This is a genomic window from uncultured Algibacter sp., from assembly GCF_963976535.1.
GTDB lineage: Bacteria > Bacteroidota > Bacteroidia > Flavobacteriales > Flavobacteriaceae > Algibacter_B.
This window is the reverse complement of sequence record NZ_CAXBLF010000031.1, coordinates 1-41,562: the sequence shown is the minus strand read 5'-3', so window position 1 is coordinate 41,562 and position 41,562 is coordinate 1. Positions and strand designations below refer to the sequence as shown.

32 protein-coding genes are annotated in these 41,562 nt (G+C 33.0%); 16 read left to right on the top strand and 16 right to left on the bottom strand.

What is annotated here, in order from left to right:
- Positions 1–153 precede the first annotated feature (153 nt).
- The 6 genes from AAC024_RS09870 to bshC form a co-directional block, all read right to left on the bottom strand.
- Complete coding sequence (locus tag AAC024_RS09870) at positions 154–384, bottom strand: DUF3820 family protein (RefSeq protein ID WP_339895219.1); 231 nt, start codon at positions 382–384, stop codon at positions 154–156.
- The gene (locus tag AAC024_RS09865; RefSeq protein ID WP_339895218.1) at positions 384–926 is read right to left on the bottom strand and encodes a DUF922 domain-containing protein; all 543 of its coding nucleotides are present in this window, start codon (positions 924–926) and stop codon (positions 384–386) included. The genes AAC024_RS09870 and AAC024_RS09865 overlap by 1 nt, the downstream gene beginning before the upstream one ends.
- A 42-nt stretch (positions 927–968) precedes the next feature.
- The gene (locus AAC024_RS09860) at positions 969–2,903 is read right to left on the bottom strand and encodes a LysM peptidoglycan-binding domain-containing protein (RefSeq protein ID WP_339895217.1); all 1,935 of its coding nucleotides are present in this window, start codon (positions 2,901–2,903) and stop codon (positions 969–971) included.
- A 222-nt stretch (positions 2,904–3,125) separates the two neighbouring features.
- Positions 3,126–4,661 carry a glutamine-hydrolyzing GMP synthase gene (guaA, locus tag AAC024_RS09855; RefSeq protein ID WP_339895216.1) on the bottom strand — a complete coding sequence of 512 codons (1,536 nt, stop codon included), beginning with the start codon at positions 4,659–4,661 and terminating at the stop codon, positions 3,126–3,128.
- Between the two features lie 60 nt (positions 4,662–4,721).
- Positions 4,722–6,095: an aminotransferase class V-fold PLP-dependent enzyme gene (locus AAC024_RS09850; protein WP_339895215.1), complete on the bottom strand. Its 1,374-nt coding sequence runs from the start codon at positions 6,093–6,095 to the stop codon at positions 4,722–4,724.
- A gap of 3 nt (positions 6,096–6,098) precedes the next feature.
- Complete coding sequence (gene bshC, locus AAC024_RS09845) at positions 6,099–7,700, bottom strand: bacillithiol biosynthesis cysteine-adding enzyme BshC (RefSeq protein WP_339895214.1); 1,602 nt, start codon at positions 7,698–7,700, stop codon at positions 6,099–6,101.
- A 224-nt stretch (positions 7,701–7,924) separates the two neighbouring features.
- Between bshC and AAC024_RS09840 the strand changes: the two genes are divergently transcribed.
- The 3 genes from AAC024_RS09840 (at position 7,925) to AAC024_RS09830 (ending at position 11,077) form a co-directional block, all read left to right on the top strand.
- Complete coding sequence (locus tag AAC024_RS09840; RefSeq protein ID WP_339895213.1) at positions 7,925–9,190, top strand: carboxypeptidase-like regulatory domain-containing protein; 1,266 nt, start codon at positions 7,925–7,927, stop codon at positions 9,188–9,190.
- A 256-nt stretch (positions 9,191–9,446) separates the two neighbouring features.
- On the top strand, positions 9,447–10,700 hold the full coding sequence (locus AAC024_RS09835) for an ammonium transporter (protein ID WP_339895212.1): 1,254 nt from the start codon (positions 9,447–9,449) through the stop codon (positions 10,698–10,700).
- A gap of 35 nt (positions 10,701–10,735) precedes the next feature.
- Positions 10,736–11,077 carry a P-II family nitrogen regulator gene (locus AAC024_RS09830; protein ID WP_339895211.1) on the top strand — a complete coding sequence of 114 codons (342 nt, stop codon included), beginning with the start codon at positions 10,736–10,738 and terminating at the stop codon, positions 11,075–11,077.
- Between the two features lie 7 nt (positions 11,078–11,084).
- Here AAC024_RS09830 and AAC024_RS09825 read toward each other — a convergent pair whose 3' ends face one another.
- The 5 genes from AAC024_RS09825 to ychF all read right to left on the bottom strand — a co-directional run bounded on the left by AAC024_RS09825 (position 11,085) and on the right by ychF (position 18,503).
- Entirely contained in the window at positions 11,085–11,873 is a 789-nt protein-coding gene (locus tag AAC024_RS09825; protein ID WP_339895210.1) for an endonuclease/exonuclease/phosphatase family protein, read from the bottom strand.
- 284 nt (positions 11,874–12,157) lie between these two features.
- On the bottom strand, positions 12,158–14,806 hold the full coding sequence (locus AAC024_RS09820) for a DNA gyrase/topoisomerase IV subunit A (protein WP_339895209.1): 2,649 nt from the start codon (positions 14,804–14,806) through the stop codon (positions 12,158–12,160).
- 140 nt (positions 14,807–14,946) lie between these two features.
- Positions 14,947–16,803, bottom strand: a complete 1,857-nt coding sequence (locus AAC024_RS09815; protein ID WP_339895208.1) for a DNA topoisomerase IV subunit B — start codon at positions 16,801–16,803, stop codon at positions 14,947–14,949.
- 229 nt (positions 16,804–17,032) lie between these two features.
- A complete protein-coding gene (locus AAC024_RS09810; RefSeq protein WP_339895220.1) occupies positions 17,033–17,152 on the bottom strand; it encodes a hypothetical protein in 120 nt (39 codons plus the stop codon).
- Between the two features lie 256 nt (positions 17,153–17,408).
- Positions 17,409–18,503, bottom strand: a complete 1,095-nt coding sequence (ychF, locus tag AAC024_RS09805) for a redox-regulated ATPase YchF (RefSeq protein WP_339895207.1) — start codon at positions 18,501–18,503, stop codon at positions 17,409–17,411.
- Between the two features lie 186 nt (positions 18,504–18,689).
- On the opposite strand from ychF, the gene AAC024_RS09800 reads away from it, so the two are divergent.
- The gene (locus tag AAC024_RS09800) at positions 18,690–21,368 is read left to right on the top strand and encodes a TonB-dependent receptor (protein WP_339895206.1); all 2,679 of its coding nucleotides are present in this window, start codon (positions 18,690–18,692) and stop codon (positions 21,366–21,368) included.
- Between the two features lie 82 nt (positions 21,369–21,450).
- Here the strand turns inward: AAC024_RS09800 and AAC024_RS09795 are convergent, their stop codons facing one another.
- The gene (locus AAC024_RS09795; protein WP_339895205.1) at positions 21,451–21,852 is read right to left on the bottom strand and encodes an ACT domain-containing protein; all 402 of its coding nucleotides are present in this window, start codon (positions 21,850–21,852) and stop codon (positions 21,451–21,453) included.
- A 267-nt stretch (positions 21,853–22,119) separates the two neighbouring features.
- Here AAC024_RS09795 and AAC024_RS09790 point away from each other — a divergent pair, with 267 nt between their 5' ends.
- Entirely contained in the window at positions 22,120–23,595 is a 1,476-nt protein-coding gene (locus tag AAC024_RS09790) for a carboxypeptidase-like regulatory domain-containing protein (protein WP_339895204.1), read from the top strand.
- Positions 23,596–23,698: 103 nt separating this feature from the next.
- Here AAC024_RS09790 and AAC024_RS09785 read toward each other — a convergent pair whose 3' ends face one another.
- Both AAC024_RS09785 and AAC024_RS09780 read right to left on the bottom strand, forming a co-directional pair.
- Positions 23,699–25,183, bottom strand: a complete 1,485-nt coding sequence (locus AAC024_RS09785; protein WP_339895203.1) for an amidase — start codon at positions 25,181–25,183, stop codon at positions 23,699–23,701.
- A gap of 263 nt (positions 25,184–25,446) precedes the next feature.
- The gene (locus AAC024_RS09780; RefSeq protein ID WP_339895202.1) at positions 25,447–25,800 is read right to left on the bottom strand and encodes a 4Fe-4S dicluster domain-containing protein; all 354 of its coding nucleotides are present in this window, start codon (positions 25,798–25,800) and stop codon (positions 25,447–25,449) included.
- 98 nt (positions 25,801–25,898) lie between these two features.
- On the opposite strand from AAC024_RS09780, the gene AAC024_RS09775 reads away from it, so the two are divergent.
- The 10 genes from AAC024_RS09775 (at position 25,899) to AAC024_RS09730 (ending at position 36,091) form a co-directional block, all read left to right on the top strand.
- The gene (locus tag AAC024_RS09775; protein ID WP_339895201.1) at positions 25,899–26,957 is read left to right on the top strand and encodes an acyl-CoA reductase; all 1,059 of its coding nucleotides are present in this window, start codon (positions 25,899–25,901) and stop codon (positions 26,955–26,957) included.
- A gap of 200 nt (positions 26,958–27,157) precedes the next feature.
- Complete coding sequence (gene serC / locus AAC024_RS09770) at positions 27,158–28,222, top strand: 3-phosphoserine/phosphohydroxythreonine transaminase (protein WP_339895200.1); 1,065 nt, start codon at positions 27,158–27,160, stop codon at positions 28,220–28,222.
- A gap of 206 nt (positions 28,223–28,428) precedes the next feature.
- Positions 28,429–29,379, top strand: a complete 951-nt coding sequence (locus AAC024_RS09765; protein ID WP_339895199.1) for a D-2-hydroxyacid dehydrogenase — start codon at positions 28,429–28,431, stop codon at positions 29,377–29,379.
- A gap of 212 nt (positions 29,380–29,591) precedes the next feature.
- Positions 29,592–30,230, top strand: coding sequence for a DUF937 domain-containing protein (locus tag AAC024_RS09760; protein WP_339895198.1), 639 nt, complete (start codon positions 29,592–29,594; stop codon positions 30,228–30,230).
- Positions 30,231–30,628: 398 nt separating this feature from the next.
- Positions 30,629–31,066: a DUF6146 family protein gene (locus tag AAC024_RS09755; RefSeq protein ID WP_339895197.1), complete on the top strand. Its 438-nt coding sequence runs from the start codon at positions 30,629–30,631 to the stop codon at positions 31,064–31,066.
- A gap of 35 nt (positions 31,067–31,101) precedes the next feature.
- Entirely contained in the window at positions 31,102–31,596 is a 495-nt protein-coding gene (locus tag AAC024_RS09750; protein ID WP_339895196.1) for a DUF6787 family protein, read from the top strand.
- Positions 31,596–31,928: a hypothetical protein gene (locus tag AAC024_RS09745; RefSeq protein ID WP_339895195.1), complete on the top strand. Its 333-nt coding sequence runs from the start codon at positions 31,596–31,598 to the stop codon at positions 31,926–31,928. Before AAC024_RS09750 ends, AAC024_RS09745 begins: the two co-directional genes overlap by 1 nt.
- A gap of 90 nt (positions 31,929–32,018) precedes the next feature.
- Entirely contained in the window at positions 32,019–34,235 is a 2,217-nt protein-coding gene (locus AAC024_RS09740) for a TonB-dependent receptor (RefSeq protein WP_339895194.1), read from the top strand.
- A gap of 173 nt (positions 34,236–34,408) precedes the next feature.
- The gene (locus tag AAC024_RS09735) at positions 34,409–35,314 is read left to right on the top strand and encodes a haloalkane dehalogenase (protein WP_339895193.1); all 906 of its coding nucleotides are present in this window, start codon (positions 34,409–34,411) and stop codon (positions 35,312–35,314) included.
- A 12-nt stretch (positions 35,315–35,326) separates the two neighbouring features.
- Positions 35,327–36,091 carry an alpha/beta hydrolase gene (locus tag AAC024_RS09730; protein ID WP_339895192.1) on the top strand — a complete coding sequence of 255 codons (765 nt, stop codon included), beginning with the start codon at positions 35,327–35,329 and terminating at the stop codon, positions 36,089–36,091.
- 270 nt (positions 36,092–36,361) lie between these two features.
- On the opposite strand, the gene guaB is transcribed toward AAC024_RS09730, so the two are convergent.
- On the bottom strand, positions 36,362–37,834 hold the full coding sequence (guaB, locus tag AAC024_RS09725; protein ID WP_339895191.1) for an IMP dehydrogenase: 1,473 nt from the start codon (positions 37,832–37,834) through the stop codon (positions 36,362–36,364).
- 376 nt (positions 37,835–38,210) lie between these two features.
- On the opposite strand from guaB, the gene AAC024_RS09720 reads away from it, so the two are divergent.
- Entirely contained in the window at positions 38,211–40,436 is a 2,226-nt protein-coding gene (locus AAC024_RS09720; protein WP_339895190.1) for a TonB-dependent receptor, read from the top strand.
- 209 nt (positions 40,437–40,645) lie between these two features.
- Here the strand turns inward: AAC024_RS09720 and AAC024_RS09715 are convergent, their stop codons facing one another.
- Positions 40,646–41,509: a hydroxymethylglutaryl-CoA lyase gene (locus tag AAC024_RS09715; protein WP_339895189.1), complete on the bottom strand. Its 864-nt coding sequence runs from the start codon at positions 41,507–41,509 to the stop codon at positions 40,646–40,648.
- Between the last annotated feature and the right edge of the window lie 53 nt (positions 41,510–41,562).

Genomic DNA, 41,562 nt, shown 5'->3' with positions numbered 1-41,562 from the left:
ATAAATAAAAGAGGCTGTCTGAAAAGTTTTTCGAGTTGTCAGTTTGAGCGCAGTCGAAAACGTTATAATCTTGATTTTCAATGCATTTCGACTGCGCTCAATGTGACAATTTACTCCAAAATTGACTTTTCAGACAGCCTCTTTTTTTTAAGCTTATTTTTTGGGGTATTGTTTCCTAATATTCCAAATCAGTTCCTCCAGACCATTTAACTTCAACTCATAAACCTGTTCTAGCATAGTTCCTAATTTCCCTTTAGGAAACCCTTTATTATGATACCAAACCACATAATATTCAGGTAAATCTATTAAATAACGGTCTTTGTATTTCCCGTAAGGCATTTTAGTATGTGCCAAGTCTATTAGAAATTGTTTATCTGGAAGCATTAATCTACAGATTTGTATTTTGAATAGTTATTAAGTTCAGTATCCACATAAATTTTCCATATGGATTGAGCTTGAAACTTTCTAGAATAATCGGTTTCACTATCATACTTATTTTGCATCTGAGACAATTCTATTTCAATATCATTATGAATTTTCTTTAGCTGCCGCCTAACGCTATTTGAAATCTTAATTTGTCTGATACGATATCTAAATATGCGTGCGTACAATTCAGTAATATCAAAGTGCAATTGTTCATGCTCTAAAATATGGGCATCGGCTTGCTCTGTTTTATACCACGATTGCTCCGGATAAAACTGTGCATGAACTTCTGATGAAAAACTAAGTACGTCATTATTATCAGTTTGCCTAATGGAAAAACCAAAAGTAATTCCTGAAGCTGTTATAGCAACTGCACTATCATTGGTATTAGGTTTTGCTTTAAAATCTTGCCATGTTAAGTTGTAAGTTTCGTTCCAAGATAAAACAGGTTCATCATTTTGAACAAAACCCAAACAACATAATAAAAGAAGGATTCTAATCACAGATTATAAACTATTGAAACATAAAACGGATCCCCTTAAATCTTATTGTTTTACTTCAACAATAGTTAAATCATCATACTTAACAAGATATACCGAATCGTTATAATAACCTCCAAAAAGTTTCTTTTTATAAGCAAACTTATTTTCTACATACTCTGTTAGTGGTGCGTTAATTACGGATGCATATAAATCATCAGAAGAGACTAAACGTAATACCACATCCATGGTTAAATCAAAACCTCTAACCGCTCTCTTATTTGGCGTGATATTATAAAGCTTTTCATACTTTTTAACGAAAGCATTATTATCATTTTCACTGTATTCTTTAGCAGCTGTAGCAAAATGGAATTGTAAACTAGATAAGTGTGTGTTATTTATTTGTTCGCCTTCAAAAGCTGAATTAATATTTGTAGTAACTAGTACAATTTCTGAAGGTTCTTCTTCTGATTCAGGATCTACTTTATTATTTAAAGACGCCAAAACACTTGTGACATTTGAAGCATAACCTTCATTTTGGGTTTCCAAAAACACCATGTTTTTTCCTGGTTTTAACGCCCCTTCAATATCCTCTTTGGTAACGAAAAACTCATCTTTACCCTCTTTGTTTTTTCTAGAATACACCACCTTAGCCCCAATAAATTCGCGCTTAAGCTCATTTGCTACGGTTATATTTTTCGTATCGGCAATTACAATAATATTACCAACCAACGAATCTGATTTCGCAAAATTAATAACCTTATTTTTTAATAAATCATCAGAAGGTCTGGATTGAAACACGTTATCGTACAATTTTAAATCTGTGCCTATTGGCGAAATAACAGGCGTATTATATCGTTTTAATTCCGAAGCCACTTTATTAAAACTTGCAGGTGTTAAAGGCCCAATAACAGCATCAACGTTTTCAAAATCATGTTCCCTTATAATTCTTGAAACTTCGCTAACCTCATATCTCGTATCATAAACATCAACCTTTAAAGAAACACCTAATGATTTCAAAGAATCTAGAGCCATTAAAACACCCGAATGAAAATCAAGAGACACACCTAAATAAGGGTCTTTATTTAAACTCTTTTTAGCATCGGCTATAGAATCAAAATCAACACGATGCATTCTAAAGGGCAGCATAATAGCAATATGCTTTGTTTCATAATCCGAAATACTATTAACCAAATTAACCGCTTCGGATGCGCCTTCAATAACACCTTCTATTGTATCAGAATATGGTATTTTCAAAATCATACCAGACTTTAATCCTGTCTCTTTTAACTCTGGGTTTAAAGCCTCTAATTGGTCTTGTTCTAAATTTAATTTAAGTTTTAAGCGGTAAAAACCCTCTTTTGGCAATACTTTGTAGTAACTATATTTATCGTCAAATTGTTTCTGGGCTTCTTCATCTAAGTTGGGCACATTAATAACTTCACCTTCTTTTAAAATGGCAGCCATATCTGGATTCAAGACTTCTAACTCTTCAACAGTAATTCCAAATTTATATGCAATTCGCCATTTCCCTTCTTTAGGTTCTACCGTGTATTCCTTAGTAGGTTCTACTTCTTCAATAATTTCAGTAATTTTATATTTTGGAATTTGCAGTCTGTCGCCTTTACGTAAAGCGTTTGCATACAAGAACTTATTATATTTCTTTATATCATCCTCAGTAATATTATACTTTTTGGACAAGCTATAAAGTGTTTCTTTTCGCTTAGTTCTATGCTCCTTAAACCCTTGAAGTTCCTTATTTATAGTAACCCTTGGTTTTTTAGCTTTGGAAATAGGAATAATTAAAATCGTATTTGGTTTTAATTCTTTTTTAGCATCCGGATTAAGCCTATAAATATCAAAAGGCGTTACAAAATAGCGCTTTGCAATAGCCTCAATAGTTTCTCCTTTTTTAACCTGATGGGTGCTAAAATTTTGTGCTTCAACTGATGTAAAACCAAATGCTAAAACCAAAATAAGTACTAATAAAAATCTCTTCATGTTGTTTAATCTACAAGATATAAATATAATAAAACCTGACTACTTTAATTATATACGCTTCATTCTTTGTTAAGGATTGAAACAAAATCTTTTTTCTTAATTATTAGCACATAGCATGCCAAAAAAGTTTACAGTCGGCAGTAAGCAGTCTTCAGTAAACAGTCATATACTTATTCTACTATACTCCGAACTGCGACTGCATACTGCATACTACCAACTAAATCATTCCCACTCAATAGTTGCCGGCGGTTTCGAACTAATATCGTAAACTACTCTATTAACGCCTTTAACCTTATTTATTATATCATTTGATGTTTTTTGAAGGAATTCATAAGGTAAGTTTACCCAATCTGCAGTCATACCATCTGTACTTTCAACAGCTCTAAGTGCTACACATTTTTCATAAGTACGTTCATCTCCCATAACACCAACGCTATTTACTGGAAGCAACATAGCTCCTGCTTGCCATACTTTATCGTAAAGTCCCCATTCCTTCAAACCGTTTATAAAAATCGCATCAACTTCTTGAAGCATACGCACTTTTTCAGCAGTAATATCTCCTAAAATACGAATACCTAAACCTGGACCAGGAAACGGATGACGCCCTAATAATTCGGGATCAATTCCTAATGTAGCCCCAACCCGTCTTACTTCATCTTTAAAAATAGCCCGAAGTGGTTCTACAATTTTAAGCTTCATAAAATCTGGTAATCCGCCTACATTATGATGACTTTTTATAGTTGCAGATGGTCCGCCAGTAGCAGAAACGCTCTCTATAACATCAGGATAAATAGTACCTTGAGCCAACCATTTTACATCTTCTAATTTATGTGCTTCATCATCAAAAACCTCAATAAAAGAATTTCCAATGGCTTTACGTTTTTTCTCTGGGTCTTCAATTCCCTTTAATGCATCTAAAAAACGATTGGATGCATCCACGCCTTTTACGTTTAGGCCCATACCTTCGTATTGAGTTAAAACGCTTTCAAATTCATTTTTACGTAATAAACCATTATTTACGAAAATGCAGTATAAGTTTTTACCAATGGCTTTGTTTAATAACACCGCAGCAACCGTAGAATCTACACCTCCAGAAAGTCCTAAAACGACTTTATCGTTCCCTACTTTTTCCTGAATGGCTTCAACTGTTTCTTCAACAAAAGAATCTGGTGTCCAATCTTGATTTATATCTGCAATCTTAACCAAAAAGTTTTCTAATAATTGTTTTCCATCTTTAGAATGATATACCTCTGGGTGAAACTGAATAGCATAAGTAGGTTCTCCTTCTATTCTAAATGCTGCATTTTTAACATCATTTGTACTCGCTAGCAAAACCGCATGTGTTGGTAATGCTTTAATGGTATCGCTATGACTCATCCAAACTTGGCTTCCTTCAGAAATACTAGCAAAAAATGGCTCCCCTTTTTGAATGAAGGATAAATTAGCGCGTCCATATTCTCTCGTGTTTGACGGTGCTACCTCTCCACCTGAGAAATGAGATAAATATTGTGCGCCGTAACAAACGGCAAGCATTGGTTTTTTACCTCTAATATCTGATAAATCAGGATGCAATGCATCTTCTCCTCTTACAGAAATTGGGCTACCAGACAGAATTACTGCTTTGTAATCTGCTATGTTTGTTGGGATTTTATTAAATGGATATATTTCGGAGTATATGTTGAGTTCTCTAACTCTACGGGCAATAAGTTGTGTGTACTGCGATCCGAAGTCTAAAATTAATACCTTGTCATGTTGCATGCGCAAAAATAGGAATTGATTTTATATTGACGAATTATGAATCTCGATTTTTTTAAATTTTTATACCATGGAATCCAAAATGAGTTTTATATCTTTTTCTGTGGTATCTGGGTTTATAAAACAAAAACGTGAAACCGTTTCATAAATATCTCCTTTTTTCCACTTTGTAGGCGTTACCAAAGCAAATCCCTTTTCATGATTTTCATAGGTCCAATGCGTATAATCTTCAGGTTTCCATCCTATTCTTCTATATAAAACACAAGACAAACTTGGTTCTCGTACCAGTTCTACATTTGGATTTTCTTCAATTAATCTACCTGCAATTTGTGCCAATTCAATACCTCTTTCTACAGCTTCCTTATATCTATCTGTTCCATGGGTTGCTAATGAAAACCATAACGGCAAACCACGTACCCGACGCGTGAGTTGTATTTGATAATCGGTTGGATTAAAACCGTGCGCGCCTTCATCTTTAAAAATATCTAAATACGAACCTTGTTGTGAGTGAGCCTTTTTAGCTAATTCAGGATCTTTATATATAACAGCACCACAATCATAGGGAGAAAACATCCACTTATGAGGATCTATGGTTATACTATCCGCCTTTTCTATACCATTAAATAAATGACGCACTGAATCTGCAACTAAAGCTCCACCACCATAAGCAGCATCCACATGAAACCATAATTTTTCTTTATCACATACTTCAGCAATTCCCTCTAAATCGTCTACAATACCAGCGTTTGTTGTGCCTCCAGTACCAACAACTGCAAATAAACGTTGCCTTTGTTGTATTGGCAAATTCTTAATTGTAACTTCTAAAGCCTCTTTTTCTAGTTTATCTTCAGTATCTACTAAGAGTACATCTATATCAGCCACTTTTGCCATAGCTTTAATAGAAGAGTGTGCTCCTATTGATGTAATAATAAGTCCCTTTTCTAAGTTATTTCGCTGTTTTAGGCTACGCCAATATTCTCTAGCTGTAACAATCGCCGAAAGATTAGCAGCTGTTCCTCCACTTGTAAAAACACCAAAAGCACCTTCAGGTAAACCTGTTAAGGATACTATCCATCGCATGGCTTCGTTTTCGCAAAAAATGCCCCCTGCACCTTCCATCCAATAGGCTCCATGAATACTTGAAGCAGACGTAACCAAATCGAACATAACCGCTGCTCGAGTTGGCGATGCCGGAACAAAAGCCAAATGCCTAGGATGGTCAATAGGTACATTACATTTGGTTAAATGTTTCTTCCATAGTTTAAAGGCTTTCTCGCCACCTATCCCATTTTCTGTAATGGTTTCCCCTACTAAAGCTTTAAGCTCTTCTTCTTTTTTGGGCTTACCAATCTTTTGTTTTGTTGAAGAAAGCCTATCTATTACGTACTTCATGACATCCATAGTCATGTCAACTAAATCAATATCTATTTTGTGCATTGTCTATACTGTTAAAATTGTAAACTCATTTTTCAAAGGCTTTAAATTTTCAATTAGATTAGGAATTAACTGCTCCCCATATTCCAAATAAAACTCTGAGAAGTTGGTATTTCGCTCTTGTAAATTACCATTCGGGAATAATTTATTTTGAATATCAGTCATTCTCCCAACTTCATCAGATAGTTTTCTTTTTTGTGCTTTCAGCAAACGTTTTTCAAGATTTTCAAGTCCTTTTAACTGTTTTATTTCTTGAGCTTTTATAGCCCCCAAAAAAGATTTATCAGTTTTTTTTGCAAGATTGAATAAGTTTTCAAACTGTTGTTTTAACTGATTCTTTTGAATTGAAAAATCAATATCAATATTAGATATTTCTCTAACCTTTTTATTAATTAATGCATCCCGCTTTAAGAAAATATCTTCTATAGAAACATCTAGTTTTTTAAGCTTTTTAGCTTGTTTTTCTGTTTGAATTAAAACCGAATTTCTTAATAATAGTATTGGAAAAGTTACTTCTACTTTATCAAAATAATCTTTAAGTTGCATCCAATAAGCTAACTCACCACCACCACCAATGTAACATAGATTAGGCAAAATGACTTCTTGATATAACGGACGCATAATAACATTAGGGGAGAATCTTTCAGGGTGCTCTAAGAGCTCTTTTTGTATCTCACTCTTGCTGAATATAATATCTGTGTTTAGTACTTTATAAACATCATCTTCAAAAACAATACGTTCTCTTAAATTTTTGGCTAAATAAAATAAGTTTATTTCTCTGGGATTAACTTGAATTTTATAATCTTCTGAAATGCTAGATAATTTTACATTCATTTCAGAGACTGCATTAAAAGCGGTTTGATTTAACAATTCTGTTTCAACATGCGAAATAAATAAACGTTTTAATGGCCTCTCATTTGCATCAATAATAACTAAACCATAATCCTTAAATAATTCATTTGCCAAAAATCTTGTAGCATCAGAAAGATTATCATGGTCTAGATATGCTTTCTTAAAAAGTGCTTTTAAATTCTCAGCATTTGTGGTATAGCCTAAATCTTGGGAAAACATTTCTAAAATAGCATCTAAACCTTCGTTAGAAAGTTCTCCAACAGCTCCACCTTCATCTTTACTCCATTGAAATTTCTTTCCTTTAAAACTAAAATAATTAATCTCGTCAAAATCATGGTCTTCAGTTGCCATCCAATAAATAGGTACAAAGTTGTTCTCAGGATACTCTGCCTTCAATTCTTTTGAAAGATTTATAGTAGATACTATTTTATACAGAAAATAAAGTGGCCCTGTGAATAAATTAAGTTGATGCCCTGTTGTTATTGTAAACGTATGCTCAGATTTTAAACTCTCAATATGTTGCTTTGTTAACTGTGAACATTCAACATTTTGATATTGCTTTTTTAAAACTGAAACTAATGTGTTTCTATTTTCTAATGAAAACGACGCCCCTTTTTGTTTTATTTGAGCTTTAAAATTCTCAAGCTTAGGAAAGCGATTGTAAAATGGGTTCAACTGTGGTTTTTCATCTAAATAATCGCAAATTAATGATGAAAAATATCCTGTTTTATTGAATGCTATATGATTATACTTCATGCTTTAACTAAAAATCATGTAAATATACAGCTATTCTATTTTCAGGAATCTAAAAACACTTATAAAGTCCACAACCTAAATTTATTTTTACTTTATTTATAAATTAGCCAACATTATACAAACATTTTAACATGTTAATTAAAACTTAATAAACAATTGTTTTTTAGTTATTTACAACAAAATTTAGTATATTAAACCTATTAATAGCACTAAAAAATAAAGTCATGAAAAAATCAACATTTTACAGTTTGTTTATTGTTCTGACTCTATTTATATTTAATTCTACTTCTATGTTAGCGCAAGATGAAGATTTAGATTTTACAGAGTTACAAGCAAAAGTAATAGACAGCGACACCAAAGCCCCTTTAGTTTTTACTGATATTGTTATAAAAAACTCTAACATTAGTACGGTGACGAATACTGATGGTGAATTTCTTTTAAAAATACCAAATACGCTTTTAGAAGGTCGCATAACAATCTCTCATTTGGGGTATAAAAAAAGAGAACTAAAAATTTTTTCAATAAAGAATCATGAAAAAATAGCACTTACTCCTGCTATGACCCTGTTAAATGAAATTAGCGTAACCACCACCATGAAAGATGCTAGAGAGTTAGTGGAAGAAACGCTTAAAAAGAAAAGTAGTATTTACAATAACAACAATACATTAATGACTGCTTTTTACCGCGAAACTATAAAAAAGCGAAGAAGAAATGCATCGCTTTCAGAAGCTGTTATAAAAATTCATAAACAACCATATAACAATGTAAGAAGAGATCATATCGAATTAATAAAAGCAAGAAAGAATACTGATTATTCCAAACTAGATACTTTAGCTATAAAACTACAGGGTGGACCTTTTAGTAATTTATATACAGATATTATTAAATACCCAGAATTCATTTTTACCCCTGAAGACTTGCCTAAATATAAATTTAGTTATGGTAATTCTACAAGAATAAATGATAGACAAATCTATGTCGTTAACTTTAAGCAAAAAAAAGATAATGGTACTCCTCTTTATTATGGTAAACTATACATTGATGCCGAAACTTTGGCATTAACTAATGCCGTTTATAGCTTAAATGTTTCAAATAGAGAATTATCAAGTCAAATGTATGTTAGAAAAAAACCAAGAAAAGTTGATGTATATCCTACTGAGGCTTCATACCGCGTAAATTATAGAACAACAAAGGGTAAATGGCATTATGCTTACAGCAATATTTCTCTAACTTTTAAAGTAAATTGGAAAGGTAAACTTTTCAATAGCACCTATACTTTAAATAGCGAAATGGCCATTACAGATTGGGAAATTCACGACACTAAACTTGCGAAAATAAGAAGCAAATTAATTCGTCCTACAACTATTTTAAGTGAAAAAGCTTCAGGTTTTTCAGATCCAAGATTTTGGGGAGCATATAATATTATTGAACCTGAAAAATCTATTGAATCTGCTATCAAAAAAATACAAAAGCAGTTAAAACGTACTTAAAAAGTAATCTTTAAGTATTAGAAACAATTATTTATAAATCTCGAAGCAGTATAAAATACATACTGTTTCGGGTTTTTTTTTGAATTATTTTCAACTAACATTCTTTATACGCCAAGAATTCATATAATTAAAATGACTTGTGTCTTTTTTATAAAATACCAAAAAGATGACTGCTTAAATTCCATATATTGCCCCTTTTTTAAAATAAAAAAACACACTAACAACTAAACTCATCTAAACAACAAATAACTTATTCATGGAAGAAGTAGCGGTCATTGTAATTGAACAAAAAGAACTTATCTCAGCCATTGATACCGTTTGGGTATCAATATGTGCAGCAATTATATTTTTAATGGAAGGCGGGTTTGCACTTTTAGAGGCAGGTTTTGTGCGTTCTAAAAATGCTATGAGTATTATAGCTAAGGTTTTTATAGATATAACATTTGGCGGCATAGCATTTTTTATGGTTGGTTTCGGAATTGCTTATGGAGCTTCTAACGGATGGTTTGCCTTTGACACAGGGATTACTGAAAACGATTTAGGTTTAGGTCTTACTGTATCAAACAAGTTATTTTGGTTTATTCAATTAGGTTTTGCTATAGCTGCTATATCAATAGTTTCAGGTGCAGTTGCAGAAAGAATGAAAGTATGGGCTTATGTCATTTATGTTTTTATCTTTTGTTCAATTTTGTACCCTTTGGCGGCAAATTGGGTTTGGAACCCCAATGGATGGCTCGCATTAAGAGGGTTTAATGATTTTGCTGGATCTGCCGCAGTTCATGCTATGGGAGGATTCGCAGCATTAGCCGCAGCTATTGTTCTTGGGCCTCGTCTTGGGAAATATAACCAAAACGGTAAACCCGTGGCTATTCCTGGTCACAATTTACCACTGGCTGCTGTTGGCGGTTTTATATTATGGTTTGGTTGGTTTGGGTTTAATCCAGGATCAACACTTGGAGCCGTAGGTAATTGGGAATTAATAGGAACTATTGCTACAAATACATTTTTAGCTTCTGCTGCTGGAGGAATTTCAACCATATTTTACACTTACTTCAAATATGGGCAAATTGATATTACCATGACTATAAATGGTGTGTTAGCAGGTCTAGTAGCTGTAACAGCGGGCTGTAATGTTGTAGATTCTGGTTCTGCTATAATTATAGGGTTGATTGCCGGCGTTTTAGTAGATATGGCGGTACTTTATATTGACAAAATACAAATTGACGACCCAGTTGGAGCCATTGCGGTTCATGGGGTTAATGGATTATTTGGTACTATAGCCGTTGGCTTATTTGCTTCTGAAGATGGTTTATTCTTTGGCGGCGGTACCGGTTTATTAGCTACGCAAGCCATTGGCGTACTTGTTATTGGTTCTTTTTCTTTTATTGTTACATTTATTATAATGAAAATTATGAAGAAAACTATTGGTATTCGTGTTAATCGATCTGAAGAAAGTGCTGGCATTGATGCCGTTTCGTTTGGTGTTGAAGCTTACACCACTTTTGAATAAACAAGTTAGAGACTAAAAATTTAAACATTACAGTGATGAAAAAAGTAGAAGCTATTATAAGACCCTCAAAATTAAAAGCTGTACAACGTGGATTAAAAGAAGCTGGTATTCCATGCTTAACAGTTGTGCCTGTAAAGGGAACAGGGTTACAAAAAAGTTACTCTGAACGTTACCGGGGTACTGAACAATCTATGATTTTAAAAACACGCATTATGATTATGTGTATTGTAAGTGATGATAATCTAGAAAAATGTATCGAAACTATATTAGACAATAGTTCAGAAAATAGTGTTGGAGATGGTAAAATTTTTATTTACAATGTTGAAGAAGCTATAAGAATTAGAACCAGGACTAGAGGCAGTGAAGCTATTAAATAATTTCTTTTTAATCTACAACTAATAACCTTGTAAGTATAGGTTCATGATCAGAGATTTTTAAGTCAAAATTCTCATGGCTAAAAACTTCAAAACGATTATCAACTAATATATAATCTAACCGGAAAGGATAATTGAAAAGAGGATAAGTTGCACCAAATCCTGAACCAGCTTCAATAAAAGTATCTTTTCTTGAATCCTTCAATGTATTGTATGAGGATGAAAACTGAGTACTATTAAAATCTCCACTTATGATGACTTTGCCTTTAAATTTATCAATATGCTCTTTTATCAAAACAGCTTGCTCCTTTCTAATTTTTTCAGCTTTACCAATTCGTGATCTTAGAAAATTAAAACTTGTTGGTTCACTGTAATAATGAAAATTTTTTGGGACTTTAAAAGATTCAAGATGCAAATTATAGACTCGTATTATTTCTTTATTAAAAGTTAAATCAACATACATGGCACCATTGGATGAGTTTGGGAAAGTTATGTACCCCTTATCTATAATAGGATATTTCGAAAATATTGCCATTACTGATTTATTGAAAGTAAATATATTAGTTTTAAACCAATACGGATAATTGCCAAAATACTTATATTTAATAGCAGAAAACTCTTGAATACAAAAAATATCGGGGTTAGTATTATTTATGAAATTTACAATTGGGTCATCTGTATCAAATTTACGTTCATCATAATCATTTTCATCATAATCATGCTTAAAACCATTAGTATTGAATGATAATATAGATAGAGCGTCTAGTTTTAATGACGTTTTATTAAAATTAGATGCCACAGGCAAATTAAGTTGTAAAAATGAATCAAAACATAAAAAATATAGGATTACACCAAAAAAAGAAAGCAAAAAAGCTTTCTTTTTTTTAAATAACCAATAGATCCCAAAAATTAAATTTAAAACTAAAAGTGTTGGGATAATAAGAGTAAAAATAAATGAGACAAGATTATCTGCTAAAAAAATAAAAAAACAACCAAATATTAAAAGAACACTTGGTAACAAGGTTATGGCAAGACCTAACTTTTGTATGATTAATTTAAGTCTTCGTGACAAGTTATAATTTTTTAAAATAATGTTATTTGCCCTTCATCTTCAATATCTAAATTATCAGTATCTGAATCAGTATTTGAAGATTTACTTTTAGTTTCAGTCAAGACTTCTTTTTCATCAATCACTTCTAAATCATCAGCATGAACTTCTTCTGGAGCTTCATAAGGCAAAGGTTCTAAAAGGTTAACCTGATTTACTTTGTCTTTAGTTAATTGGTTTCCTAATGCACTTATCCCTTTTATGGTAATAAATTCCTCAAGATTAATTTCCAAATTATCTTTACGTTCTTTACCACGTTCTTTTGCAAAAATAATTTCTGCCATCGGTTTCCAATCCGTAGAAACAATTTCTAATTGCGAACTTGGATGTTCAGAAATAAAAGATTCTTCTCTTCCTTCTTGGTCTATTAAAAAACGTTTTACATAATACAATTCTTTTTCACCATTAAAATAAACTGCAGAAATAGGCTTTTTAGGAACCCATTTCTCCATGACTATCATATCATCATCAAAATGCATAGTCACTTCTGGAGTTACTGTTTTAACAATACCTGACTGATTTATAATAAGCAATTTATCTTCACCTCGAAATTCTCCTATCAACTCTCCTCTGCCATCAACATTTAAACGCTGAACCGTATCATCAAACCAAATTCTTCGCGGTTTTAAAGTAGAAACTCCTTTTTCTTTTAACTCTACACGCTTCACTGTGAATTTAGTAACTAAATTACCTTTGGAAACACGACCTTTTATTAGGATATCGGCAAAATCAATATCCCATTTCAGCTTTTTGACACTACCTGTTTGCCGTAAATTAATAGTAACAACCTCAGCTTCCCCATTAGGGTTTGCAGAGAAATACAAACTTACAGAACCTTTGTTTCCATTCGTTAAATCGTACTCTCTATCTCGTGTAATAGAGGTAACGGCAAAACGCTTTATATATGAAGGTCCGCCTTTTCCATCGCGGTAAATCATATTGTAAATAGTACGTTTGTCCTTTTTCTTGAATACAGCAACGTGAATAATATCTTTGCCTACAAAGGTTTTAGAATCTACTTTAGTAACCATCATTTTACCTTCTTTGGTAAATACGATAACATCATCAATATCGCTACAATCGCCAACGTATTCATCACGACGCAACGCCGTTCCAATAAAGCCTTCTTCCCTATTTACGTAAAGTTTTGTGTTACGGATAATAACTTTTGTTGCATCTACATCATCAAAAGTTCTTATTTCTGTTTTACGTTCGCGTCCTTTACCATAGTCTTTTTTAAGCCTTTTAAAAAATGCAATAGCATAATCGATTAAATGCTCTAAATGATTTTTCACTTCTGCAATTTGTTCTTCTAATGCATCAATTTTTTGTTGCGCTTTATCAATATCAAATTTTGAAATCCGTTTGATTCGTATTTCTGTTAAACGTGCAATATCTTCTGTTGTTACAGCACGCTTTAAATGTGTTATATGAGGTTTTAGTCCTTTATCAATTGCATTTATAACGCCATCCCAAGTTTCTTCTTCTTCAATATCACGATAAATTCTATTTTCAATAAAAATACGCTCTAAAGAAGCAAAATGCCATTGTTCTTCAAGCTCACTAAGTTTAATTTCTAATTCTTGTTTTAAAAGCTGAACCGTATTATCTGTAGAACGTCGCAGCATTTCTGTAACACCAATAAACAGCGGCTTATTATCTTCAATAACACAGCCTAATGGCGAAATTGATGATTCGCAACTGGTGAATGCGTACAAGGCATCTATGGTTTTATCTGGAGATAAGCCTGATGGTAAATGCACCAAAATCTCAACTTCGGCAGCCGTATTATCTTCAATCTTTTTTACCTTTATTTTACCTTTATCATTGGCTTTTAATATAGAATCTATTAAAGATGATGTTGTGGTTCCAAAAGGTAATTCGGTGATAACCAGTGTGTTTTTATCTAATTGTGAAATTTTGGCGCGTACACGAACTTTACCACCTCTGTTTCCATCATTATAATTTGAAAAATCGGCAATTCCTGCTGTTGGGAAATCTGGTAAAATTGTAAATCTTTTTCCTTGTAAATACTTGATTGAAGCATCAATGAGTTCAATAAAATTATGTGGCAAAATTTTAGTTGACAACCCTACAGCTATTCCTTCGCCTCCTTGGGCTAAAAGTAAAGGAAACATAACTGGCAAGTTTACGGGTTCTTTTCTACGTCCGTCATAACTGGATTGCCATTCGGTAATTTTAGGATTAAAAACAACATCTAATCCAAACTTAGAAATTCGTGCTTCAATATAACGAGATGCCGCTGCTCGGTCTCCTGTTAAAATATTTCCCCAGTTTCCTTGGGTATCAATTAACAAATCTTTCTGACCAATTTGTACCATAGCATCAGCAATACTCGCATCACCATGCGGATGGTATTGCATAGTATGCCCAACGATGTTTGCTACTTTGCTATAGCGACCATCATCAAGATCTTTCATAGAATGCATAATACGGCGCTGCACGGGTTTAAAACCGTCTTCTATGGCTGGTACAGCACGCTCTAAAATAACATACGATGCGTAGTCTAAAAACCAATCCTTGTACATACCAGTAATTCTGGTAATGGTTTCTTGGGGCTCATTATGTTCGTTTTCTAAATCGTCGTTTTGATCTTCTGCCATTAAAAACTCTTAATTTTTTGGTTTTCCATTAAGATATGTTCTTCCCTTTTTTTTATTCTTGATATATAACATTTTAGTTTTGTTTATGAATTCCTGCTGTAATGTCTTTCAAGACAAACTATTGCAGAAATATTATTAATTTAGCTTTCCTCGATAATATCCAATTCAACCTTCAAATTATCAATAATAAACTCTTGACGAGTTGGTGTGTTTTTCCCCATATAGAAAGATAACAAGTCTTCAATAGACATATTATCATCTAACATGATAGGGTCTAAACGAATATCATCTCCTATAAAATGTTTAAACTCATCTGGCGATATTTCACCTAACCCTTTAAATCTAGTGATTTCTGGTTTTGGTTTAAGCTTTTCTATAGCATTCCGTCGTTCTTCTTCAGAATAACAATAAATAGTTTCCTTTTTATTTCTAACTCTAAATAATGGTGTTTGTAATATATATAAATGCCCTTGTTTTATAACTTCAGGAAAAAACTGCAGGAAAAATGTAATGAGCAATAAACGAATATGCATTCCATCCACATCGGCATCTGTTGCAATTACCACATTGTTATAACGCAAATCTTCTAGAGATTCTTCAATATTTAAAGCGGCTTGCAATAAATTGAACTCTTCATTTTCATAAACAATCTTTTTACTAAGTCCGTAGCAATTTAAGGGTTTTCCTTTTAAACTGAATACCGCTTGCGTATTTACATCGCGAGATTTTGTAATACTTCCAGATGCAGAATCTCCCTCGGTAATAAAAAGTGTTGACTCTAAATTACGTTCGTTTTTAGTATCACCAAAATGTACGCGGCAATCACGTAACTTCTTGTTATGAAGACTTGCTTTTTTGGCTCTATCTTTTGCTAATTTTCTAATTCCCGATAGCTCTTTTCGCTCACGTTCTGCTTGTAATATTTTACGTTGAATCTTTTCAGCTGTATCTTGATTTTTATGTAAATAGTTATCCAGTTTTGTTTTTAAAAAGTCATTAATATGGGTTCTCACTGTTGGTAAATCACCACCCATGTCTGTAGATCCTAACTTGGTTTTTGTTTGGCTTTCAAAAATGGGCTCCATCACCTTAATGGCTATGGCACTAACTACAGATTTTCTAATATCTGAAGCATCGTAATTCTTCCCGTAAAATTCACGAATGGTTCTAACTAATGATTCTCTAAACGCATTAAGATGTGTGCCTCCTTGCGTGGTGTTTTGACCATTCACAAAACTATTATACTCTTCGCTATATTGTGTTTTACTGTGTGTTAGCGCCACTTCAATATCCTCTCCCCTTAAATGAATAATTGGATACAACAAATCTGTTTCGGCAATTTTCTCGGCTAGTAAATCTTTTAAACCATTTTCGCTATAATACTTTTCACCGTTAAAAACTATGGTTAAACCTGGGTTTAGATACACATAGTTTTTGAGCATTTTCACAACATACTCACTTCTATATTTATAGTTTTTAAAAATGACATCGTCTGGAATGAAAGATACTTTAGTACCTTTTCGTCTTGATGTATCTTTTAATAATTCTTCATTGGTTAAATTACCTTGTGCAAATTCAGCGGAAGCACTTTTACTATCTCTTGTAGATTCTACTCTAAAAAATGATGATAAGGCATTTACAGCTTTAGTACCAACACCATTTAATCCTACCGATTTTTTAAACGCTTTAGAATCGTACTTTCCTCCAGTATTCATTTTGGAAACTACATCTACCACTTTCCCTAACGGAATACCTCTTCCATAATCACGTACCGTAACTTTAGTGCCTTGAATGGAAATTTCTATAGTTTTCCCAGCTCCCATCACAAACTCATCTATAGAATTGTCTAAAACTTCCTTAAGAAGAATATAGATACCATCATCTGGTGAAGATCCATCACCGAGTTTTCCAATATACATTCCTGGACGCATTCGGATATGCTCTTTCCAGTCTAATGAACGTATATTATCTTCGGTATATTTGGTTTCTTGCGCCATTTATTTAATAGAAAATTTAGTGAGGGGATGCTAATATAGTGTAACCTTTCAAAAAATAAAACAGCTATGTTACAAAGTAATTAACAATATATATTAATAAGTCGCAGTCGCAGTTTTCAGTCGCAGTGGCTATACTCTACAAATTAAAACTTTAATCATCATTTGCAAATTTTTACTTTTTTATGGACACCAACAAAATAGTAACAACAACTATCAAAGCACCAAATAATTACAACAGAGTAAGCCTTTCATTTAAAAAAATTGCTGCTAAAACAATAGTAGAAATTGGCTCAATACCAGCCAAAATTGCAAAGTTTGAATAACTAATTATTTTTGTAGAAGCAGACACTAAAAAGGAAGGAATTATGATGTTCAAACCTCGAAATAAAAAATTTCTTGAAGGCGACTATCCCCGAGGCAAGCCATAAGAGTATCTAGCCAACTTCATTTTAGTCTTGGGACCAAAAACAAAAATTTTATATTTTGCCCCACCCAGAATTGCGAAAAGGCAATTCCGACCTCCCCAAAAGGGAGGTGCATTCGGAAACCCCGAGGTAGAACAGTCGGGGAATTGTTTAGAATAAAAATAAGGTTTAGCTAAAAAACTAAACATTAAACAAGAAGTGCATCACATCACCATCTTTAATAATGTAATTCTTTCCTTCCACACGCATTTTACCAGCTTCCTTAACCTTGGCTTCACTACCAAAAGTTACATAATCATCATAACCAATAACCTCAGCACGAATAAAGCCTTTTTCAAAATCGGTGTGAATTACACCAGCTGCCTGCGGTCCAGTAGCACCTATATCTACAGTCCAAGCGCGGACTTCTTTTACACCAGCTGTAAAATAAGTTTGTTGGTTTAGTAATTTATATGCAGAACGAATTAACTTAGCAGCACCCGGTTCATCTAAACCTATATCTTGCAAGAACATTTGGCGCTCTTCGTAATCATCTAATTCATTAATATCGGCTTCTGTACCTACGGCTAAGACTAAAACCTCTGCACTTTCATCTTTAACAGCTTCCTTTACTTGCTGTACATAATCATTTCCTGAAACTGCCGAACCTTCATCTACGTTACACACATACATAACCGGTTTATCTGTAATAAACTGTGAAGGTTTTACATAATCATTATAATCGTCTTCATTAAACTCTAAAGCTCTAATTGAGATTCCTGCTTCTAATCCCGCTTTTATTTTTAGTAAAACAGCCTCTTCTTTTTGAGCCTCTTTATTTCCTGTTTTTGCTGCACGTTTTACTTTATCTAACTTCTTTTCAGCAGTTTCTAAATCTTTAAGTTGTAATTCCATATCGATGGTTTCTTTATCGCGAATAGGATTTATATTACCATCAACATGAACAATATTATCGTCATCAAAACATCTTAAAACATGCAAAATCGCATCCGTTTCACGAATATTAGCTAAGAATTGATTTCCTAAACCTTCACCTTTACTAGCACCTTTAACCAATCCCGCAATATCTACAATCTCTACAGTAGCAGGTAAAACACGCTCTGGATTTACCAAAGATTCTAATTTTTCTAAACGCGGATCTGGCACATTTACTACACCAATGTTAGGTTCAATTGTGCAAAATGGAAAGTTTGCACTTTGCGCCTTCGCATTCGATAAACAATTAAATAAAGTTGATTTTCCTACGTTTGGGAGTCCTACGATGCCTGCTTTCATTTTTATAATAATTTTGCGAGTGCAAATATAGACTATATTGATAGTATTTTATGCTTTTTTTAATTGAAAATCCTCAATAAAAAACACAATATCACCCCAATACGCTTAGAAATTCTCCTGATAGTGTTTAGATATTAATAAAACTTTAACATATATTAGCATTAACTAACTCAAAATTATTAAGAAATGAAGAACATTTATTTTTATTTATTTTTTTTAACAGCGTCATTTACATTTGCACAAAGCAATGTATCTGGCATTGTGACTGACTCCAATGGTGTAGGTATTCCTGGAGTAAATGTTATAGAACAAGGCACTACAAATGGAACAACCTCAGATTTTGATGGAAACTATTCAATAACAGTTAATGCAAATAGCACATTAGTATTTAGTTATGTTGGCTATAGCACTACAAAAGAACCTGTTAATGGGCGTGCTCAAATTAACGTAACTATGGTTGATGGCGCAGCTTTAGACGAAGTTATTCTTGTAGGATCAAGAAGTCCTAAACGAACTGCGGTAGATACAGCAGTAGCCATCGACGTTATTGATGTTGCTGAATTAACTACTCAAGTTGGAAAAGTAGAACTTAATGAAATGCTTCAGTATGCCGCACCTTCATTTAATGCCAATAAGCAATCAGGGTCTGATGGTGCAGACCATGTTGATCCAGCATCGTTACGTGGTTTAGGACCAGACCAAACCTTAGTACTTATTAATGGTAAACGCAGACACCAATCATCTTTAATCAATATTTTTGGAACTAGAGGTCGTGGTAATACTGGAACAGACCTTAATGCGATTCCAGCGTCATCTATAAAAAGAATTGAAATTCTTAGAGATGGGGCATCAGCTCAATATGGATCAGACGCTATTGCGGGAGTTATTAATATTGTTTTAAAAGATAATGTTGGAGAACTTACTGGAAGTGTAAACTATGGCGCGTATAGTACAAATGCCGATGTGGATACCAGCGCTTTTGGTGAATATGGATCATGGAATACAGATGGTTTTAGATTAGATACGGAAAGAGATGGCAATGCTATTGGTAACGATCAAAATTTTGATGGAGGTTCCGTAAAAATAACCGCTAACTATGGATTTCAGATTGGAGAAGAAGGTTTTGCAAACTTCACTACCGAATATTTAAGTAAAAACAAAACCTTACGTCCTGCTTTCGATTTTAGAAAAGGCTTCGGGGAAGCTGCTATAGATGGATTTAATTTCTTTGGAAATATGGAAATTCCTGTTTCTAAGAATACGGAATTTTATGCTTTTGGTGGTCGTAATTATAGAGATACTGATGCTTATGCCTTTACAAGAAATGGTGGTGAGCGTGTTGTAGAATCTATTTACCCTAATGGCTTTACACCTAGGATAACATCTATTATTACGGATAATTCTATTTCTGCGGGTATAAGAACAATCACTGATAGCGGTTGGAAAATAGATATTAGTAATACATTTGGAAAAAACATCTTTCACTACTTTATAAAAGGAACACTCAATGCGTCTTTAGAGGACATTTCTCAAACAGATTTTGATGCAGGTGGTCATAGCTTAAGTCAAAACACGATTAACTTTGACTTCTCAAAGTACTATGATGATGTTTTAAGCGGGATGAACTTAGCTTTCGGTGCTGAGTATAGAACAGAAAACTTTACCATTTTTGCAGGTGAAGAAGGCTCTTATGGCACCTATACAGAAGAAGGTATTTTAATTACAGATCCAGCTAACCAAACACAAGCTGAAGACGACTTTGGGAATACTCGCCCTGGAGGTTCTCAAGGATTCCCTGGGTACGGACCAGCAAATGTGGTAGATCGAAGCAGAAGTAACTTATCACTTTATGCAGATGCGGAATTCGATCTATCGGAAACATTTTTATTAAGTGCAGCAGCACGTTTTGAAGATTTTAGCGATTTTGGTAGTACTATCAATGGTAAGTTAGCTGCTCGTTTAAAAGCCTCAGATAATGTTAACATTCGTGGGTCATTAAGCACAGGCTTTAGAGCTCCTTCATTAGCGCAGATATATTACAACTTACGATTTACAAACTTTGTAGGCGGGCAAGCTTTAGAGTCCTTATTATCACCAAATAATAGCCCTGTAACCGCTTCTTTTGGTATCGGACCATTAAGCGAAGAAAAGGCATTTAATTCCGCACTTGGTTTTACCGCTAAATTTGGAGACTTTACTGCTACAGTTGATGGTTATTATATTCAAGTAAAAGATAGAATTGTACTCACAGGTAATTTTGATGCGCCTCAAATTGATAATGTAGAAGCTGCTCAATTTTTTGCCAATGGCGCAGATACAAAAACCACTGGGCTTGATGTAATCTTGTCTTGGAAAACCAGCTTAGGACATGACAGCTCTTTTGGAGCTACTTTTTTAGGCAACTTTAACGATATGAAAATTGATAAGGTGAATAATGGTAGCTTAGACGAACAAACCTTTTTTGGTGAACGTGATAAAGCTTTTTTATTAGCCTCTGCGCCAAAAAGTAAAATGAGCTTAAACTTAAACTACGATAAAAAATGGTTTGATGCCGCTTTAACATTTACGCGCTTTAGTGAAATAGAATTACTGGATTTTCAAACCTTTGAAGATCCTGCTGATTATGGTGGTTTTGATCAACTTATTACTGCTGCAACCGATACCTATGGATCAAAAATGGTTACAGATCTGAATTTAGGATTTGAATTATCGGAAAGTTTAAAACTTAATGTTGGCAGCAACAACTTATTTAATATTTACCCAGACCAACAAGATGATTGGACAGAAGCTGGTGGCTACTGGGATTCTGTACAAATGGGATTTGGTGGTGCGTATTACTATGCTAAACTTAATTTCACATTCTAAACCTTTCATATTTTAAAAGTTATAAAAAAACCGAGTTTATAGCTCGGTTTTTTATTTATTTAACTTTATAACATTAACGAGTTTAAGTTTGATTTTTTGATAAATTAGTTAGAACTATAATCGCTTTTTCAGCATCTTTTTCATCAACAAAAATATGATCGTGATAATATCCTGCTATAACATTGCAGCTTATATTATGTTTAGTTAATTCAGCAGAAAATAACGCGGTTAAACCAACGGCTTCCAATGAGGAATGAACCATTAGTGTTATCCACGACGCTACAAAATTATAGCGAAGATTTAAATGGTCTGCTTTACGCTTTTCAATTACTATTGTAGTTCCCTCCTCTTCTTTTAATTCACAAATAGTATCTTCACGTTTTATGTTACTTAAATCTTTTACAGTAACAAAAACATAGTTTCCTTTGTTTAACACGGGCTTCATATTCTTGATTAATTTTTCTAAGTTATTTTCTCCTCTCATAATATATATTTAATCACAAAATTAATAATTATAAAAAACATCATATTCAATTTTTCTGTAACATTATTTATCTTTAATCGTTAAGTTTATATAATGAACCCATTTAAACTTTTTCAATTAGCTAGAAAATTGCCCTTTTGCACCCCTTTTTTGTCTTTTTTTCGTTCCGTAGCGATGCTATGCAACTTGAAAAAGCCTTCAAATAGCCACAAAATGACTAATTTTCGCTTTAATCCTAAAAGTTTAAATGGGTTCAATCAGTCATAAATGAAAAAAATACTTTTATCAATTGTAATTTGTCTTGCCAGTTTTTGCATTTATGCTCAAAATGTAACTATTAAACTTATTGATAGTAAAACTGGAAATCCTGTTAAATATGCAACCATTAAAACTGGTAAATATAGCGGTGTTATCTCTAATGATGAAGGATATTTTACTATTCATACAGAAGATAAAAAATTAGAAACTATTTCCATTTCGTGTTTAGGCTATCAAAATAAAACCATTTCCATTCAAAAAATTAAGGATCTCAATTTCATTATTAAATTAGAAGAAGCCATAAACCAACTTGATGAAGTTTATATTAGTAATAAAGTGCCAAACGCAGATTCTATTATTACAAAGGTGAAAAGTAAATTAGCTATTAATTATAATAGCAATCTCAACAAATACACTATTTTCAGAAGAACTACTAACTATGTTGATTTTAAAAACTTAGAATTTGAAATTGAAAAAGCATCGCATGTAAAGAAAAAGAAACTTGAATCTGCCAATGATAATTTAAAAGCTTTATCAAAAAAAATTCGTGAGAGCGATATCGTTCAGTTTGAAGATTTTAAAGGTGAATTTTACGCATTAAATAAAGACAGTAGTAAAATTGTAGTAAACAAAGCGACTCAGTTATTGGATTATAAAAACGATTTTTCAATAGAGCAAATACAAGAAAAATCTCAAAACATAATTTTAAAATACCTTGATACCACTAAAACCTATAAATTAAAATCTGGACTTTTTAAGATTGAAGATTCTTTGTCTCTTAAAGATGAAAATTCAGAAGAAGACCATAAAAAAGAATATGAAGTTACCTCTTTAAATGAAGAAACACGGTCTTTTTTGAGGCGTTCGCAATTTTATGAAAATTCATTTTTAAACAAGTTATTAAGTTTTGCTTTATATGAATATACCTATGAAGATGTGGCATATAACAATACCGAACTAACTCATGTCATTAACTTCAAGCCAAAAAAAGGAAAAGCAAAATACACAGGTCGATTATTTATTAGTGATGACACCTACGCTATAACGCGAGTAGATTACAAATACTATAAAAACAGACATGGCGCAAAGGTTAACTTAAAATTTATTCTAGGTGTTAAGTACATTGAAAACTTGAGTTCAGGCACCCTATTATTTGAAAAAGACAGTAGTAATATATATCATCCAAAATACTTAAAACGTAACACCGGAAGCTACTTTTATGTAAATAGAGATGTTAAGTTTATTGAAAACAGCAGCACAAGAAACAAAGTGAGTTTTAGTTTTAAAATTGAAGGCGATAACCGTAATAAAGAAGAACTCTTATTTACTGCAAACAACAAACTTAGTTTACTAGACTTTGAGGCTATTAAACAAGAAAAGGTAGTACCCTATAAACAATTAAGTAAGTTTGAAAAAACCATTTGGGACAATGAACAAATTATTGAGCCTAGCTTGGAGATGAAGGCTTTTGAGAGTGAGGAATAGATTTAAAAATATTCAATAGAAAATTCTAAATTTTTAATGAGAACATACTTGTATTTTATTAGTTATATCCGCATGTTGTAGCTAGTTTTTTTTGTAAAAAAGGTCAAATTGCTGGATGCCGTTTATGCCATTCTGTGGCTTGTTCAAATTCATAACCCAATCTGCATAAAATAGACTCACTTAATGGAGGTCCTATAAGTTGTAAACTATGAGGAAATCCTTCATTCGATTTTCCACATTGAAATGTAATTGCAGGAGTTCCTGAAAGATCAGCAGGTATAGTAAAGTGCATATTAATAGCTGCTACATAAGGATTAAAAGCTTCCATATTTCCTCTTTGGATTTCATGAGTAATCCCTTCTGGTAAAGTTCCTGCTGGAGCCACTATAACATCAACATTCTTAAATATTTTTAAAAATTCCTCCTTAAATGTTTCTTTGGCTAATTTGGCGTCTTCGTAATCTTTTTTAGATACCGATTTACCATAAGCAAGAAAATCACGAAAATATGGTCCATACAAATCTTCTTTTGATGGATAATTAATTTTATGAGCAACCGCAGCCTCTGGTGCGCAGATATTAAACCAAATTCCACCCAGAGCATTTTTGTCCCAAGGAATTTTAAATCTTACAATTTCTGCTCCTAATTCCTCTAATTGATCAACTGCATTCAATATGCTGTCAACAATATCCTTATCAACACCATCGGCAATATAACTTTCATCCAATCCTATTCTGAGTCCATTTATTCCCTTTGCTAGTTCAGCACTTAAATTTGAAGCAGGTTTATTTATAGAGTTTGGATCTTTTTCGTCATAACCACTAATTACATCAAACATAATAGCCGCGTCTTTCACACATCGAGTAATTGGACCAACATGATCAAGAGAATCACTTAAAGGTAAAACACCATATTTACTAACTCTGCCAAAAGTTGGTTTGAGTCCAACAACACCATTTGCCATTGAAGGAAAACGAATAGAGCCTCCAGTATCTGTACCAAGTGAACCAAAACATAGTCCAGCGGCAGTGGCTACACCTGAACCGCTTGAAGAAGCACCAGCCCAATGTTGCTCTCCCCATGGGTTTATAGGAATTTCAAAGTCACTATGATATCCAGCCATAGCACCTTCAGTAAGATTTAATTTACCCAGAATTATAGCTCCAGCATTCTCTAATTTTTCAAAGACCGTTGCATTATATTCAGGAACAAAATCTTTATAAAAAGAAAGACCTCCAGTTGTTGGAGCATTTTTTGTAAAGACTAAATCTTTTACTGCAATTGGAACACCATGTAAAGGACCATGATAATCCCCTTTTAATAACTGCTCATCAGCCATTTTAGCTCTTTTTAATGAATATTCACTCATTATAGAAATATAACTATGCAATCTTTTGTCAATACTTTCTATACGATCTAACATTAATTGAGTCAATTCAACTGAGCTAATTGCTTTATTTTTAATAAGATCGGCTACATCATAGAGGTTTTTAAAATGAATATTTGCTAAATTGAAATTCTTAGCTGAAGACATGCAACCAAAAGGAAGTGTAAGCCCAACAATACCTAGTCCAATTAAGGAACACATTTCTCTTCTGGAAATACTATTTTTCGAATTATTTATTAGAAATTTAATTTTTAAGGTTAGTTTTTTTGTTTTTCATCAAATTAGCTACAACGTGTTATATAGTAACTTTTATTACTCATATCCCGTAAAACAAACTGGGATATGATAAGTTTTATGTTACCGTTATCCCGTAAATATAATTAATTTTTCCTACGTAAAAGAACAAAAAAAATCCCAAGCTAAAAAGCTCAGGATTCATTTTATAATTAAATGTCGATTATCTACTAGTCTTCAGGATGCATAAAACGTTGTTTAGCTAACAATTCATCTTCAGTTTCAACAACATCTTCATCAGGTACACAACAATCTACAGGACAAACGGCAGCACATTGTGGCTCATCATGAAACCCTTTACATTCAGTACATTTATCTGGTACAATGTAGTAAAGCTCATCACTTACAGGTTCTTGTGTCTCGTCTGCATCAACTTCTGTTCCATTAGTAAGCACCACTTTGCCTTCTAAACTTGTACCATCTTTATAGCGCCAATCATCTGCACCTTCATAAATTGCTGTGTTTGGACACTCAGGCTCGCAAGCACCACAATTTATACATTCATCTGTTATTATAATTGCCATAGTAATTTTTTATCTTTTAAAATTCAAGAACTCTATACAGAATCCTTAAATTTGCAGTTGCAAAAATAAAGCCAAAACCATTCATAACCAAATTCAGGATGCAATTACAAGAAAGAATTAACGCTTTTGTAAAATTAGGAGATTTTTTAAGGCAATTTTCTAATGAAGTTACCCAAAAAGAAGATAATGTTAAACATAACGAATTATTCTTTGATGGCTTCAAGCATCAGCTAAAACTGGCTAAAGAACATAATGGCTGGTTTACTGAAGAAAATATTAGGTTTGCCTTAAAGTCATGGTCTGATGCCTTAATTCTTGACAATTTAAACACTTGGTTAAAACCATATTCTATTGAAAATGTTAGTCCAAAACAAGTTGCAATTATTATGGCTGGTAATATTCCTTTGGTAGGGTTTCATGATTTTTTATCGGTACTTATTTCTGGTCATCATGTATTGGTTAAACAATCTTCAAACGATAAACATTTACTACCATATTTAGCTAAATATTTAGAGTATGCTGAACCTCAATTCAAAGGAAAAATAAAATTTACAGAAGAAAAAATCGAAAACTTTGATGCCGTAATTGCAACAGGAAGTAATAATACGGCTCGCTATTTTGAATATTATTTTAAAAACAAGCCTTCCATTATTAGAAACAATAGAAATTCGGTTGCTGTTTTAACGGGTAATGAAACTAGTGCCGAATTAAAAAACCTTTCAGAAGATATTTTTAGGTATTATGGATTAGGGTGCAGGAATGTATCTAAACTCTTTGTCCCTAGAGGCTATAAATTTGAAACATTTTTTGAAGCTATTTACCATTGGCATCCTATTGTTGAAAAAGCAAAATATGCAAATAATTACGACTATAATAAAGCCGTATATTTGATGAGCGAATTTGATATGCTAGAAAATGGGTTCTTTATGATTAAAGAAGATGAAAGTTATGCATCACCAATAGCAACCCTCTTCTATGAGTATTATGATGATTTATCAGGATTAAAAGAAACCTTAGAAGCAAAAAAAGAACAAATTCAGTGTATTGTTTCAAACGGATTTATAAAAAACGAAATCGCATTTGGAGCAACTCAAAAACCTCAACTTTGGGATTATGCAGATGATGTAGATTCTATTAAGTTTTTATCATCAATTTGACAAAAAAATTATTGAATTCTTAACAGTAAATCCTTAATTAATTAGCAACTTTGCATCTTTAAATATCACATCCTTTATACTTCCCAAAAGGGAGCAATTTGATGAGAAAAACTAAATATTAATTTTAATTTACCCAATTAATTCTCTTTCCGAGCCTGTGCTGAGCGCAGACGAAGTAGAAAGGGTTAGGGATAGGAAAAATGAAAAAACATAACTTTAGTGCAGGACCTAGTATTTTACCACCAGAAGTATTATTAAAAGCTTCTCAGGCAGTTGTTGATTTAGATGAAAGTGGGTTATCCTTAATAGAAATATCTCACAGAAGTAAAGCTTTTGTAGATATTATGGAAAACGCTAGAGCCTTGGCTTTAGAGTTACTTGGTTTAGAAGGTAAAGGCTATAAAGCTTTATTTTTACAAGGCGGTGCAAGCACACAATTTTTAATGGTGGCTCTGAATCTTCTAGAAAAAAGAGCAGGATATTTAAACTCTGGATCTTGGGCAGATAAAGCCATCAAAGAAGCTAAAATTTACGATGATATTTATGAAGTAGGATCTTCTAAAGAAGCAAACTACAATTATATCCCTAAAGGTTACGATATCCCAAAAGATTACGATTATTTTCACTGTACTTCAAATAACACTATTTACGGTACTCAAATGAAATCATTTCCAAAATGTGATATTCCATTAGTATGTGATATGAGTAGTGATATTTTTTCACGTTCATTAGATTTTTCAAAGTTTGATTTAATCTATGCTGGTGCTCAAAAAAATATGGGACCTGCAGGAACTACACTTGTGGTTATCAAAGAAGACATTTTAGGAAAAGTATCTCGTAAAATTCCATCTATGATGGATTATAAAACACATATCAGTAAAGGCAGTATGTTCAACACGCCTCCTGTTTTTGCTGTTTACACATCTATGTTAACTTTAGAATGGTTGAAAGGTTTAGGTGGTATTTCTGCTATTGAAAAAGAAAATGAAAAAAAATCACGTTTAATGTATTCTGAGGTTGATTTAAATCCATTATTCAAAGGTTTCGCTGCTAAAGAAGATAGATCAGACATGAATGCGACGTTCACTCTAGAAAATGAAAACTTAAAAGACACTTTTGAAGCTATGCTTAAAGAAGCAGGTATTAGTGGCATTAACGGGCACCGAAGTATTGGTGGTTATAGAGCATCTATGTACAATGCAATGCCACTTGATAGTGTGAAAGCATTAGTAGAAGTAATGAGTGAATTAGAGAGTAAAGCGTAAAAAAAGTTTGCAGTGGGCAGTCGCCAGTTGGCAGTGTTTACTCAAGCGGATAAAAAAAGTCGCAGTAAGCAGTCGCAGTTGACAGTGTTTACTCAAATGAATAAAAAGCAGCTTTTTCATTTCCGCGAAGGCGGAAATCTCATAAAGCTAACTAAATAAATTATTAAGATTTCCACCTTCGTGGAAATGACAAAAATAGAATTTCAATGAAAGTATTAGCAAACGACGGAATTTCTCAAAGCGGTATTGATGCCTTAGAAAAAGGTGGTTACGAAGTCATTACAACAACAGTAGCGCAAGAACAATTGATTAACTACATCAACGAAAAAGATATTGCAGTTTTATTAGTGCGTAGTGCAACTACAGTACGTAAAGATTTAATTGATGCATGCCCAGGATTAAAAATTATTGGTCGCGGTGGTGTTGGAATGGATAATATTGATGTAGAATATGCCAGAGAACAAGGACGTAGTGTAATCAATACACCTGCAGCTTCTTCGCACTCTGTTGCCGAATTAGTATTTGGACACTTATACGGGTTAGCGCGCTATTTACATAACTCAAACAGAGATATGCCTCTTGAAGGCGATAGTAACTTTAAAGGCTTAAAGAAAGCTTACGCAAAAGGAACGGAGTTAAAAGGAAAAACTTTAGGTGTTTTGGGTTTTGGTCGTATTGGTCAAGCTACAGCTAAAGTAGCTTTAGGAGCTGGTATGAAAGTAGTTGCTTTTGACCCATTTTTAGAATCAGCTAATTTAGAATTAGACTTCTTTGATGGGCAAACTGTAAATTTTGATATTAAAACCATTTCAAAAGAAGAGGTGCTAAAACAATCAGATTTTATTACACTTCACGTTCCTGCACAAAAAGACTATGTTATTGATGAAGCAGAATTTAACATGATGAAAGATGGTGTTATTTTAGCAAACGCAGCACGTGGTGGTGTGTTAAACGAAATAGCATTGGTAAAAGCTATTGAAAGCGGAAAAGTAGCAAGAGCGGCTTTAGATGTTTTTGAAAAAGAACCAAAACCAGAAATGCAATTATTAATGAATTCTGCTTTATCCTTAACACCTCATACTGGTGCAGCTACTAACGAGGCTCAAGATAGAATTGGCACAGAATTAGCATCACAAATTATCAGTATCTTAGGATAGTGAAATTAGAGAAAAAGATCCCGTTGAAAATCGGGATTAGTTCAACTAACGCTTTTTTAAATCACGATTATAATCTGGATTTAAAAAAAACTTGTTTCACTAAATTGTGACCTAAATAGAATTATTGAGTCCTAACTATAGAAGTTGGGACTTTTTTTGTACATTAAGCTTCCATTTTTTATAAACTTTATTAAATAATACATACAACAAACATGGCAGGAATTTTAGATTTATTAAACAGCGACTTAGGAAAAACTATAATTAGTGGTGTAGCTGGTTCAACAGGAAACGATACCAACAAAACAAGTAGCGTATTAACAATGGCTTTACCTGTTTTAATGAAAGCTATGCAACGTAATGCCTCAACACCACAAGGTGCAGAAGGGCTTATGGGAGCTATACAAGGAAAACATAATGGTAGTATTCTAGATAATCTTGGTGGATTATTTGGTGGTGGTGTTAATGATGATGTAAAACAAGATGGTGAAAAAATATTAGGATACGTTCTAGGTGCAAAACAACAAGGCGTTGAAAAAATATTAGGAGAAAAATCTGGTTTAGATGCTGGTTCTGTTGCTAACATATTAAAAGTTGCTGCACCAATTTTAATGGGTGTTTTAGGAAATAAAGCTAAACAACAAAACGTAAGCTCTTCTAATGGTATTGGAGATTTATTGGGCGGCATGCTTGGTGGGAATTCACCACAGCAAGAACAAAGCTTTTTAGAATCTATTCTTGATGCTGACGGAGATGGCAGTGTTATAGATGATGTTGCAGGCATGGTATTAGGAGGCAGCAAAAAGAAAGGCGGTCTTGGTGGTCTATTAGGTGGTCTTTTCGGAGGAAAATAATATTCCCTATAAAATAAATTCTAAAAGAGTTAAACATTATGTTTGGCTCTTTTTTTGTTAAAGCCAATTGAAAATCAATATTTAAGGAAAGGTTTTTGTAAATTTATTATAAGTACATGACAAAAATTTATTTTGAGTAGTGAACTACTCGCAATTTTCAGGATAATAAAGACCTCACAAGTTTTCAAAACCTGTGAGGTCTACCTAACGAAAAAGCCGTAATATGATATATGTGTGTAGTTTTTAGTTCTGTTTTAAATTTTTTGTCATGTACTAAAAAATTTATTATAACAGCAATCCTTTTATCTCAATGATAATAAAGGTGAACTCTTTCTTACTTTTTTAAAAGAATTAATGGTACTTACATTTCAAAAAGAAATAAAAAAACATGAATACTCATGAAAAAAATAATTTACATATTACTTGTTTCTGTTTTCATTTTTAATTGTAACACATCAAAAACTTCAACATTAAAAAAAGATGAACGTTTAGAAAGCTTAAAGCAAAATGATACCGTTAAAATTGCGAATGAAGAGATTGAATACGAAATTACTATCATTGAACCAGGCTTTAATTACTGGTTAGCAAGTACAGCACAACAAAGAGGTTACTACACACAACAATTCTTAGAAAATAGAAATATATTTTATGTTGTTGAATGGAATCAACGTGTGCTTCAGCCACAACGCTACGACCCAAATTTGTATGAATTAGAAATAGATTACCAACAAGGTATAGACTATGGCTACGAGGTTAATTATGTGCTCTACAACTACTTTATTTACTTTCAAATAACATATAAACAAAGATTAGCAGGTTTTGTTCCTAGAATTTAAATCCCTTTATTTATTTTTGCATCAAAATCGCAAAAGTGGATAAATTAAAAAAGAACTGGGAAATAAATAGTAATTGGCAACTTATTTTTCCTTTACTAGGAATATTAAGCTTAGGCTACTCGTCTTTTAAGCTATCCTCCTTATTTTTAAAAGAATACAATATTATACTTAATTTGCTTTTAAGTACCATTATCTTTTTTGTGCTTTTAAAGTTAACACTCTTAATTTTTTCCAAATTAGAAAAAAAATGGGATGTGAAATATAGATGGGAACTTATTTCTATTTTCTTAGTGTTTGCTATTACAGGTTCTTCTTCAGTTTTTATAAGCAGACCTTTAATTAAGTTAATGGGAATCAATAAAGAAAATTTATCTGTTTTTGCTTATTGGGTTTTATATATTTTTATTGGCTTTATTTTTTATCAAATTTTACTTGTTGTTAATGGCTGGATATTTGGTCAATATAAATTTTTCTGGAATTTTGAAAAGAAAATGCTTCGCAGACTAGGTTTAAAACGATTTGTGGATTAATGAATTTTGCAAAGGAACATATAGCTTTTAAAATACTAACCCTATTGCTAGTAGTTTCTCTAGTAGTGCCTTCTGCTGTTAAGTTTGCTCATGTTTTTGAACATTACAATCATGAAGTTTGTATTGGAGACAGCACAACCCATATTCATAAAGTAGATTTAGATTGTGAATTTCAAAAATTCCAATTCAACAATAAATTTAACCATTCTCAAACAGTATTCGAGTTATTTCAGGTTAATGAAAACTCAAAAGCCATTGAATCTCAATACCGCTTTTTAAGTAAATATCAACGCTTACATTTTTCACTTCGGGGGCCTCCTGCATTAGTTTAATTATATCATTTTGCTGAAAAATATATTCAGCCCAAATCATTGAATTAAATAGATTTCCGCCTTCGCGGAAATTAAAAATTACTTTTTACAATGAAATTATTAATAAACACATTGTTATTATTAACGGTTACAGCTATATATAGTCAGAACACCATACAAGGTATTGTGACTGATGCGTATACCAATGATACATTATCTCTTGTTAATGTCTATTTTTCCGATTTAGAAAAAGGGACTTCAACTAACGATTTTGGAATTTTCAATATTCAAAATATATCATCAGGAAAACATAATATCGTTTTTTCCATGATGGGTTACGAAACTCAATCTTTACAAATAAACATTTTTTCAGACTCTAGTATTAATATTAAATTAGCACCGTCTGCTATAGAAATGGAAAGCATTATCATTTCCACACCGTTTCACAAATTACAAAGTGATAACGTAATGAAAGTTGAACAAAAATCCATGAAAAACTTAAAACGTAGTGGTGCCGTTACACTTTCTGAAGGTATTACAAACATTGCTGGAGTTGAAAGTGTTACAACGGGTTTAAGTATAGGAAAACCCGTTATTAGGGGCTTAAGTTCAAACAGGGTACTGGTTTATACTCAGGGTATCCGATTAGAAAATCAGCAATTTGGTGACGAACATGGTCTAGGTGTTAACGATGCAGGTATTGAAAGTGTTGAAGTTATAAAAGGTCCTGCTTCCCTACTTTATGGTAGTGATGCGCTTGGAGGTGTATTATATTTAAATCCAGAACGCTTTGCCAATAGTAATACTTCTGCGGGTGATTTTAGCGGAAATTATTTCAGCAATACAGAAGGCTTCAGTACGAATGCTGGAGTGAAGGTTTCTGGAGATCGTTTTAAATTTTTATTTAGAGGAAGTTTAGCTGAACATTCCGATTATAATACCGATGCTTACCGAGTAACAAATACACGTTTTAGAGAACAAGATTTTAAGGCTGGTATTGGCTACCAAAACAACACTTTTAAAACAGAATTTCGTTATAATCTTAACGCTTCTAAACTCGGAATTCCTGAAGCTATTGGTGAACAATCTACAAATAAAACTCCCTTGGCTCCTTTTCAGGATATTACCAATCATATATTCAGCTCAAAATCTACCGTGTTTTTCAATGATTCCAAATTGGATGTTAGCTTAGGGTTTATTTATAATAATAGAAAAGAACTTGAAGAATACAGCGATACTGAAGACGAGGAAAAAACAGAAGTCAATCAAAATGATGAAGTTTTGGAGACCGCCCTTCACATGACCCTTAAAACAGCCAATTATGATATTAAATACAGTTTACCAGATTTAGGGAAATTTGAAACTATTGTTGGTGTACAGGGGATGAATCAAACCAATTCCAATTATGGCGAAGAAGAATTAATCCCAGATGCTACCACTAACGATTTTGGTGTTTTAGCAACGTCTCATATTCATTTTGAAAAAGTCGATGTGCAATTAGGAGCTCGTTTTGATAACCGAAACATTAATGTTTTAAACGGCATAAATAAATCATTCAATAGCTTTAATGGTGCATTCGGCATAAAAACGAACATAGCTAAAAACATGACTGCTAGAGTAAACTTAGCTACTGGTTTTAGAGCACCTAACTTATCTGAACTAACGTCAGATGGCAGACACGAAGGCACCAACCGTTACGAAATTGGAAATAGTAATTTAATGAGTGAACAAAACTTCCAAACCGATGTGGCTTTAGAATTCAAAACTGAACATGTAGAATTGTTCGCAAACGGATTTTATAACAAAATAAACAACTATATTTTCATATCTCCCAATGGTACCGTTGTTGATGAATCTCCTGTGTTTTTGTATTTACAAGACAATGCCAAATTATATGGAGGAGAATTCGGTTTTCATTTACATCCGCATCCACTAGATTGGATCCATTTTGAAAGTAGTTTTGCAATGGTAACTGGTACGCAAAATAATGGGGATTATTTACCCTTAATACCAGCCAATAATTTGACTAATACCTTTCGCGTTGAATATGAAAAATCGTGGATGAAACAAGGCTATGCTTTTGTAACGCTACGTTCTACTTTCAACCAAAATAATGTAAGTGCTTTTGAAACTAATACTGATGGTTATAATCTTTTAAGCGCTGGTTTAGGAGGTAGTTTTGATTTGTTTAAAAACGAATTAAACATCAGTGTTTCAGGAACTAACCTGACTAACAAGACGTATATCAATCATTTGTCGCGTTTAAAACCTGATGGCATTTTTAATATAGGGAGAAATATTAATATTGGGCTTACTTACAGACTTTAGAGTGCATATAGCTGACCTCCTTTTTGCTTATTCTAAATTGAGTTAAGAATTTGACTTTGTCAGAAAAATTAACTAAATTCGTTCCTGTCTGCTGACAGGCAGGTAACGGTTGATATAAACAATATCAATACAATTTATATCCGTAAGGAACATTGGCAGTAATTAAAAGAACCATGAAGAAAGTCATAAGAACACCCGAAAATAGATTTGAAAATTTAGAAGATTACGGTTTTCAAAGTAATTACATAGCTGTTGAAGACGGATTGAGATTGCATTACCTTGACGAAGGCAACGAGAACAATCCAACCGTTTTGCTACTTCACGGAGAACCTAGTTGGTCGTATTTATATCGTAAAATGATTCCGGTCCTTTCAAATAATTTTCGAGTTATTGCTCCCGACTTAATTGGATTTGGTAAATCAGATAAATTTGTTAATCAACAGGACTATTCATACCAAAAGCATATCGATTGGATTTCAACATTTATCAAGAAACTAAACCTTAAAAATATTATCCTATTTTGTCAAGATTGGGGTGGACTAATTGGATTGCGAATTATAACAGAAATGAATACTAGGTTTGACATGGTTGTTGCTTCCAACACTACTTTACCCACTGGCAAAATACCAATGCCAGAAAGCTTTTTACAATGGAGAGAGTATTCGCAGCATTCATCCGGATTCAATATTGGTAAAGTAATAGATATGGGGACAATTCAACCTCTTTCTGAAAAGGTCTATGAAGCTTATAATGCGCCTTTCCCTACTGAATATTATAAAGCTGGAGCAAGAATTTTTCCAACATTAGTTCCAATTAATCAGGACGACCCAGAGTCAATTAAAAATCTTAAAGCATGGGAGAAATTAAAATCTTGGAACAAACCATTCTTAACCATATTTGGGGATAAAGACCATATAATGTTTGGAGCTGAAAAAGCATTGCAAAAATTAGTTCCAGGCGCAAATGGACAAAGTCATAAAATTCTCAATGCTGGACATTTTATCCAAGAGGAAAAAGGAAAAGAACTTGCTGAATTGTTAATTGAGTTTTATAGAAAAAATACTACTGCCAACACTTAAACAAGAAAATGAATGCCTAAATTCACAGTAAATAAGGTCTCAATAAGCTATGAAGTTTATGGTACTGGAAAACCAATAGTTCTTCTTCACGGAGGTGCTGTTGATTTCAACTATAACTATGTTCAAACTGGTTGGATTCAAACCTTAACGAAAAAAGGGTTTCAGGTAATAGGAATTAATTTTCGAGGTTATGGAGAGAGTGACAAAAGTAATGACCCAGATTTTTATGGAACACCAAACTTCTCAAGTGATGTAATAAATTTAATTAAGCACTTAAAATTTACTAATGTTTGTTTAATTGGATATTCAATGGGTACAGTAATAGCTTTAGACTTATTAAATAAACATCCTGAATATTTTTCAAAAGCGGTTTTGATGGCAACTGGTGATGGACTGATTGGAATTCCACCATTGATTCTAGGAAATATTATATCAGGATTTGCAAAAGTATTTTCATATGACAGCTTCCCAAGCCAATTACCAAGTCATATTTCTGCATATTGGACTTTTCTAAATGAAGTTGGGTTAGATAGGGAATCTATGATAGCTATGAGTCTTGGAAAGTATCCACCTCTCACAGTACAAAGTGCTGCTGAAATTGAAGTCCCAACTTTGATAATAAGTGGCGAATTGGATTTAGTCCTAGGGAAAGGACATAAAGTAGCTCAAACTTTACCTCAAGGAGAGTATTTGGAAATCAAAGATGCTAATCATTTTGAATTAGCAACGGACAAGAAAGTACATCAATCAACAATTAAATTTTTAATTAAGGACTGAAAACAGAATAACTACTGCCAACACCGCTCATAAAACATAGCTATTATAGACTTTCCGAGAAGTATTTGCTTATTTAGTAAGACCGCCAAATTTTTAAATTTGGATTTTAAAATAAAAACAAAACATAAAAATTCGGCTCTGTGTTTATCCGAAAAGTTAGCGTCTTTTTACACGCTACGTTTCATACACAAGACCGTTAAACAAACTTCCCAAAAACAGAAAAGCTACACTAAAAAAGTATAGCTTTTCTGTTATAAAATTTAACCCTAATTACCTTGAATAATTAGGAGACTCTTTAGTAATAGTTACATCATGCGGGTGACTTTCATTTATTCCACTTGCTGTAATTTTTACAAATTGCCCAGTTTCTTTTAAAGTCTCAATATCTTTTGCGCCGCAGTAGCCCATACCTGCTCGTAAACCACCAATAAACTGATGAATACTCTCAAATAAATCACCTTTGTATGGTACTCGACCTACTATGCCCTCCGGAACTAATTTTTTAATATCATCTTCAACATCTTGAAAATAACGGTCTTTACTACCTTCTTTCATAGCTTCTACAGAACCCATCCCACGATACGATTTAAACTTTCGTCCTTCGTAAATTATAGTTTCTCCTGGAGATTCTAAGGTACCTGCTAAAAGCGAGCCTAACATCACCGTATCTGCTCCTGCTGCAATAGCCTTTGGAATATCACCTGTATAGCGAATACCACCATCTGCAATTACTGGAACACCTGAACCTTTAATAGCTGCTGCAACTTCCAATACCGCCGAAAATTGCGGAAACCCTACACCAGCTATAACACGTGTCGTACATATAGAACCTGGACCAATACCAACTTTTACAGCATCAGCACCAGCTTCCACTAAATATTTAGCAGCTGCACCAGTCGCTATATTACCAACAACAACATCTAGTTGAGGAAACTTTGATTTAATATCTTTAAGCACACTAACCACACCTTTGGTATGCCCATGAGCTGTATCAATAACAACAGCATCCACACCTGCTTTTACTAAAGCTTCTGCTCTTTCAAATGCATCTCCAGTTACTCCAATGGCTGCAGCAACTCGTAAACGACCATATTCGTCTTTATTAGCATTTGGTTTTTGACTAAGCTTTGTAATATCTCTAAAGGTAATTAACCCTGATAATTTAAAGTTATCATCAACAATTAATAACTTTTCAATTTTGTATTGTTGCAGTATTTTTTCAGCATCTTGTAAAGAGGTTCCAACTGCGGCCGTTACCAAGTTTTCACTGGTCATTACTTCAGTTATTGGTCGCTTGTTATCATGTTCAAATCGCAAATCACGATTTGTAACGATCCCTTTTAAAGTCCCTTCTTCATCTACAATAGGAATGCCGCCAATACTATATTCTGTCATATACTTTTTAGCATGCTTTACTTTTGCTGTAAGTGGTAAAGTAACGGGGTCTATAATCATGCCGCTTTCAGCACGCTTAACTTTTTTAACTTTTAGTGCCTGAGCTTCAATGGACATGTTTTTATGTAACACACCAATACCTCCTTCTTGTGCCATGGCAATAGCCATTTTACTTTCCGTAACCGTATCCATAGCTGCCGAAATAATAGGCACGTTTATAGTGATGTTACGGGTAAATTTTGTTTGAATATTTACTTCTCGAGGAAGCACTTCAGAAAAAGCTGGAACTAATAAAACGTCGTCATAGGTTAAACCTTCTCCTAGTATTTTATCTTGATGTGCAATCATGATGCAATTATAGTTATAATTGCGTGCAAATATACGACTAAATAATTAAGTATTAATCATAATATCTATATCTTGAAGAATTTAATTTAACAAGAGATAAAAATTATTTTTATGCAAAATAATATGTTGATACTTACTTTAAATATGAATAATAATTAGTACTTTAATGTTATAATCTGGTTAGGTAAATGTTAAGATTTAATACAGTATTCTTTAATCGTTTAACAACTAAAATATTTTTTGAAATACAAATATTTGAACTTCAAAGTGTTATAAATTTTATTTATATTTATTCTAAATAAACTTTGCCTAATTAAAATTGATGTGTAAATTTGCGACTGAATTTAAAACCTTATTTTTAATCAGTCTAAATAAAATGAAACTCAAAGTATCCTTATTTTTCCTACTAATAACAGTAATTTCTTTTGCACAAGAAACACAAAAAGAAACTAAAAACGACTCTATACAAAAACTTGATAAAGTTATAATAAACGCACAAGTTATTTTCGGAAGTAAGTATGAAGCAAAAAACAGAACAGGGTCTTCATATTACATTTCCCCACAAGAATTAGAAAAATTTAATTACGCAGATATTAATCGTTTATTGAGAACCGTACCCGGTGTAAATATTTACGAAGAGGATGGTTTTGGTTTGCGCCCCAATATAAGCTTACGTGGTACATCGCCAGAGCGAAGTGCCAAAATATCATTAATGGAAGATGGGGTTTTAATTGCACCTGCACCTTACAGTGCTCCAGCGGCTTATTATTTTCCTTCTGTTGCTAGAATGCAAGCTGTAGAAATTTTAAAGGGAAGTAGCCAAATACAATACGGCCCTTTTACAACTGGTGGTGCTATAAATTTAGTTAGCACTCAAATCCCTAACACTTTTGCTGGTACAATTAAAGCTAGCTACGGTAGTTTTAATACAGGGCAATTACATGCTAAAGTTGGAGATAGCAAACAAAATTTCGGATATTCTATTGAATATCTAAACTTCAATTCTGATGGTTTTAAAAACTTACCAGATGGAAATAATACAGGTTTTGATAAGAATGATGTTGTTACCAAATTTAGATTAAACTCTAACCCCGAAGCTACATTTAAACAAACCCTTGAATTCAAATTTCAATACTCTGATGAAGTTTCAAATGAAACCTATTTAGGGCTTACACAGAATGATTTTGAGACTAATCCTTTTAGTCGATATGCTAGTTCCCAGGAAGATAAATTGACGAATGATCATATTCAATTTGCAATAACGCACAAACTCGATTTTTCGAAACAATTCAGAATTACTACAAATGCATATTATAATGGCTTTTCAAGAAACTGGTATAAGTTAAACGATGCCGTTTTTAATGGAGACAAAGTTGGTATTGCATCCATTATAAACACTCCCGAAGATTATCCTAATTACTTTGATATTATAAATGGAACATCAAATTCTGATAGTGATGCGCTTCTTGTTAAAGCAAATAATAGAGCATATACCTCAAAGGGGGTTCAAACAAAAATCGATTACCATTGGACAACTGCCAATGTATTTCATGATATAGAAATTGGATTGCGTTACCATTACGATGAAGAAGACCGTTTTCAATGGGTAGATGGGTTTAGCATTGTAAATGGCGAAATGAATTTAACCACTAAAGGAAACCCAGGTAGTGATGCCAATAGAATTAGTAGTGCCAATGCCTTTGCAGGATCTGTATTGTATAAATTGAAATACAGAAACTTAACACTAACTCCGGGTATTCGTTATGAAAACATGGTTTTAAATAGAGAAGATTTTGGCAAAAATGATTCTAGCAGAACAGGAAATGATTTATCTACAAGGGAAAATAAATTAGACATCTTTATTCCTGGAATTGGTTTCAATTACAAAATAAACCCAAATACCACATTTTATGGTGGTGTACATAAAGGGTTTTCGCCTCCGGGAAATCAACCTGACCAAAAAGCAGAAGAAAGCATTAATTACGAGTTAGGATCTCGTTTTAACATAGGTGGACTAAGAGGTGAGGTTGTTGGTTTTTATAACGATTACAGCAATTTATTGGGAAGCGATTTAGCTGCAACTGGTGGAACCGGATCTTTAGATCAATTTAATGCTGGTGAAGTAGCCGTAAGAGGTATTGAATTACTTTTAAATTACGATTTGCTAAGTAAAAATACTGCATTTGCCCTTCCAGTAACTTTTGGTTACACCCTTACAGATACCAAGTTTTTAAATAGTTTTGGGAGTGACGATAGTTTATGGGGTGAGGTTACAGCTGGCGATGAATTGCCATACATTGCCAAACATCAATTTAATACATCCATTTCTTTAGAACATGCAAAATTTGAACTCAACCTAAACGGACGTTTAAATGGTGCTTTTAGAACCTTAGCGGGAACAGAAACTATTACAAATGCAAATGGGGTGACGTCAAACTTTATTATTGATTTTTCTGGAAAATATCACTTTACAAAAAACTTGAGCTTAACAGGAAATATTATCAATTTGCTAGATGAAACCTATGCGGTTTCCAGAGTTCCTGATGGTTTACGCCCAGGACATCCTTTTGGAACTTACGCAGGATTAGAGTTTAGATTTTAACACTAAAGTATAAATTAGAAAAGAGAGTCATTATTTAAATACTGGCTCTTTTTTTTGGTACATGACAAAAATTGTTAATATCCCAGATGTCAGTCTGAGCGCAGTCGAAGACATTGGAAATATTGTTTTTAAAGCATTTCGTCCCGAGCTATCGGGAGCGCTCAATGCGACACTATTTAATTTTTGTCATGTGCTGAGCTCTTTTTTGATTAATGATAGGAATTAAAAATCTTTGAAGCTTCGTTATAAGCACTCTCAAAACTAAGTGCGTTCAAACTATTTTTACTGAGTGAAGTAAAATATGATAATAACTTTTCGGTGGGCATATTACCAGTAAGCTCATCTTTTGCCATGGGGCAGCCACCAAAACCTTGAATGGCACCATCAAAACGATGACATCCTGCCTTGTAAGCGGCATCAACTTTTTCAAACCAAGTTGTTGGCGTTGTATGCAAGTGTGCACCGAATTCTATATTTTGGTATTTAGGAATTAAATTTGAAAATAGATAATCTATGCTTTCTGGGGTTGAAGTTCCTACAGTATCGCTAAGCGATAATATTTTCACGCCCATATTAGCTAATTTTTCTGTCCACTCTCCAACGATATCAACATTCCAAGGATCTCCATAAGGATTTCCAAAGCCCATCGAAATGTAAACCACAACTTCTTTGTTGGTTTTGTTAGCAATCTCTAATATTTCAGAAAGTGTAATAACAGATTGTGCTATGGTTTTGTGTGTATTACGCATCTGAAAGTTTTCTGAAATTGAAAACGGATAACCTAAATAATCAATTGCTGTATGTTTGGAAGCATCCTCCGCACCTCTTGTGTTGGCTATAATGGCTAGAAGCTTACTTGTAGTTTTACTTAAATCTAATTGCGACAAAACATCGGCAGTATCAACCATTTGCGGAATGGCCTTTGGTGACACAAAACTTCCAAAATCAATCGTATCAAAACCTACACGTAATAAAGACTGAATGTATTGTACTTTCTGCTCAGTAGGGATAAATTGCTTTATACCTTGCATGGCATCACGCGGGCATTCAATTATTTTAATTGGTTTTGACATTTATTCTTAAGGAAATTCAGTTGATAAAAATACTATTATTTTTAAGAATGTAA

What these genes read in the sequence shown, in the direction of transcription:
- AAC024_RS09780 (WP_339895202.1), bottom strand. Translation starts at nt 25,800, where the DNA reads ATGGCAATTATAATAACAGATGAATGTATAAATTGTGGTGCTTGCGAG.
- AAC024_RS09775 (WP_339895201.1), top strand. Translation starts at nt 25,899, where the DNA reads ATGCAATTACAAGAAAGAATTAACGCTTTTGTAAAATTAGGAGATTTT.
- AAC024_RS09790 (WP_339895204.1), top strand. Translation starts at nt 22,120, where the DNA reads ATGAAAAAAATACTTTTATCAATTGTAATTTGTCTTGCCAGTTTTTGC.
- AAC024_RS09735 (WP_339895193.1), top strand. Translation starts at nt 34,409, where the DNA reads ATGAAGAAAGTCATAAGAACACCCGAAAATAGATTTGAAAATTTAGAA.
- AAC024_RS09815 (WP_339895208.1), bottom strand. Translation starts at nt 16,803, where the DNA reads ATGGCGCAAGAAACCAAATATACCGAAGATAATATACGTTCATTAGAC.
- guaA (WP_339895216.1), bottom strand. Translation starts at nt 4,661, where the DNA reads ATGCAACATGACAAGGTATTAATTTTAGACTTCGGATCGCAGTACACA.
- serC (WP_339895200.1), top strand. Translation starts at nt 27,158, where the DNA reads ATGAAAAAACATAACTTTAGTGCAGGACCTAGTATTTTACCACCAGAA.
- AAC024_RS09850 (WP_339895215.1), bottom strand. Translation starts at nt 6,095, where the DNA reads ATGCACAAAATAGATATTGATTTAGTTGACATGACTATGGATGTCATG.
- ychF (WP_339895207.1), bottom strand. Translation starts at nt 18,503, where the DNA reads ATGAAAGCAGGCATCGTAGGACTCCCAAACGTAGGAAAATCAACTTTA.
- AAC024_RS09860 (WP_339895217.1), bottom strand. Translation starts at nt 2,903, where the DNA reads ATGAAGAGATTTTTATTAGTACTTATTTTGGTTTTAGCATTTGGTTTT.
- AAC024_RS09745 (WP_339895195.1), top strand. Translation starts at nt 31,596, where the DNA reads ATGAATTTTGCAAAGGAACATATAGCTTTTAAAATACTAACCCTATTG.
- AAC024_RS09765 (WP_339895199.1), top strand. Translation starts at nt 28,429, where the DNA reads ATGAAAGTATTAGCAAACGACGGAATTTCTCAAAGCGGTATTGATGCC.
- AAC024_RS09740 (WP_339895194.1), top strand. Translation starts at nt 32,019, where the DNA reads ATGAAATTATTAATAAACACATTGTTATTATTAACGGTTACAGCTATA.
- AAC024_RS09730 (WP_339895192.1), top strand. Translation starts at nt 35,327, where the DNA reads ATGCCTAAATTCACAGTAAATAAGGTCTCAATAAGCTATGAAGTTTAT.
- AAC024_RS09760 (WP_339895198.1), top strand. Translation starts at nt 29,592, where the DNA reads ATGGCAGGAATTTTAGATTTATTAAACAGCGACTTAGGAAAAACTATA.
- AAC024_RS09800 (WP_339895206.1), top strand. Translation starts at nt 18,690, where the DNA reads ATGAAGAACATTTATTTTTATTTATTTTTTTTAACAGCGTCATTTACA.
- AAC024_RS09835 (WP_339895212.1), top strand. Translation starts at nt 9,447, where the DNA reads ATGGAAGAAGTAGCGGTCATTGTAATTGAACAAAAAGAACTTATCTCA.
- AAC024_RS09785 (WP_339895203.1), bottom strand. Translation starts at nt 25,183, where the DNA reads ATGTGTTCCTTAATTGGACTAGGTATTGTTGGGCTTACACTTCCTTTT.
- AAC024_RS09830 (WP_339895211.1), top strand. Translation starts at nt 10,736, where the DNA reads ATGAAAAAAGTAGAAGCTATTATAAGACCCTCAAAATTAAAAGCTGTA.
- AAC024_RS09715 (WP_339895189.1), bottom strand. Translation starts at nt 41,509, where the DNA reads ATGTCAAAACCAATTAAAATAATTGAATGCCCGCGTGATGCCATGCAA.
- bshC (WP_339895214.1), bottom strand. Translation starts at nt 7,700, where the DNA reads ATGAAGTATAATCATATAGCATTCAATAAAACAGGATATTTTTCATCA.
- AAC024_RS09870 (WP_339895219.1), bottom strand. Translation starts at nt 384, where the DNA reads ATGCTTCCAGATAAACAATTTCTAATAGACTTGGCACATACTAAAATG.
- AAC024_RS09720 (WP_339895190.1), top strand. Translation starts at nt 38,211, where the DNA reads ATGAAACTCAAAGTATCCTTATTTTTCCTACTAATAACAGTAATTTCT.
- AAC024_RS09795 (WP_339895205.1), bottom strand. Translation starts at nt 21,852, where the DNA reads ATGAGAGGAGAAAATAACTTAGAAAAATTAATCAAGAATATGAAGCCC.
- AAC024_RS09755 (WP_339895197.1), top strand. Translation starts at nt 30,629, where the DNA reads ATGAAAAAAATAATTTACATATTACTTGTTTCTGTTTTCATTTTTAAT.
- guaB (WP_339895191.1), bottom strand. Translation starts at nt 37,834, where the DNA reads ATGATTGCACATCAAGATAAAATACTAGGAGAAGGTTTAACCTATGAC.
- AAC024_RS09840 (WP_339895213.1), top strand. Translation starts at nt 7,925, where the DNA reads ATGAAAAAATCAACATTTTACAGTTTGTTTATTGTTCTGACTCTATTT.
- AAC024_RS09820 (WP_339895209.1), bottom strand. Translation starts at nt 14,806, where the DNA reads ATGGCAGAAGATCAAAACGACGATTTAGAAAACGAACATAATGAGCCC.